This window comes from Psychrobacillus sp. FSL K6-4615, from assembly GCF_038008225.1.
Taxonomy (GTDB): domain Bacteria; phylum Bacillota; class Bacilli; order Bacillales_A; family Planococcaceae; genus Psychrobacillus; species Psychrobacillus psychrotolerans.
In genome coordinates this window covers 1-57,671 of record NZ_JBBOYQ010000001.1, presented here as the reverse complement: position 1 = coordinate 57,671, position 57,671 = coordinate 1, and the positions used below count along the sequence as shown (strand labels likewise).

The window sequence follows — 57,671 nt, the reverse complement described above, 5'->3', positions numbered from 1 at the left end:
TTACATCTAGAAATTTTTTCGTTACCCAATCTTCACATGCATTTGCACTATTCTTTACAGCATGTATCATTTCTATTTTTTCATCTTCACTAAAATTTGATAACACATAGTCCGGAACTTTCATACCATTTTTAGGGCGGTCTACACCAATTCGAATGCGGTTGAATTCTTGTGAGCCTAAGTGTTGGATAATTGACTTAATACCATTGTGTCCACCAGCACTACCTTTTTGTCGAAGTCGTAATTTCCCTACCTGTAAGTCTAAATCATCATAAATAACAACTATTTCATCATCATTTACTTCATAGTAATCCATCATTGGTACAATACATTCGCCAGATAGATTCATATACGTTAATGGTTTTAAAAGCATAATTTTTTCAGTACCAACATGCCCAATACCGTACATCCCATTAAATTTAGACTGTGTAAGTGGTATATCTAATCTCTTAGAAAGTTCATCGATTACATGGAAACCAATATTGTGACGCGTAGCCTCATATTGTTTCCCTGGATTTCCAAGACCAACGATAATTTTCATTCGTTCCATTCCCTTATTACAAGTTTTAATTAATTTTACCATATATAAAACAAAAGAGGTTGCCTAAAGACAACCTCTTTTGTTTTATTATTCTTCTGTTGTTGTTGGTGGTGTTTCTGGCTCTTCCTCAGTATCCTCTGTTTCCTCTTCTACTCGAGGTGCCGATACTGTAACCAATGTATAGTCATCTTCGTTTGTAATTGGATAATCCACTTTTTCTCTAATATCTGCTACGGTCAATGTATCTCCGATAGCCATTCCAGATACATCTATATCAATACTATCTGGAATATCTGAAGGTTTCACTGTAACTGTAAGTTCGCGATTTGGCTGTTGAAGCATACCACCTTCAGAAACACCAACGGAAGTTCCAGTAACATTAACTGCAACATTTACTTCTAACTCTTCTTTCATGTTGATCGCTAAAAAGTCGGCATGTATCATTTGTCCTTTTAGAATATTCGTCTGATAGTCACTCAATACAACGTTTACTGATTTACCATCAATGTCTAATTTCATGACACCATTACGACCAACTTCACGAAGTGTTTTTGTAAAGTCCTTTTCACTAACAGCGATAGACTGAGATTCCACTTCATAACCGTATACTATTGCAGGTATAAACCCACTATTTCGAAGTTTTGCATTTTCTTTTTTATCTCGTTTTTGTGTTTTCACTACTGTACTCATAATATTCTTCATCCTCCTGAATTGCGTTCTATAAATATAAATACCCATCTTCAGGAAAGTTCAAACATTTTAGAAACATTAATCAAACAATGTACTAACTGACTTTTGTTCGAAAACACGTACAATTGCATCGCCTAGTAATTTAGCAACTGACAATTCTTTAATCTTCGGTGACATTTTATCATCCGATAATTGGATTGAGTTTGTAATAACTAGTTCTTTAATAACTGAGTTATCTATACGTTCAATAGCAGGACCGGATAATACTGGATGCGTACAGCAAGCATAAACTTCTTTCGCTCCACTTTCCATCAATGCTGCTGCTGCAATAGAGATAGTTCCAGCTGTATCAATAATATCGTCTATTAGAATAGCCGTTTTCCCTTCAACATTACCTACGATATTCATAACCTCTGCCACATTCGGACGAGGACGACGTTTATCAATAATAGCAATTGGTGCTTTAAGGCGATCTGCCATCTTACGAGCACGAGTAACACCACCGTGATCAGGAGACACGATTACCAATTCTGCCGGGTCAAAGTTTTTACCTAGGAAGTAGTCAGATAAAATTGGTGCTGCAACTAGATGATCAATTGGAATATTAAAGAATCCTTGGATTTGTGGAGCATGTAAATCAAGTACAATTGCACGAGTCGCACCTGCAGTTGTTAATAGATCAGCTACAAGTTTAGCAGTGATTGGTTCACGAGCACGTGCTTTTCTGTCTTGACGTGCATATCCGTAATAAGGAATCACTACACTAATTGTACGAGCTGAAGCACGTTTTAGAGCATCAAGCATTATTAATAGTTCCATAATATGTTCGTTTACAGGACCTGAAGTTGACTGAACAATGAATACATCGCATCCACGAATACTTTCTTCGATATTGATTTGTACTTCACCATCACTAAATCTAGTAACTGTACTTTTACCTAGAGGTACTCCTACTTCTTTTGCGATTTCTTCCGCTAATTCCCTATTGGAATTTAGTGTGAAAATTTTCAACTTCGAATTTGCATATTGTTCTGGCATGATTGTCCTCCTGGATAATGGGTTATTTTATGTTTAGTTTGTTCACATAGCCATCTTTGTTCTCTTGTCGTGCTCTTCCAATTGCAAGTGCTTCACCAGGTACATCCTTTGTAATAGTGGAACCCGCTGCAACATAAGCTTTTTTTCCAATAGTCACTGGTGCTATTAAGTTTGAATTACATCCAACAAATGCATCATCTTCAATTGTTGTGGTAAATTTATTTTTTCCATCATAATTCACTGTAATTGTTCCACAACCCACATTAACATTAGTTCCAATTGAAGCGTCACCCATATAACTTAAATGAGAGATTTTACTTCCGTTGCCAACTGTTGACTTTTTCACTTCAACAAAGTTACCAATCTTCACGTCATTGCCGACATCTGATTGCGGTCGAATATGAGCAAACGGACCGATAGAGGTATGGTCCCCAACTTCGCTGGATAATACTACTGACGAATGTATTGTCGTTTCATCACCTATAGTACTTGATACTATATGGCTATTCGGACCAACTGTACAGTTCATACCAATGGTTGTTTTACCTTCAATGATAACTCCAGGTTGAATGACAGTGTCTGCTCCAATTATAGCTTCACTGCTGATATATGTACTTCTAGGATCGATGATTGTAACCCCTTCACGCATATGGTGTTGGGCAATACGTAAACGCATAGTCTCTTCTGCTTGAGATAATGCGATGCGATCATTCACCCCTAATATTTCTTCAAATTCATCTGCCGCGTACGCTGAGATGATTTCGTTTTCTTTTTGTAAGATTTCTATGACATCCGGCAAATAGTATTCGCCTTGAGAATTATTATTATTAACTAGCTTTAATGATTTAAATAGTGCTTCGTTGTCAAAACAATATGTTCCCGAGTTAATCTCACGTACAAGTTGTTCCTCTACTGTAGCATCTTTTTGCTCTACAATACTTTGAACATTCCCATCTACAGAACGAATAACTCTACCGTAACCTGTGGGATTTTCTGCAATAGCTGTTAAAATTGTTGCTTTTGCTCCTGTAGATTTATGATGCTCCAACAAATCACTCATTGTTTTTGCTGTAATTAGTGGCGTATCACCACAGATAACAATAGTTGTTCCAGATAAGTTCTTTAACACTTCTTCTGCCTGTAAGACTGCATGAGCAGTTCCTAACTGTTTTTCTTGTAAAGCATATTCACTTCTTTCGCCTAGTCGACGTTGTACTTCTTCTGCTCCGTGCCCTACGATTGTGACGATTTTTTTTACACCAAGTAGTTCCATGTTTGTTACTACATGTTCTACCATTGGCTTCCCACATACAGGATGTAATACTTTATATAAACTAGACTTCATACGTGTACCTTTACCAGCTGCTAATACAACCGCATAAGTATTTGTCATTTTTCAAGTTCCCTCCAGTGGGCTAATTTACTCTTTTGACTATAGCCGAAATGAAGCAATATTTCAAGGAAATATCTCTTGACAAATACATGACAAAACAAGTAATATATTTGAATTTCTTAAAGAATCGACTAATCTATACTAGTTTTACTAATGTTTGAGAAATCGACATAAAAAAACCATTTCTCAAAGAAATGGTTTTACTTGCCCTTATACAGTTGGCTCTCCAATTTTTTCTTCTACTTCATTACTTAAATGATAGGCATAAAGAATAGCATCTTGAATTTTTGTACGTGTTCCTACGTTAATAGGGTGAGCAATATCTCTAAACTCGCCTTCTGTTGTCCTTTTGCTTGGCATTGCTACAAACAAGCCATTATTTCCATCTATTACACGAATATCATGGACAACGAACTCATTGTCCAGTGTAATGGAAGCGATAGCCCTCATACGACCATCAGTAGTCACTTTTCGTAATCTTACGTCTGTTACTTCCATTCTCTCACCACCCTTTTTCAAAGTTGCAAATATCTCTTTCATTTGTTATTCCACAAAAACTTCTGAATTCCTTCTTTTTGCAAGAAATATTTTAAATATTTTAAATTATTAATTCTAAAACGATACAAATGGAGATTATAATCAAACAAGTAAGAAAAATCCAGAAGTGAAAAAAGCGTTAAGCAAAAACTCCACAGCAAATCGAGGAGACTTAGGCACCTCTCAAGGAAAGAATCCACCTGAACGGAAGACAGTCAACTGATTATTCATTCTTACAAGTCCCTTAAAACGAAAGACACCTGCTCCTTTAGAGCGAAACCAGTTTATCCCCTTTTCGAGGTACTTTAGACAACCATTTCGATATAGAACTTAGGGATGCTAGTTGGATGCGACTGTCGTCACAACCAACTAGCATCCCTTTTTCAGTAATATTATGGTGTTTTCCTATATCAAAAAAGGCGTTTCCGAGGAAACACCTTTCATCTACTTTTATACTACTGCAATTACTTCTATTTCTACCTTTACGTCTTTTGGTAGTCTCGCAACTTCTACCGCAGAACGTGCAGGCTTGTGACCGTTAAAATGCTTCTCATAAGCTTCGTTAAATTCCGCAAAATCATTCATGTCTTTTAAAAAGACAAGGGTCTTTACTACTTGAGACAAGGAAGAGCCTGCTTCTGTTAAAACTGCCTCTAAATTAGCAAATACTTGAGCTGTTTGCTCTGTAATAGAGCCCTCTACCACTTCTCCTGCAGATGTTAACGGAATTTGACCTGAACTGTAAAACATTCCATTCACAACCATCCCTTGTACATATGGACCGATCGCTGCAGGTGCATTAGTTGTTGATACTGCTTTCATTTAATTTGCCACCTTTCTCAAAGTAATTTCCTTGTGTTAAAGCAATTGTTCCATCTTTTTCATTTACCTCGTGAAGCTTTACTAGAGATAAATAATCATCAACTAATTGTTCCCCTTGATGCTCTGCCTCTACTAGTACAGCTATACCAGCTAACTCACAATTGAATTCTTCTAGCAAGCTCTTCATGCCATTAATAGTTCCTCCGACTTTCATGAAGTCATCCGTGATTAAGACACGTCGCCCTTTTTCCATACTTCTTTTAGAAAGAACCATTGTTTGAATACGTCGTGCTGAGCCAGACACATAATTAATACTTACCGTTGGACCCTCTGTTACTTTACTATCTCTTCGAACAATGACTACAGGTACATTTAAATGTCTTGCTATAGCATGTGCAATTGGAATACCTTTAGTAGCTACCGTCATGATGGCATCAATTTTCGAATTCGCAAATGCAGATGCGAATACTTTACCGATCTTATTCATAAGTGACGGGTTTCCTAACAGGTCCGTCATATATAAATAACCACCTGGTAACAACCGATCCACTTTAGAAAGTTGTGTCATCAAATCTTCCGCTATTTCTAGTACATCTTCTTCTGCTACTGTTGGGATAAACTTGACTCCACCTGCCGCTCCAGGAACAGTGACAAGCAAGCCTCTACCTCTCGCTTCAAATGTTTCTTTTACAATGGTTAAATCTTCACTTATAGAAGACTTAGCAGATTGATATAAATTAGCAAAGTATGTCAAAGGGATTAATTTATGTGGATGCTCCATAAGATATTGAGTCATATCTACAAGCCGTTCACTTCTTTTCCATTTCAAACTATCACCTCCAAAGACGAATGTTTTATAGAAAACTTAACACAAACATCCGGTTTTAAGCAAGTGGTTCCCGATCTCCCATTAATCGAACTGCATATACTTCATCGCAAAATCCGCGAAGCCCATTATATATTCTCTGGACTCTTGTCTCATGATCAACTATTCCAAATACAGTTGGACCACTTCCACTCATTAATACAGCGTCCGCTCCAAATCTTTTCATTTGCTCTTTTAAAACAGCAACCTCTGGATATAGCTTAAGTGTTACATCCTCCAATACGTTTCCGACGGAAGCGCACATTAGATCAAAGTCTTTTTGTTGAATAGATTCTATCATTTTAGTAGTATTCGGATGTTTTATTTCATTTACTTTTAAATTTCCGTAAATATCTGCAGTAGATACCCCTAGCGTCGGCTTAGCAAGAATGATCCAGCAATTAGCAGGCGAAGGAAGTTCTTGTATTCGCTCTCCTCTTCCGGTTGCTAAAGCGGTACCTCCATACACACAAAACGGCACATCTGAACCTATTTTGGTGCCAATTTGAGCAAGCTCGTCCAGGGAAAGACCTAATTCCCAAATAATATTGAGCCCTTTTAAAGTGGCAGCTGCATCACTACTACCACCCGCTAGACCAGCGGCTACAGGTATATTCTTTTCGATTGTTATAGAAACTCCCTTTTTCACTCGATAGGTTTCTTTTAGAATCTTTGCAGCTTGATATGCTAAATTCCGATGATCGTTTGGAACAAAGCGATCTACTGATAATATATGTATTGCTCCATCTTCTCTTACCTCTAGTCCTATACGGTCTGCTAAATCCACGGTAGTCATAATCATTTCAACTTCATGGTAACCATCTGGACGCTTATGTAATACATCTAATGTTAAGTTTATTTTAGCAGGTGCTTTTACGTAATACATTTCCATCTGCTCCTTCCCCCAAATATGTTGTCCCCTATTTTAACACAGTGTATAAGGAATACGGAAGTGAGATTAAGCTTCTCTTCTTTGATAGAACCTAGGGAAGGAGTAGAAAGGAAGTGAAGCTTATTTATAATCTATGAGATTACTTACTTCTTCTATCAATGTGAATTACACAATAGACATTTAAAAGGGTAAGCACATTAGATCTACCCCTCTTAAATGTGCTTATACATTAAAAGAAAAGACGGATTTCTCCGCCTTTTCTTTTTGCTAGTTGCTCTTTAGTTTCTTCTCGTGCGCATTTTTACGTTAATTTCGGTAAATGATTATTTACTTTGGTGATCTTGCTTGCTGTTCGGCCATTTCAATTGCTCGTTTTACCATATTACCTGCATCACGTGATTTAATTCCTCCCCAGCCCTCGGTTTTGACTACATCATAAAATCCAAGATCTTTGGCTATCTCTTCTTTTAATTCTTTAGACATTATCCCTTTTCTAGACATAGGTGAATCCTCCTTTGGAACAACTAGCTTTTTTAGTATGTCCACAAATCAAAAGAAAACCCCTTTTCTATTTAATAAAATAGAAAAGGGGTTTTTAAAATTATAAAAAAATAAAAGTTCTAAATATCATTTTACAACTATTAAATTATTTGCTTCGTCAAAAATAGTGATTTCTACTGCTTCAGTCAAAACATCTGCATAACTATAAGATACACGTTCAAAAGAGTTTTCATCTTGATCTAAATCGATAACAAATACTGCATGATATGTCTCTCTAAGTACACCTGCACGCTCAATTGTTTTCTTACGTCCTCCGTTTGCTTTTAATTGCAAACGTTTGCCTAAATGATGATCTAATGACTTCTTAATATCAGCTAAAGTTTTTGTCATTTCGCATACACCTCACTAATAACTATCTTACCACCTTTTTATATTTTTGTCAAACAAAATATTTTATCAATCATTATGCATACTTGTCAACGTTTTTATTTGTTTGAGGTGCTCATTTTTTTTATAAATATTACTTATTTTGTAACAAGTAGCATTAATGAAATTCTGCATATAGTTCATTGGATAATTTCCCGAACTCCTCAATGCTTAAAGTTTCTCCACGTCTCGTTGGATCCACCCCTACTTTTTCTAGCGCTTGGATGATTAAATCCTTCTTAGCTTTTCCATTAGGAAGGGATGATTGTAGATTGTTAATAATCGTTTTTCTTCGTTGAACAAAAGAACCACGAGAAACTTTAAATAAAAACTCTTCATCAATGACTTGAACCGGTGGCACCTCACGTCGAGTAAGTTTTATAACCGCTGAGTCAACATTTGGTTGTGGCATAAACACTGCTTTTGGAACAATCATTGCGATTTCTGTTTGCATATAGTACTGAATAGCAATAGATAGTGATCCGTATGCTTTCGTTCCCGGAGATGCCGTGATTCGATCAGCTACTTCCTTTTGCATCATGACCACCAACCCACGGATAGGTAGACGATCCATTAAAAGTTTCAATAATATTGGAGTTGTAACGTAGTAAGGTAAATTGGCAACCACCATAACGTCTTTGTAATCTTGAAGCTGTTCTTCAAAAATTTGTTTCACATCTACTTCTAAAATATCTGCATGAATAACATCTACGTTGTCATATGGAGATAAAGTATCTGCTAAAACTGGTAGCAGCCTTTGGTCGATTTCAAATGCAACCACTTTTCCTGCTGCTCTTGCTAGATGCTCTGTTAATGCTCCAATTCCAGGCCCAATTTCAATTGCTGCCGAATCCTTCGTAAGATCTGCATGACTGACAATATTACGTAATATATTTGGATCTATTAAAAAGTTTTGCCCTAAGCTTTTTTTGAATGAGAAACCATATTTTTTTAATATCTCTTGTGTCCGTATTGGTGTAGCTATATCTTTTTGCATATTTTATTTTTCCTCCATATTGAGTTGTGCTATCGCTTCTTCCACTTGCTGTTGGCTAATCTGAAAAATAGATAGTCGTTTCTGTAGCTGTTTTCCATTAGTGTAGCCTATTTTCAATAGTTCACCCAACCTTGTTCTTCTTTCCTTCGCATGGGGATGACCTATTAGTTGTCCGTCTATTAAAATAGACAACGGGATTTCTAAAAACGTTTCTGTGTCTGATTTTGGGGTATAAACATTAGAAAGAGCAGTACGAATATCTTCATCTTTCGCGTGTTCAATCCCTAAACCCTTGCCGTTTTTCGCAATCGTTTTTTCCTTGGATAAAAATGCATGTTTTACACCCGGAACCTGTTCTTCGATAATAGCACGAATACGTCTTCCTGGATAATCAGGATCAGTAAAGACAATGACGCCACGTTTATCTTGAGCATGACTTATTTTCATAAGCGTTTCTTTAGAAATGGCTGAACCATTCGTTTCAATAGTATCTGCCTCTACAGCACGTTTTATGGCAGTTGTATCATCTTTTCCTTCTACAACTATTATTTCTTTTATTTGCAACCGGTTTTCCTCTTCTCTTTCTTTTTGCTATAGCTATCATAACGCAAAAAAGCTCTCCCAATCAATGAAAGGGAAAGCTATAACATTAGTTTAAAACTTTTACACGTACTTTTTTACGACCGAAGTCATATGCCTGTGATTTAGAAGCCATGAAAAGGTCAATCTTATTCCCTTTGATAGCTCCCCCAGTATCCCCAGCTACCGCATGACCATAGCCCTCTACCCATACTTTTGAACCCAGTGGAATAACACTAGGGTCTACGGCAATAACCTTCAAATTAGGATTAGTCTTCAAATTCATCCCTGTCGCAGTTACGCCAGAACAGCCATTACAATAAGCAGTATATGCCGTCGCAGTTACATAAAACTCTTTCCCTCCAGATGGAGCTGCTGCTGAGTTTGTTCCACGCGAAACACTAGCAGTCATTACTTTCGTTCCAACTGCCACTACTTTTTTAGTGGGTTCTTTAATTATCTTCTCACTCATCATATTACGAGAAATCTCTTTACCATTTTCTTTCACTACTTCATAAGTCCGTGAAACCGTTCCATTTACACCTTGTTGTACTACTTTTTCTTTCCCTTTTAGTAGCGAGTCTTCTTTTTTCGTTTCTACAGCAAAGTTTGTTGCTTCCTCAACTACATCGGTGACCTTTTCTACTCGCACTACTTGTATTATAGAATTAGGAGCTATTGATTCATCCATTTTCTGTTCTACTCGGTCGAATTCACTCAATTGAATGTTTTGTTGTTTTAAAAAGTCAGCGACCGTAGTCGAAGTGGACCGTACCTTCTTCTCTTCACCACCATCTAAAAGCGTTATTTCAAATGCTTTTTCAATAGCAATATTGTTATCAGGTCCAACCTCTGCATCTGCAGCAGGTGTTATTGCATCATGTTCAGTAACTGCAACATTAGCCTTCGCGAGTATTTCTGAAACTAAATCTTCAGTAGTTGTAAGAGTTTGAATTTCTCCGTCTACTGATATTTTTATCTGTCTTGCCTGCTCCCACTCAATCGATAAATTATTTTCGATTGAAGTGTTCACTGAGGGATGTAAAAAGTCTTCATTGGCTACTACTATTTTGTGATCCTTTAATAATTCACCAACTGTATTTGCATGCGTTAATATTTCTTGTTGTTTGCCATCAACTGTTAAAGCAACAGTTTTCTTTGTTCCTTCGAATAAAACGAAAGAAATCACTGCAAGAAACAATAGTAAAGATACTATACTTACTAAGGTTTGCTTGCTCCTCAATGAATTAAAGAACAGATTTTTCATGGGATTATGTAACATGAAAAACGCCTCCTTGTTCACTGAAGTGATTATATAGAGTCCCAAAGAGCTTGTCAACCGATTAGGTTAACTCGCTAATTAAAAGGTATAAATTATACACCTCTTAATTAACGCTTTTTTACTTTGCTAAATTAAAGAACCTTTCTGCATTTTTGGTGGTTGCTTCAGCGACCTCTTCAATTGAAATTCCTTTTAACCGCGCTATTTCCTCGGCAACAAGTGGTACAAGTGCGGGTTCATTTCTTTTTCCTCGATGTGGATGCGGAGCTAGATATGGTGCATCTGTTTCGATCAACAAATACTCCAGTGGAATTTCTGCTGCAACCTCTTTAGGTTTCTTTGCATTTTTAAACGTTACAGGTCCTCCAAGTGATATCATAAAATTCATATCTATACATTGCTTTGCTGTTTCAACACTTCCCCCAAAACAATGCATGATACCTCCTGTAAGATACGCTTCTTCTTCTTGTAAAATACGAATCACATCTTCTGTTGCGTCGCGATTATGAATAATAATTGGTAATTTTACTTTTTGAGCCAACCTTATTTGTTTCCGAAATACCTCTTGTTGAATATCTTTAGGAGATTTATCCCAATGATAATCCAGTCCCATTTCCCCTATGCCTACAACCTTTTCATGTGCCGCAAGTTCTTCAATCCATCTTAAATCTTCTTCTGTACAATCAATCGCATCGACAGGATGCCATCCAACTACAGCATAGATAAAAGAATATTCTTCCACTAACTTCATAGCTCTTTCAATTGTGATACGATCGAACCCAATAACGACCATTTTTTTTACATTAGCTTCCAAAGCACGATCAATCACTTCCTGTAAATCTTCTTCATACTGATCTGCATTTAAATGTACATGTGTATCGATAAACATATGAACTACTCCCTGCCTTTTATAGGTTAAATTACACTCTTTTTAATACTATTTTAGTAATACTTTCTTCAAATTGTCCTTTTCTCTAATAAGGGTTACAGTAATATGCAATGTATTAAATAGTATTCCAAAATATTATATGAATAAAAATAGACCTGTCTAAAAATGACAGGTCTATTTAGAAATTTATTTCACTTGAGCGCCATTTTCAAGATTTTCATCTACTGTAGCTAAAGTCAGATAACCATTTTTTTCACCAGCAAGAATCATTCCTTGAGATAACTCTCCTCTTAACTTCACTGGTTTGAGATTTGCTACTACAATTACTTTTTTACCAATAACCTCATCCGGTTTAAAATGCTGTGCAATACCTGAAATTACTTGACGCTTTTCATACCCCATATCTAATTGCAACTTTAATAATTTATCCGCTTTAGGCACTGCTTCACAAGATAATACTGTTGCAACGCGTAAGTCTACTTTAAAAAAGTCATCAATTGTTATTTCTTCTACCTTAGGTTCCTCTTCTTTTTCTTCTTCCTGAGGAGTTTGAACTGAACCTAGCATTTGTTCACGAATATAAGCTACTTCAACTTCAACATCTAGTCTCGGGAAAATAGGAACCCCTGTTTTTATAACTGTTATACCGTCATTAATAACATTAAATGATCCTAAATTGTCCCATTTTAAATAATCCTCAGTAAAACCAAGTTGCTCTGCAATTTGTTTTGGACTATTGGTCATAAAGGGTTGAGCTAGTGTTGCAATTTGACGAAGACTTTCTGCCAAATGAGTCATAACAGACGCTAATTGTCCTCGAGTAGTTTCATCTTTCGCAAGTACCCAAGGTTGAGTTTCATCAATATACTTATTAGTGCGTGAAACTAAAGCCCATAAATCTCCAAGTACTAAGCTAAACTGCATATTCTCCATATTTTCCTGATATTTATCGATTGTGCTTTTGGCAAAGTTCTGGAGAGTTGCATCAAACTCGGTTGTTTCACTTAGATTTACTGGAATTTTACCATCAAAGTATTTATTGATCATCGAAACAGTTCTATTCAACAAATTTCCTAAGTCATTTGCAAGGTCAAAGTTTGTTCTCTCTACGAAAGACTCTGGAGAAAATACCCCATCTTGACCAAAAGGAAGTTCGCGCAATAGGAAATAGCGTGTTGCATCTAATCCATAACGTTCCACTAACACTTCTGGATAAACGACATTTCCTTTGGATTTAGACATTTTACCGTCTTTCATCATGATAAATCCATGAGCAAAAATCTTTTTAGGTAGCGGTAAATCTAAAGCCATTAGGAATATTGGCCAATAGATTGTGTGGAAACGGACAATGTCTTTACCTACTACATGAACATCCGCAGGCCAGAACTTTTGGAATAAGGAATCATCATCTGATAGATAACCTAATGAAGTAATATAATTTGTTAAAGCATCTACCCACACATAGATTACATGTCTTGGATCGCTAGGCACTTTTATACCCCAATCGAAGGATGTTCTTGATACCGATAAATCTTCTAAACCTGGTTTAATGAAGTTATTGATCATTTCATTTTTTCTAGATTCTGGCTCTATAAAATCTACATTTTCCTCATAATACTTCAACAAACGGTCAGCATACTTTTTCATATTAAAGAAGTATGATTCTTCCTTTACTTTTTGAACTGGACGACCGCAATCTGGACAGTTTCCTTCTAATAACTGAGTCTCGGTGAAAAAGGATTCACAAGGTGTACAATACCATCCTTCATATTCTCCCTTGTAAATATCTCCATTATCCAAGAACTTCTGGAATATTTTTTCCACTACTTTTGTATGACGTTCTTCCGTTGTTTGGATAAAATCATCATAGGAAATATCCATTAAAGCCCAAACATTTTTTGCAGCCTCTGCAATTTCATTTACATAAATTTGAGGTTCTTTTCCCGCTTCTTGAGCTTTTTCTTGGATTTTTTGACCGTGCTCATCCATTCCGGTTAAGAAACGAACTTCATACCCTCTAAGTCTTTTATATCTTGCCATCGCATCGGAAGCAACGGTTGTATATGCGGTACCAATATGAAATTTTCCACTCGGATAATAAATCGGCGTTGTTATATAGAATGTTTTCTGTTGATCTTTCAATGTAAAGATGCCTCCAATGTTGATTCTCTTTATTCTTTATTCTATCTAAATGAAGAGTTTGTTTCAATCAATTCATTTATACAGTCTTGTCGAACGATAATTATAAAATAATTAATTTCAAAAAAATAGATAATATATCAAAATAATTCCTATTTACATAATAAATAAGCATTTTTTTAACAAAAAATAGACTTATTATCAAATTTATATCGTTGCTCTCTCTTTCGCTAAAGCATTAATTATTGACGGAAATGGGAGTACTTGGTATGATATATTACATAAAAGAGGTTTATGTCGAATCTTGGCGAAAAATATGCACTCTTGAGAGGAGAATAATTTTCATATGAAATCTACAGGTATTGTACGTAAGGTTGATGAATTAGGTCGTGTAGTTATTCCAATTGAATTACGTCGCACGCTTGGTATTGCTGAAAAAGACGCATTAGAGATTTACGTAGATGATGATAAAATCATTCTAAAAAAATATATGCCAAATATGACTTGTGCTGTAACTGGTGAAGTATCAGATGACAACCTACGTCTAGTTGGTGGAAAACTGATTTTAAGCCCAGAAGGTGCAGAATTACTAATTAAAGAGATTCAAAATAACATTAAGTAATTTTGAAATTCCAATAGTTACATATAATTTTTGTAAAAACCGCAAACTTAACTAAGTTTGCGGTTTTTTTATAATTAAATAGAATAAAGAGTAGATCCTATGATCTTATTCCTCCACAAAACTCTTCTCAGAAGAACGTCGGGGGGCTCACCTAGGCGTACAATTTTCTATTCTACATGGTAGTTTTGATATACTTCTCGTTTAGACAGTCCTCTTTGAATCGCAACTTCTTTAATAGCTTCTTTTGAAGTATATTGTTTCTCTGCTATTAAGCGATCCACATGCTCTTCTAAGGTGAGTTCTGACCACCATTGTGCTTCATCACTTGTTTCTGAAACCTCTTCGTTCCCTTCTAAAACAATACAGAATTCTCCCCGTATCTCTGCCTGCTCCACCCACTCAACAGCCTCGTCAATTGTACCTCTTAAAAACTCTTCAAACTTCTTTGTTAGCTCGCGTGCTAATACGATTTTGCGAGTTCCTTCCATTATAGATTGCATATCCCGTAATGATTCTTTTAAACGGTGTGGTGACTCATATAAAATCACGGATTCCTGTCTTTTTTGCAACTTTTCAATTTCTGCTTTTCTTTCTTTTTTATTTCGACTTAAAAAGCCATAAAAGAAAAAGGGCTGTGTCGAAAGTCCGGATGCTATAAGTGCACTTAATGCAGCGTTTGCACCCGGGATTGGTACAACCGCAAAACCTTCTTGAACTGCTTTAGCAACAATATCTGCTCCAGGATCAGAAATACAAGGAAGACCCGCATCACTAACCAATGCTATGCTTTTACCTTCTCTTAATAATTCTAATAATTTTTCTCCACCAACTTGTAAGTTATGATCATGATAACTTAACAGTGGTGTAGAAATTTCAAAGTAGTTACACAGTTTCTTGGTATTTCTTGTATCCTCTGCTGCAATAATATCTACCTCTTTTAATATGCGAATAGCCCTCATCGTCATATCTTCTAAGTTACCAATGGGTGTTGCAACTAAATACAAGCAGCTACCCTGTTCGTGTTCGGTCGATTTCTGAGATTTAATCATTTACTTGCCCCCATATATGTTATTTTTTGTTTTCTCGTCAGCTGCTTAAATGCATATTCAGCTTGCATAGCCTCTTGCTTAGTTTCATACAATTCACTGTATATACAAGTGACTGGCCGTTTGGCTCGAGTATATTTTGCTCCCTTGCCTTCATTATGTACCTTCACTCTTTTCGCTAGGTCATTTGTATAACCGGCATAATAAGATCCATCTTTGCATTCCAAGACGTAAAAAGTATGCTGTTTTTCACTCTTTTCCATACAGCATCTCTTTAACTTCTTGCGTGTATTTACCATCGTCTCCATACACGTATAGAGGTGCTAGTATTTTCAAATCAGATTTTCCATCCTTTATACCTTCTATTAACAACGTATTAGCTTCTTTTCCTTCTTTTGGATAGACGAAGCGGATTCGCTTTGGTTCTAAACGATTCGCTCTCATTGCAGTGACGATATCTAAAAGTCTCCCGGGACGATGAACAAAAGCAGCTTTTCCACCTTGTTTTAATAATTCACTAGCTGATTGAACCGCTTCATCTAGAGTAAGGTGAATTTCATGTCGGGCAATTGCTAAATGCTCTTTTAAGTTTTTCTCACTTGCCTCATGAGCTGGAAAATAAGGTGGATTACAAGTAACAACATCAAACTTTTCTGAACCAAGCTCTCTCGCAATCCCTTTAACGTCAGCTTCCACAATAGTAATCTGGTTGGTCAGATTATTAAATTGAACACTTCTCGTAGCCATATCTGCTAATCTTTCTTGTAATTCCACTCCAATAATTTCTACATTTGTTCGCGCGCTTAAAAATAATGGAATTGCTCCATTTCCTGAACAAATATCGATGATTTTACCTCTTTTCATCGGTACATATGCAAACCTTGCTAGCAACACTGCATCTAAAGAAAAAGAGAAGACAGAAGGACTTTGAATAATACGTAAATCTTCTGCCAACAAATAATCTAGTCGTTCGTCATCCTTTAACCATTGTTCCATATTTATTACCCCCAAGCAAAACAAAAGACTGACACCCACTTATGGAGTGGCATCAGTCAATTGTTTAGATGTTTTGTTTGTTTAAAAATGAAAGACAAAATAGACAATCTTCTTCTTTACGAGAACTTCCAAAATGAACGTGACACACATGGTAGCCTTCTTGGTATAGCCGAGCTAGATTATCATGGCCCTCTCCTACATCAAGTTTATGCAATTTCTCATCTCGTAATTTCTCAATCATTGCTTCTTTTTCATGTATTTCATCGAGTCGTTGTCTTAAATGATTATTCTCTTGTTGTAGCGCTTCACGTTCTTCAACCATTATCGCCACAAATTCTTTTAAAGCGCGAAATTGCAGCTGCGTGGACTCTAATTGTTTTTCAAAATCTATAATTGTATCAAAAAAATTGCGGTCCATCACACATTCACCTCATTGCCCCGACCATTGCACTTGATTTGTCGCATGGTTTGTAATTTCTTCTAACGTATAATCTAGAACACGTTGTGGATCAGGTAACTCTATACGTAAAACTCGCTCTAAAATATTCATACTTACTACTCGACCTAAGCCATCAGGAGTTTCAACTTTATCTCCAATATCCGGCATCTGTTCTCTAGCAGTTTCATATTCATCGTTCTCATACTTTAAGCAGCACATCAGACGTCCACATAATCCAGAAATCTTAGATGGATTAAGTGATAGGTTTTGATCTTTTGCCATTTTTATAGAAACCGGCTCGAAATCACCTAAAAATGTTGAACAGCAAAGCATTCGGCCACAAGGACCTATGCCACCTAACATTTTCGCTTCATCACGAACTCCAATTTGTCTAAGCTCAATACGAGTTCTAAATACGGATGCTAAATCTTTAACCAAATCTCGGAAGTCTACGCGACCTTCTGCGGTAAAATAAAAAATAATCTTATTTCGGTCGAATGTATACTCAACATCTACCAGCTTCATTTCTAGGTTTCTTTCGATAATCTTTTCCGTCCCTAGTGCAAGAGCTTGGGCTGACTCTAATCTATTTTCCTCTACTTGGATGCGATCTTTATCAGTAGAAGGCCTAACTACTTGTTTTAGAGGAAGCACAACGTCATGTTCCTCAACTTGCTTAATCGGAACTACAACTTTACCATACTCTACGCCTCTAGCTGTTTCGACGATTACATAATCATCTTTCACTAAAGCAAATTCTACTGGATCAAAATAATATATTTTACCCGCTTTTTTAAAACGGACTCCTACAACATTATACAAAAGTAAATCCCTCCTGCAGGTTAAGCATTAACTGCTCCATCATCAGTGTCCGGTTCATATTTTTATGCAAGTTTTGTTTTGCATGTAAAATCATTTCTAATTGCTTTGATAATTGCTCATACGTTGTTTGCAGAGCAATTTGTTTCCAATAAGAAATCATATCTGGAAAAGTACAATCTGCGATGGGACTTGCTTTTATAGCTACTATATCACGATATGCAAATAGTAGTAAATCTAACGCTTGTTCAGCCTGCTCTTTCTCTTTGAGCAAAGGTCCAAAATCTTCGTGAATACACATCAATGCATCCTGAACACTTCTTCCATTCGCTTCAACCAATTTTAACACTGATTTCCTTACAAGTCCAAACTGCTCATCTTTCGCCAAGTTAATTGCTTCTTCTACTTGATTCGTCATTTTAGAAACTGTAGATGCCATGGAGTCAGTGATTCCCTCTTGTATTAACTTCTGTTTTAAGATAGCAGTTGGCATTGGAGATAAACTTAAATGCTGACATCTTGATCGAATAGTCGGAAGTAATGCATGCATTTTATCTGTTAAAAGAATCGCCGTTATCTCGCTTTGAGGTTCCTCTAAAAACTTTAATAATGTGTTTGCAGCACTTGCATTTAGTTGATCTGCATGATGTATTACATATATTTTTCTTTGCTTTTCAATAGTTGTTTTACTTAGAGCATGAACCAGTTCATCTACTTGTCCCTTTTTTATAAACTGACCATCCGGTTCTAGTTGCATATAGTTAAGGTGATTGAAGGATTTTAATCTTTTACATGATCGACATGTTTCACATGGAACATTATTTACGGGACTTTCACAAAAAAGAAGCTGAACGAAAAATTGCATTACTTTCACTTTCCCAGTTCCTTTAGCCCCTTCTAGAATATAGGCATGTCCGATTCGGTTTTTAGAGACAATTGTTTGAATTTGTTTAACTACGGTAGGTTGTAATCTTTCTACATCCTCTATCGACCAGTTTTCCATAACCTTCACCTCTTTCTATAGAAAAGAAAAATTACTTATGTAAGAAACAACTTGTTTTTCTGCAGCAATCTTCGTGTAAGTATATACTTTCTTGTGAAAAATCCCGCGTTTCGCAGTAAGCGAAAACACGGGAAACTTACGTGTATAAATTGATCAGTAATCCTTTTATCTCCCCAATTTTATCCAATAAGTCTATTGAACTTTTTTCTTGGTTTAAGATTTCTTCTGCCAATTCAACTAATTTTTCGTCGATTGTTTCAACAAGTTTCAATTTTCTACCTTCACCGAAACGATTCCATGTATGGGACTGCTTTAACCCCATTCCAAAATCTACGGCTTCGTGTAAAAATTTTCGGATAAGCATTTTAAATTTTGCCATATCACGTAAGTTGCGGGAACGTGCGAGACGATCTCCAGCTGTGGAAATGTCTCCTAGTAGTCTTGTCATCGTATCTGTCTGCATGCGTTGTTCTTGTTTTATAATCATTTGGCCAAATTTTACTGACTGATTTCCATTCTGCATAGCGTCTTTTCGTATATTATCTATGCCGACTCGCATATCTTGGTTAATCTTCACTGTTTACTTCTCCTTCCTTCATTATTAAAAATGATGGAATTGTTCAATTGGGAGTACGAATACTGTAGCCCCTCCAACCTCAACCTCAACAGGATAAGGAATATACGAATCTGCATTTCCCCCCATTGGAGACACAGGCGCTACCATCTGCTCTCTCGCTCTACAATTATCTCTTATAAGCTCTAAAGCTGAAGCAACTAGAGAATCATCGGTACCGATTAGAAATGTAGTATTCCCAGATCTTAAGAAACCACCTGTACTCGCCAGTTTTGTTGCTCTAAACTTTGCCTTTGTTAATGCATTAGACAACCGATTACTATCCTGATCCTGAACTACCGCTACTATCAATTTCATCGATACTCACCCCTATTAATATTTTTTCTTTATTATACCACGAATTATCTAATTATTTCTAACTCACGTTTGATGATTACATATGTTTCGTCTAAAACGTTCTCAATTGTTTGTGAGGCATCGATTACTTGTATACGTTCCGGGTATTTTTCAACTAATGACAAATAACCTGCCCGTACTTTTTGATGGAATGCTAAATTTTCTACATCTAATCGATTTTTTTCTCGTTCCGTATGAGCATTTATTCTAGCTAGTCCTACTGCTGGATCAATATCAAATAGCAATGTTTTTTCTGGCATTGTGTCTCCGATAGCAAACTTATTAATAGCCCATATCTCTTCTACGCCAATACCACGAGCAAACCCTTGATATGCCAAGGAACTATCAATAAATCGATCACAAATCACAATTTTCCCAGCTGCTAACGCTGGAAGAACCTTCTCTACTAAATGTTGTCTCCTAGCCGCAGCATATAATAGTGCTTCTGTACGGCTTTCCATCATTGTATGCTCATTATTCAAGATTATGTCCCGAATCTTTTCAGAAATCATAATACCACCAGGCTCCCGAGTCATTACTACCTCGTAGCCTTCATCTATTAGTCGTTCACCCAATAAATTCATAACAGTTGTTTTTCCTGCACCTTCTGGACCTTCACTTGTTATAAAATACCCTTTTTTTTGCACAGTTACTCCTCCACAACATATATTAACTTTTCTTCTAATTGATGCTCCCCTTGAAATGAAGCACCTTTTTCAATCCATACCTCTAATTCGGTTAGAATGGGAACAGTAATTTTTTCCCCTGGTAGAAGTAGTGGAATCCCAGGGGGGTAGGGAACAATCATCCCCTTGGCTATCCTACCGATTGACCTTGCATAAGGAATCCATTCTCCTTGTTTCTCATTGACTAGTTCTAAATGCATCTGTAAGGTAGAAATAGTTTTTTGTTCCATGTAAAGTGTGCTACTCGTATACTCTGGAGTCTCTTTTTTTAAGTCCTCTACAGCATATTTCATTCGTTTTCTAATCTCTGCAAACGGAAATTCATGTTCTACTTTTAGTAAAGGAAGAATAAGCAAGACTTGATATATATCAGCAAGCTCAACATATATATTTTGTTTTTCAAAAGCTTGCTGCACTTGAAACCCAGAATATTTTCCGACTCGTATTAACAGTTTTAAGGGGTCGTCTACTTGGACTACCTCTATTAATGGTATAGTTTCTAATGCATCTATAAACACTTCTCTTCTATCCAACAACTGTTTATAATCCATCGGGCTATATCTTTCCACATAACTTCTTGCATCATCAAGAGAGGCTAAGATTAAATAGGAAGGACTACTGGATTGTAACATTCTTAAGTATTTATTAACTCTCTTACTTTCAATCAAGTGAGAGCGAATATGTATATATGAACCCATTGTTAGCGAAGGTAGTGTTTTATGAGCTGATTGGACAACCACATCAGCTCCATATAACAAAGCTGACTTTGGAAACTCTTTATTTGACTGGAAATGTGCGCCATGTGCCTCATCTACTAGCACAGGCATTTCCAGACTATGACATAGGTTAATGATCTCCTCTAAGTCCCGAGAACAAACTCCATAATAGTTTGGATAGGTTAGGACAACTGCTTTAGCAAAAGGATACTGTTGAATTGCTTCTTCAATTACCTCTAATGGTACATATGATGCCGTCTTACTATGTTCATCCCATATAGGTGATACATAAATTGGCTCTGCGCCCACCAGTTCAATTGCATGAAAAATAGATTTGTGCGCATTCCGTTGCACAATAATTTGTTCACCGTACTGGCAAGTTGCATATATCATAGCTAAATTTCCAATAGTCGTTCCATTTACTAAAAAGAAACTGTCATTGGTGTTATATAGTCTAGTAAGTAACTCTTCTGCTTCTTTAATTGCTTCTTTTGGATGGTGATAATCATCTAATCCATCTAACTCAGTTAAATCATATTGCATCGAATTGCTAATAAGTTGTGGTAGATTGGATAAAAGTCCATGTTTATGTCCAGGCACATGAAAAGAAATCGACTTTTTCTTATGAAATTGCTCCAATGCCTCAACTAATGGTCTTTTTTCTTGCATTATATTTACCTCACAATACGTTCTAATTTCTTTCTCTATTATACATGAATTGTCCTTAAGTTTAAAAAGTGTCCTGCAAACACTGGATTCATAAGAGAGGAAAAAATGAAAAATACTCCTTGTTTCCGTTTCAACACACTTTCAATCTTAGGTAGTGTAGAGCATATACAAGTAGGTGGACGCTTCCACGGGCACTCCAATCAATACAGGGTATAGTACTTCATTAGTAAAGGTTGGACCATGGTCGTCTATTTTTTTGATTCAGTATAGAAAAAAGAAGTCGTTACCGATATAACTCGGTAACGACTTCTTTTTGGTGCCCAGCGACGTCCTACTCTCACAGGGGGAGACCCCCAACTACCATCGGCGCTGAAGAGCTTAACTTCCGTGTTCGGTATGGGAACGGGTGTGACCTCTTCGCCATCATCACTAGACTCTTTCGGCTTCCAATACACATCGTACTTCTTCGTCAACTTCATTCGTTCGGTCAGTCACATACGGTAGTATGTTCCTTTCCTCTCTCAATTGTTTCCTCGAATTACTCGTGTCTTGAAACCCTCATGTAAAATAGAGTGCTTGTTCACTCAAAACTGGATAAACGACATTGTTACGTTAAACAAAATTTGGTTAAGTCCTCGATCGATTAGTATTCGTCAGCTGCACGTGTCGCCACGCTTCCACCCCGAACCTATCTACCTCATCGTCTTTGAGGGATCTTACTTACTTGCGTAATGGGAAATCTCATCTTGAGGGGGGCTTCGTGCTTAGATGCTTTCAGCACTTATCCCGTCCACACATAGCTACCCAGCGATGCTCTTGGCAGAACAACTGGTACACCAGCGGTGTGTCCATCCCGGTCCTCTCGTACTAAGGACAGCTCCTCTCAAATTTCCTACGCCCACGACGGATAGGGACCGAACTGTCTCACGACGTTCTGAACCCAGCTCGCGTACCGCTTTAATGGGCGAACAGCCCAACCCTTGGGACCGACTACAGCCCCAGGATGCGATGAGCCGACATCGAGGTGCCAAACCTCCCCGTCGATGTGGACTCTTGGGGGAGATAAGCCTGTTATCCCCGGGGTAGCTTTTATCCGTTGAGCGATGGCCCTTCCATGCGGAACCACCGGATCACTAAGCCCGTCTTTCGACCCTGCTCGACTTGTAGGTCTCGCAGTCAAGCTCCCTTCTGCCTTTACACTCTTCGAATGATTTCCAACCATTCTGAGGGAACCTTTGGGCGCCTCCGTTACACTTTAGGAGGCGACCGCCCCAGTCAAACTACCCGCCTGACACTGTCTCCTACCCGGGTTACGGGTATGGGTTAGAATTTCAATACAACCAGGGCAGTATCCCACCGACGCCTCCTCCGAAGCTGGCGCTCCGGGCTCTAAGGCTCCTGCCTATCCTGTACAAGTTGCACCAAAATTCAATATCAAGCTATAGTAAAGCTCCACGGGGTCTTTCCGTCCTGTCGCGGGTAACCTGCATCTTCACAGGTACTATAATTTCACCGAGTCTCTCGTTGAGACAGTGCCCAGATCGTTACGCCTTTCGTGCGGGTCGGAACTTACCCGACAAGGAATTTCGCTACCTTAGGACCGTTATAGTTACGGCCGCCGTTTACTGGGGCTTCAATTCGCACCTTCGCTTGCGCTAAGCACTCCTCTTAACCTTCCAGCACCGGGCAGGCGTCAGCCCATATACTTCACCTTACGGTTTTGCATAGACCTGTGTTTTTGCTAAACAGTCGCCTGGGCCTATTCACTGCGGCTCTTCTAGGCTATGAACCCAAAAGAGCACCCCTTCTCCCGAAGTTACGGGGTCATTTTGCCGAGTTCCTTAACGAGAGTTCTCTCGCTCACCTTAGGATTCTCTCCTCGACTACCTGTGTCGGTTTGCGGTACGGGCACCTTTCACCTCGCTAGAGGCTTTTCTTGGCAGTGTGAAATCAGGAACTCTAGACATACGTCCTCGCCATCACAGCTCAATGTTAAAGAATGCGGATTTGCCTACATTCACACCTTACTGCTTGGACATGCATAACCAACAGCATGCTTACCCTATCCTTCTGCGTCCCCCCATTACTCAAACGGTGGTTTGGTGGTACAGGAATATCAACCTGTTATCCATCGCCTACGCCTATCGGCCTCGGCTTAGGTCCCGACTAACCCTGAGCGGACGAGCCTTCCTCAGGAAACCTTAGTCATACGGTGGACGGGATTCTCACCCGTCTTTCGCTACTCATACCGGCATTCTCACTTCTAAGCGCTCCACCAGTCCTTCCGGTCTGACTTCAACGCCCTTAGAACGCTCTCCTACCACTGATACCAAAGGTATCAATCCACAGCTTCGGTGATTTGTTTAGCCCCGATACATTTTCGGCGCAGCGTCACTCGACCAGTGAGCTATTACGCACTCTTTAAATGATGGCTGCTTCTAAGCCAACATCCTGGTTGTCTAAGCAACGCCACATCCTTTTCCACTTAACAAATACTTTGGGACCTTAGCTGGTGGTCTGGGCTGTTTCCCTCTTGACTACGGATCTTATCACTCGCAGTCTGACTCCCAAACATAAATCATTGGCATTCGGAGTTTGTCTGAATTCGGTAACCCGGGATGGGCCCCTAGTCCAAACAGTGCTCTACCTCCAAGATTCTAACGTTTGAGGCTAGCCCTAAAGCTATTTCGGAGAGAACCAGCTATCTCCAGGTTCGATTGGAATTTCTCCGCTACCCACACCTCATCCCCGCACTTTTCAACGTGCGTGGGTTCGGACCTCCAGTAAGTGTTACCTTACCTTCATCCTGGACATGGGTAGATCACCTGGTTTCGGGTCTACGACCACATACTCATTCGCCCTATTCAGACTCGCTTTCGCTGCGGCTCCGTCTTCTCGACTTAACCTTGCATGGGATCGTAACTCGCCGGTTCATTCTACAAAAGGCACGCTATCACCCATTAACGGGCTCTAACTACTTGTAGGCACACGGTTTCAGGATCTATTTCACTCCCCTTCCGGGGTGCTTTTCACCTTTCCCTCACGGTACTGGTTCACTATCGGTCACTAGGTAGTATTTAGCCTTGGGAGATGGTCCTCCCAGATTCCGACGGAATTTCACGTGTTCCGCCGTACTCAGGATACACTCAAGAGAGAATGAATTTTAGACTACGGGGCTTTTACCCTATCCTGCGGACCTTTCCAGATCGCTTCGTCTAACTCATTCCTTTGTAACTCTATGTAGAGTGTCCTACAACCCCAAAAGGCAAGCCTTTTGGTTTGGGCTATTCCCGTTTCGCTCGCCGCTACTCAGGGAATCGAATTTTCTTTCTCTTCCTCCAGGTACTTAGATGTTTCAGTTCCCTGGGTGTGTCTCAGATGCGCTATGTATTCACGCAAATGTACTGCTCCATTACGAACAGTGGGTTTCCCCATTCGGAAATCTCCGGATCAAAGCTCACTTACAGCTCCCCGAAGCATATCGGTGTTAGTGCCGTCCTTCGTCGACTCCTAGTGCCAAGGCATTCACCGTGCGCCCTTATTAACTTAACCTAAAAGTTAAAAAGTCTTACACGTCATGATTACGTAAATAATCACAACAGAATTTCTTGTTGTTTATTGTTTCAATGTCGTTTTATCCAGTTTTCAAAGAACAAGAGTTGAATCTTCATATAAAATGAACATTCAAAACTGAACTGCAAAACGTTAAGATACGAATAAAGATTCGTATTCCGATATTATCCTTAGAAAGGAGGTGATCCAGCCGCACCTTCCGATACGGCTACCTTGTTACGACTTCACCCCAATCATCTGTCCCACCTTCGGCGGCTGGCTCCCGTAAGGGTTACCCCACCGACTTCGGGTGTTACAAACTCTCGTGGTGTGACGGGCGGTGTGTACAAGGCCCGGGAACGTATTCACCGTGGCATGCTGATCCACGATTACTAGCGATTCCGGCTTCATGTAGGCGAGTTGCAGCCTACAATCCGAACTGAGAACGGTTTTATGGGATTTGCTCACCCTCGCGGGGTTGCGACCCTCTGTACCGTCCATTGTAGCACGTGTGTAGCCCAGGTCATAAGGGGCATGATGATTTGACGTCATCCCCACCTTCCTCCGGTTTATCACCGGCAGTCACCTTAGAGTGCCCAACTAAATGCTGGCAACTAAGATCAAGGGTTGCGCTCGTTGCGGGACTTAACCCAACATCTCACGACACGAGCTGACGACAACCATGCACCACCTGTCACCGCTGTCCCCGAAGGGAAAAGCCTATCTCTAGGCCGGTCAGCGGGATGTCAAGACCTGGTAAGGTTCTTCGCGTTGCTTCGAATTAAACCACATGCTCCACCGCTTGTGCGGGCCCCCGTCAATTCCTTTGAGTTTCAGTCTTGCGACCGTACTCCCCAGGCGGAGTGCTTAATGCGTTAGCTGCAGCACTAAGGGGCGGAAACCCCCTAACACTTAGCACTCATCGTTTACGGCGTGGACTACCAGGGTATCTAATCCTGTTTGCTCCCCACGCTTTCGCGCCTCAGCGTCAGTTACAGACCAGAAAGCCGCCTTCGCCACTGGTGTTCCTCCAAATCTCTACGCATTTCACCGCTACACTTGGAATTCCGCTTTCCTCTTCTGTACTCAAGTCCCCCAGTTTCCAATGACCTTCCACGGTTGAGCCGTGGGATTTCACATCAGACTTAAAGGACCGCCTGCGCGCGCTTTACGCCCAATAATTCCGGACAACGCTTGCCACCTACGTATTACCGCGGCTGCTGGCACGTAGTTAGCCGTGGCTTTCTAATGAGGTACCGTCAAGGTACGAGCAGTTACTCTCGTACTTGTTCTTCCCTCACAACAGAGTTTTACGATCCGAAAACCTTCTTCACTCACGCGGCATTGCTCCATCAGACTTTCGTCCATTGTGGAAGATTCCCTACTGCTGCCTCCCGTAGGAGTCTGGGCCGTGTCTCAGTCCCAGTGTGGCCGATCACCCTCTCAGGTCGGCTACGCATCGTCGCCTTGGTGAGCCGTTACCTCACCAACTAGCTAATGCGCCGCGGGCCCATCCTGTAGTGACAGCGAGATGCCGTCTTTTAACATCTCCCCATGTGAGGAAATGGATTATTCGGTATTAGCCCCGGTTTCCCGGAGTTATCCCAATCTACAGGGCAGGTTGCCCACGTGTTACTCACCCGTCCGCCGCTAAATCAGAAGAAGCAAGCTTCTTCGTCATTCGCTCGACTTGCATGTATTAGGCATGCCGCCAGCGTTCGTCCTGAGCCAGGATCAAACTCTCCATAATAGTTCACTTCCAGTATGCAGAGCACATTGAAAGCGAACAAATTAGAACTAGTTTAAAAGCTCATTTTGTTTTGCTGGCATCATCATTAAATGATGTCCAAAATTGTTTTGCTCTCATCCTAACAAGTTAGTTGAAAGCTATGTTTCTTAACGTTTTGCATGTTCAGTTTTCAATGTTCATGTTGTCTGCCATAATGTATTACCTCTTGGCGACTTCTACAATATTACTCGCTTCTCATGATAAAGTCAACACTTTTTGCAAACTTTTTTAAATTAATATAGAAATCGCTACAACAGAGATGATTCCGGGTATACCTAACACTGCTGCTACAGTACCTGTAAACAAATTCACCGGTATTGCATAACCCATTGACCCCACCAATAAATGTACACCATATAATAAGAGTATGGAAAAACCTAAACGAAACAACAAGATAGATAGTCCTTCAAAAAACTTTGGAAATGAATTACGAAATAACAATAAAGATAAAAGCAATAGTGAACATATAATGATAACAAACTTCATGAGTTACACCCTCCATAAAATCATATCTATCATTATATGTAACTATTGCTCTTGTTATTCTATTTGAGGATGACATTTCGGATCCTTGCTTCTTTATATAGATAGAAGTGGATACTTTCTGCCATTTTCCTTTTAGCAACTGCATCTAAATCGTAGTCATTTAAGTATTCCTCTATTAACTGGGCTTGATGCCAATCTGACTTTGTTTCTTTCATGAGTGTAATGAATTGCTCATCGAATTCCTTTTTCATTTTCCCTTTTTTAGAAAACATCACACCAACACATCCTCCTACAACTCTCGGCGACCTTCCAGAGCTTTAGAGAGAGTTACTTCATCTGCATACTCTAAATCTCCACCTACAGGTAATCCATGAGCAATTCTAGTTGTTTTAATACCAGACGGTTTAACAAGACGTGAAATATACATCGCCGTTGCTTCTCCTTCTATAGTAGGATTGGTAGCTAGTATTAGTTCTTCGATTTCTGTATTTTGCAATCTTTTCAAAAGCGAAGGTACATTGATATCTTCTGGGCCAATTCCATCCATTGGTGAAATTGCTCCATGAAGTACATGGTATCGCCCGTTATAATCTCTCATCTTTTCCAAGGCAATTACATCTTTTGTATCTTGAACCACACAGATTAAAGATGCATCTCTTTGTTGATCCTGACAAATATGACAAGGATCAATGTCGGTTATATGCCCACATACAGAACAAAAGCTTAAATTTCGTTTCGCATCAACTAAAGCTTTTGCAAAATCTAAAACAGTATCTTCTTTCATGGTTAAGACAAAAAAAGCCAGACGGGCCGCTGTTTTCGGCCCTATTCCCGGCAATTTCATAAAACTATCAATTAGTTTTGATATCGGTTCAGGATAGTGCATCTATTATTCCTCCTAGAACATGCCAGGAAGGTTCAACCCTTTCGTGAATTGACCCATTGTGGAGTTCGCTGTTTCTTCTGCTTTTTTAATAGCATCATTTGTAGCAATAACGATTAGATCTTGAAGCATTTCAATATCATCTGGATCTACTACTGCTGGATCTAGCTCTACTTCTAGCACTTCCTTTTGTCCTGAAACTATAACTTTCACCATACCACCACCAGCTACTGCTTCAAAACGTTGAGTAGCTAATTCTTCTTGTGCCTCTTCCATTTTCTTTTGCATTTTTTGCATTTGTTTCATCATACCTTGCATATTTCCCATTCCACGCATAATAATTTTCCTCCTTAGTTATCTTGTACTTCTACAAATTCTTTTCCGAATAATTTCTCCGCCTCTACTATCAACGGATCCTCTGATACTTGTTCCATCGCCTGTAATAGTTCCATTGAGTCAGTTGGCTCAGAGGAATTTCCATCAGTTTCCGGAGTGCTTTGTTTTAAACCATTTTGCTTAATAAAGTCTTCTCGAATCTTTAACCAATTTTCTTCAGGCACATATAACACTTCATACATAGTCCCTGTTAAGTTAGCGATTAACTGGGGAAACGAAGTGGAAAACGTTTTGTTCTCCATAGCCATTTGACAATGAATATCATACTTGAATTTTAACACAAATGCATTAGAAGATGCTGCTACAGGCTCTGCATCATTTAATAAAGCAGCATGAGATTTTTGCAATTGCTGTAAAATACTTGCCCACTGAGATTTAATCACCTGGATATCTGTTTTTGTGGCGGTCTTCAAAATTTCTGATATCCGGCCACTCGATACTTTGACGCCTCCAGAGGACTTTTGTCTTTGACGCTTTGGTTGATCTTGCGTTCCAGTATTAGCTTGCAATGTCATCCCTTGGCTTAATTGCTGCTGCAGCTGTTGTAATTGTGTTTCAAGTACTCGTACCTTTGTTTCTAACTCCGAGTTACTCTCACTTGATATGGTTCCTTCTTTTGGTACGTGTGCCAATCGAATTATAGCTGTTTCTAGATATACTTTCGCATGATTAGAAAAACGCATTTCTTGTTGTGTATTTGTCAAGATAGAAATGCCTTTGTATAAGGTATCTACTTGAAACTTGGAAGCAAGCTCTAAAAACATAGAGTCTCCTGTCGCTATTTCTAGTAATTCAGTTTGCTCAGGAGCAACAAGTAGGACAAGTAAGTCTCTATAGAAAGTTATAAAATCCTCTGTTAATCGCACTGGATCTTTGCCATCTTCGATTAACTTTTCTATACAAGCTAAGGCCTTAGCTATATCTTTTTCTATCAATGCATCTGCTAATTGAAAAAAGACTTCCTGCCCGATTGAACCAGTTACCAGTAATGCATCTTCAATGGTCATTTTATCAGCACTAAAGGATACAACTTGATCGAGCATACTAAGTGCATCACGCATACCGCCGGCGGCTGATTGCGCAATGATTTTCAGTACATCTTCATCGTATTCAATTTTTGCATCCGTTAATACCTCTTCCATGCGAGAGACAATATCACTGGATGTAATTCGTTTAAAATCAAAACGCTGACACCTAGAGATAATAGTTAATGGTATTTTATGTGGTTCTGTTGTTGCTAAGATGAACACAGCATGGGCTGGTGGTTCTTCTAGTGTCTTCAGTAATGCATTGAATGCACTCGTGGAAAGCATATGCACTTCATCGATAATATACACTTTATATTTAGCATTAGAAGGTGCAAATCGTACTTTTTCGATAATATCACGCATTTCTTCTACTCGAGAGTTAGAAGCTGCGTCAAATTCAATCACATCTGTATTTGAGCCTTCTGTTATACTTTTACAAGTTTCACATGTATTACAAGGCTCTTTTGCTGGACCATTTTCACAATTCAAAGCCTTTGCAAATATTTTCGCTGCACTAGTTTTACCTGTACCTCGAGGACCAGAAAATAAATAAGCATGTGTTGTTTTGTTGTAAAGGAGGGCATTTTGAAGAGTTTGCTTAATATGAGTTTGACCGGACATTTCCGCAAACGATTGTGGCCTATAAGCACGGTAAAAAGCTTGATACGACAATCATTTCCCTCCTTCTCATTTCTAATTGTTAATGGTTTCTATTATACCATAAAGCTAACTAGACTTCGCTTATTTATGTATAGTAAATCTTTTTTCCAAATAAAAAACTCATCTGTCTATTAGACAAATGAGTTGAAGTTTAATATTAAATGCCGTGCACCTTCCTTCGATTGAAACACATAAGCGGCACCTTTGTCGTTAACTCAGTTTAGGCTACCCCGCGGCACATGAGAAAACACCACTTAATGCTGCTTCCTTCCGGACCTGACATGGTTCATGGGTACCCATTGCGCAGGACCCAAACGTCAACGTCACGTGCAAATACCAGACCCTACATGTATTCAACCTCAGAGAAGGAGTTCAGTCTCGCTAGAGCGGATTGCGAGTTACAAGACACCGCTACCTTCCCACCTAGCACGGCATTTACAAGTATACTTTTTTTATAGACAAAAATCAATGATAAAGCATAAGTAAATTTATATACATTTACTATTTTATAGTAATAACATAAAGATTTTTTTAAAAAAAGAGATAATATCTCTTTTTTCTTTTCACAATGGTCATATATAGTTTCTCACACTCATTTGACTAAAAATATGTTGACATTCATTTTCTTCTATGATAAATTAGTTGATGTACTTCGGAGGAATACCCAAGTCTGGCTGAAGGGATCGGTCTTGAAAACCGACAGGCGGGTCATACCGCGCGGGGGTTCGAATCCCTCTTCCTCCTCCATTTTATATACACACGCATAAATTTGAGATTGAATTCGTTACATAGGTAACGAATTTTTCTTAAAACATTGTGTTCAGAATATTAAGAAGGTAGCGATATCCGTTAGCTTCTTTTTTTATGCCAAAATAACTTCCTTATATAAAAATCCTCCTGTAAATAATCACAGGAGGATTTTATTTATTTACGAATAATAGCAGTTTGTTCCATGAATTGACCAACGCGTTCTAAAATTGTTTCTACGTCATTCGGGTTTGTCATAATATCATAATCATTAATATTCAAACGAAGTACTGGACAACCATTGAATGCATCAATCCATCGCTCATAGCGTCCATGCATTTCTTCCCAGTAAGAGATAGGGGTTTGCTGCTCCATTGGGCGACCTCTATCGTGAATTCGATCGATAATGTCATCCATTGATCCTTCTAAATATATTAGTAAGTTTGGATGTGGGAAATATGGAGTCATTACCATAGCTTCAAACAAGCTCGTATAGGTTTCATGATCTACAGGATCCATCGTACCTTTTTCTTTATGCATTTGTGCAAATATACCAGTATCTTCATAAATAGAACGGTCTTGTATAAAGCCACCGCCATACTCAAACATTCTTTTTTGCTCTTTAAAACGTTCAGCTAGGAAGTAGATTTGTAAATGAAAGCTCCACTTAGAAAAGTCTTCGTAAAAACGATCTAAATACGGGTTTGTATCTACTTTTTCAAAAGACGTTTTAAAATGTAATGCTTCTGCTAATGCTTTAGTCATTGTTGATTTACCCACTCCAACAGTTCCTGCAATTGTAATGACTGCATTTGAAGGGATGCCATATTTCTCTCTTAAACTCATTATTAATAACTCCTTTTATGCAATGTTGCATCTACTTTTTCTAGTATTATTTGTAGGTCCTTACCATTTTGAACAAAATCTATCTCGTTTCCACTTATTCGAAGAACTGGTACTTCAGGATGCTTTTGTTCGAAGTCATCGATAAACATTCGATAATCTGCTGAGAGCTGCTCCAAGTAGTCAGGGCTAATTTTTTTCTCGAAATCCCTTCCTCGCATATCAATTCGACTAAGAAGTACATCTATACTTGCATCTATATATATGACCATATTAGGAACAGGCATATCCTTTGTTAGGATTTGATATATTGATTCATACTTTTCATATTCTACTTCACTCAATGTACGTTTCGCGAAAATTAGATTTTTGAAAATATGATAATCAGCCACAACTGGATTTTCTTTTGATAAATATTTTTTCTCTATATCACTTAATTGTTTATAACGATTACACAGAAAAAACATCTCTGTTTGGAAACTCCACTCTGCTATATCCTCGTAAAACTTGTTTAAAAAAGGATTCTCATCTACAATTTCTTTCAGTAATGCAAATTGATATTTGGCCGAAATAGCTTTCGCCAAGGAAGTCTTCCCAACCCCTATTGGACCTTCTACTGTTATAAATGGAATGGACATAAGTTTTAACCTCACTCTAAGATTTCAAGTCGTATCATCTATTTTAGCACACGCTGAAAACGAAAAATAGAGCAAATCCACCTTTCCAAGGAAAGGCTAATTTGCTCTATTTTTTCTTCACTTGGAACATTTCATGAAGTAAGTACCAATTTTGTGGAAAGTCAAATCCACTATGCCAATATGCTATTCCTAGCAGCTGCAGTTCTATTAAAAGTTTGAATTTAGCTTGAATAGAACGTGCATCTTCAAACCAAACCTCGTGTTCGATACCATTCTGCCAATAGTGAAAGAAAGGAGCCTGTGCATTTTGATCGTACTCGATTGCGGCATTTCGATCCTTTGCTAGTTGAATAGCCTGTTGTGGACTTAATGCTCTAGCATTTGGGTTTCCTACCTTATAAGGTAATGTCCAATCATATCCATACAAATTCTGCCCCATCATAATTTTACTTGGCAGTATTTCTGTCTTTGCATATTCCAATACTCTACGAACTGGTCCAATTGGAGAGACAGCCATCGGTGGCCCACCACTATATCCCCATTCATAAGTCATAATAACAACAAAATCTGCTACTTCTCCTATTGCCTTATAGTCAAAAGCTTCATACCATCTTCCTGGTTGATCGGCACTAGTCTTAGGCGGAAGTGTTACGGATATAACATATCCTTTAGCAAATTCTTTAAATTCCTTTATAAAGTTCACGTAGTTTTCTCTATCCGTCGCTTCCATATATTCAAAATCTATATGAATATGCTTCGTTCCTCTTTTTTCAGCCTCTGCCACCGCTTGTTTAAACAAATTGGTCTTCACTGCTTCATCGGTGAAAATGGTATGAGCTAGAGTAGCATTAAACCCATAATCTTCAATATTCGCTATGACAATCACTGTTTCTACCTGTTGCTCTTTAGCAATTTCACTTAACGTCCCCCAATTCATCTCCGTCAATGAGCCGTCTCGTAGTACTTCATACGAAAAAGGCATCATATACGTTAAATTGGAGGCTACTTTCTCTACTTGCTCTAACACACGTTCCGCAGGTACTTCTGTATACCATTCAACATACAAATTTGTTTCAATGGTAGGTCTGTTTGGACTTGGAGTTGATGGTAGTACCAGCGCCTGGCCTATTACTAATACATCAGGGTCAGGAATTTCATTTATAGAGACAATACTTTCCACTGTTGTTCCGAACCGTTTGGCGATTGCATATAAACTATCTCCTTGTTTAACTATATGGATCAATGCATCACTCCTTCATCTTAGAGTATGCAAGTTCTCAAAAAAACATGCTAAACTAAGAAGAAGGAGTCGATGAAAAATGGATGAATATTATATGAATTTAGCCATAGAAGAAGCAAAGAAGGCAGCAGCCATTGGAGAAGTTCCTATAGGTGCTGTAATAGTACATAATGATCAAGTTATTGCATCGGCTTACAACTTAAGAGAAACAAGCCTAAATGCCACAACCCATGCAGAACTGCTCGCTATTCAAGAGGCCTGTGCAGCACTTAATAATTGGAGATTAGAAGAAACAACTTTATATGTTACCTTGGAGCCTTGCCCTATGTGTGCAGGAGCAATTTTACAGTCACGAATTCCTCGAGTAGTTTACGGAGCAAGAGATACCAAAGCCGGCTGTGTAGATTCTCTGTACAGACTATTAAATGACGATAGATTTAACCATTGCTGTGACGTCACAGAAGGCATTTTAGCAGAAGAATGCGGCAGTATACTCACTCAATTTTTCCGTAACCTTCGTGAACAAAAAAAGAACCAGAAACGCGGTTTATAGCGAATCTGGTTCTTTTTTTATTTAATAACAGTTTTTCCACCCATATATGGAACAAGAACTTCTGGAACTATAACTGTTCCATCCGCTTGTTGGTAATTTTCTAATATAGCCGCTACTGTTCGTCCCAGTGCTAATCCACTGCCATTTAAAGTATGCACATACTCAGGTTTTCCTCCAGCTTCACGACGAAAACGAATTCCTGCACGTCTAGCTTGGAAATCTTCAAAGTTACTACATGAAGAAATTTCTTTGTATTCACCATAGCTTGGTAACCAAACCTCTAAATCGTATTTCTTTGCAGCTGTAAAGCCTAAATCTGCTGTACACATATGAAGTTTACGATATGGCAGACCTAACAATTGTAATACTTTTTCTGCATGTCCAGTTAAAAGTTCTAACTGCTCATAAGAATCCTCTGGCTTTACAAAACGAACTAACTCGACTTTGTTAAATTGATGTTGACGTATTAACCCACGAGTATCGCGACCTGCTGATCCAGCTTCAGAACGGAAACAAGCACTATAAGCAGTAAACGCTTGTGGAAGTTCCGCCCCATCTAATATTTCGTCTCTATAAAAATTTGTTACAGGTACTTCTGCAGTTGGTATTAAGAAATAATCCTCTTCTCCAATTAGGAAAGCATCCTCTTCAAACTTTGGAAGTTGCCCAGTGCCTGTAAGACTTGCACGATTTGCTAAATAAGGAGGAAGCATTTCTTCATAGCCATGCTCTTCAGCATGTAAGTCCATCATGAAGTTTAATAATCCACGTTCAAGTCTTGCTCCTAGACCACGATAAAATGCAAAACGACTTCCTGTTACTTTTGCCGCTCGTTCAAAATCTACTAATTTTAAATCTGTCGCAATATCCCAATGTGCCTTCGTTTCAAAATCAAATGAAGGAACTTCTCCCCATTTAAGTATTTCTACGTTATCATCTTCAGAATCACCAATCGGTACACTATCATGCGGAATATTCGGGATTCGCATCATCATATGTTCAAATTTTTCTTCTACATCCCGTAGCTCATCGTCTAATGATTTTATTGCGTCGCCTACTTCACGCATACGTGCGATAAGTTCATCTGCATTTTCTTTGTTTCGTTTCATCAGAGATATTTTTTGAGAAAACTCGTTTCTTTCAGCCTTTAACACTTCTGTTTTCGCAATCAATTCACGACGCTTTTGATCTAAAGGTTGGAATTGATCAAATTCTGAAATATCTTCCCCACGCTTAGCAAGTTTTGCTTTAACTGTTTCATAATTATCACGTACAAATTTTACATCCAACATATAATATTCCTCCTTAAAATTTTGAAAACACAAAAAAGCCCCCATCCCATGAAAAAGGGACGAGAGCATACCCGCGTTGCCACCCTGATTGATCCTGTCATAGACAGAATCCACTTACTTGTACTGTAACGGCTTTTCAACCGGCACGACCTACTAATCATTCAGCCGCACAACTCAAAGGACGGATTCACAAGTGTTAATATCAGCTTTCACCAACCGCTGACTCTCTAAAAAAAAACGAGCTTGTTACTGCTTCCTATCATCGTTTTTGATTCATGAAATTACTCATACTTTACTATACGTGAACTTCTTTTGCAAGACTTTCCTATATCTTCTCTACAATATAACATTGCCTTCCTACATGACGAGAGTTTGTGAAAGGATTTCTAATTGTTTATGCAAGTGCTCCATTATTTTTATTAAATTTAGTATAATAAAATATGACCATACTATAAGTATCTAAATAAATCAAAAGAAGTGGTCAGATGGGAGAAATAATGGATTTCCTAATGTTTCAGTTAATACATAATTCAAAAATCCCACTATATGAACAATTATACCAATCCATAAAGAAAGCCATAATAAACGGAACAATTGAAGAAGGTAGTAAGCTTCCCTCTAAAAGAAAGCTTGCCGAATATTTAGCAGTCAGTCAGACAACGATTGAGTTTGCCTATAGCCAGTTAGTTGCTGAAGGGTTTATAGTATCTGAACCTCGACGTGGATACTTTGTTCAAAATTTAGAAGAATTAGCGATCATTGAACAAGGTATTGCTTCTATCGTGCCGGAATCGACTGATACATCTTCCTTTTCGGTCGATCTTTCTACAGGTAAAATTGATACAGACTCTTTTCCTTTTAAGACTTGGAGAAGATATGCGAAGGACATTGTAAATGAAGAAAATGGGGAGTTACTACAGTTAGGTCATCCCCAAGGAGATTATTTATTAAGACAGCAAATTTCTTCTTACTTATTCCAATCTAGGGGAGTAAAGAGTACACCTGAACAAATTATTCTAGGCTCAGGTACTGAACAAATTATGCCGCTTATTATTCATTTGCTTGGTGAAAAGGCAGTGTATGGATTTGAAAACCCTGGATATCCACTTACACATCACTTATTTTTTAATGATAGTAGGATGTCTGTACCTATAGCAGTAGATAATGATGGGGTCATAGTTTCTAAACTTGAGCAATCTTTTGCAAATGTGATGTATGTGACTCCCTCTCACCAGTTTCCGACAGGAGCAGTATTATCTGCAACCCGACGCAACCAGTTACTAGCGTGGGCATATCAGCAGGATAATAGATACATTATTGAAGATGATTACGATAGCGAGTTTAGATACACGGGTAAGCCTATTCCCTCCCTACAAGGTATAGATCAAAATGAACGGGTCATCTATTTGAGTACATTTTCTAAGTCACTAATGCCTTCTTTGCGAATAGCCTATGCAGTTCTACCAAAGTCTCTAATCTTACAATATAAACAAAAATTTTCTTATTATGCAGCTACAGTTCCTCGAATGGATCAGCATATACTAGCAAACTTTATGGAAGATGGTTACTTTGCAAAACATTTAAATAGAATGAGAAAGATTTATAAACGTAAGTTAGAAATTATTACAAAAACTATTTTACAATACCATCCCACGGTTAGTATTTCGGGAGAACAAGCGGGTATGCATATTTTACTTACCATTCGTACAACTAAAACAGAGACAGAACTAGTAAAACTTGCTGAGCAAGCGGACATTCGGATTTATGGTCTTCAGGATTACATTTCATCGAAATTAGATGAGCAAACTTTTCCAAAGCTTGTACTAGGTTTTGGTGGTCTAAAAATGGAACAAGTTGCTTCTTCTATTCATCAACTGATGAAAGCACTAGAAATTAAAAAGCACCGTAACTCTTGATGAGCTACGGTGCTTCTGCTATTTAAAATAATCCACCTATAAAGTCTGTTGTGCTGTTCCATAAATTACCAAAAAATTTACCGATTCCTTGGAACATTAAGCTTATCCAACTAGAACGTTCTACAGCTTCAGTAGTTACTACATCTGTTTCTGCCGCTTGATCAGTTATATAGCCATAGTCAGTTCCTTCAGATTTCTCTAAGTGAACTTTACCTACAACTGTGTCTTTTTTAATAGCTGCTTCAAGCGTCTCTTTAGTTGGTGTAAATACAGGCTTGTACAATTCTTTTTCATTTGTCTTAATAATCATAGAAATGGGTTCCTTCACAGCAATTGCAACTGTGTCCTCTTTCCCTTTTTCTACTTTTAATGTGGCTTGTTTTGGAATTTTAAATCCTGCTGGAACAATCTCTTCTTTAGAAAACTGGGAGAACCCATAATCTAATAGAGCTCTTGTTGCATCAAAACGTGCTTTGTACGAACCTTTTCCATCTGCACCCACTGCTTTCATTACGACAGAAATAACACGCATTCCGTTCTTTTGAGCAGTTGCAGTAAAGGAATGACCTGCAAATTCTGTTGTTCCGGTTTTCAATCCATCTACGCCTTCGTATTCATATACTAAACCTGGTAACATCCAGTTCCAGTTACTCATCTCTATTGCATCAGAAGTTCCTTCACGGAATATTTTCTTAGGAATCTTTGTAGTTTCTAAAACTTCAGGGAAATCTTTCATCAAATAATATGCAAGAATTGCCACTGATTTGGCAGGCATTACGTTTTCATCAGAAGCATTAGTACTCGCTGGGTGCATACCTTGTAAATCTTCATTATTTAGACCTGAAGAATTGACGAATTTATATCCTTCTAGTCCCATCTCTGCTGCTTTTTCATTCATTAGCTTTATAAAATTATCTTCAGTACCTGCAATTGTTTCAGCAATTGCTATAGTAGCAGCATTTGCAGAATATATGGCCATTGCTTCATAAAGCTCTTGAATAGAATAGCTGCCATCTTCACGTAATGGTACATTACTTAAACGACGATCCTGAGAGATTTTGTATGTATATTCAGTAACATTATATTGTTGATCCCATGTTACTTTACCTTCTGCTATTGCTTCAAATAACAAATACTCCGTCATCATTTTCGTCATACTTGCTATTCCAAGCGCTGTCTCAGAATTCTTTTCATATAAAATTTTTCCTGTCTCTGCATCGATTAAAATTGCTGCATCTACATTTAAATTCAAGCTTTCCTCTGCTTTTGTAGCAGCAGGCATACTACATACTACTGACACAAGAAACATCGGAAGTACAAGCCACTTTATCATTGATGTCATCCATACCTTCTTCACTATCGTACCTCCACCTTTTGGTTTTATCATTGCTCATTTTATCATACTTTAGCAAGGTAGGACACTTGTATACAAAAAAGCACCCATTCGTCCTAGTTTAAGACGAGAAATGGGTGCAAAAGTTTCTATCCAGTGCAATTACTTACGATATAGAGTAGTTTGGAGCTTCTTTCGTAATTTGAACATCATGAGGGTGACTTTCACGTAATCCAGCACCAGTCATGCGGATGAATTGTGCATTCTCTCTTAGCGCTTCAAGTGTACCTGTTCCACAATACCCCATTCCTGCACGAACACCACCTAGTAATTGGTGCACAGTATCAGAAAGTGGTCCTTTATAAGGAAGACGGCCTTCAATGCCTTCTGGAACTAATTTTTTTGCATCTTCTTGGAAGTAACGGTCTTTTGAGCCTTTTTCCATAGCTGCAATTGATCCCATTCCGCGATAAGTTTTAAAACGTCTACCTTGGAAAATTTCTGTTTCTCCAGGACTCTCTGTCGTACCAGCAAGTAAACTTCCTAACATAACAACATGTCCACCAGCAGCTAAGGCTTTTACAATATCACCTGAATACTTAATACCACCATCAGCAATTATTGTTTTACCTGCTTTGCGAGCCTCTGTAGCACAATCGTATATAGCAGTAATTTGAGGAACCCCAACACCTGCTACAACACGAGTAGTACAAATAGAACCAGGGCCGATACCAACTTTGACAACATCAGCTCCTGCTTCAAATAAAGCCTTAGTTGCTTCACCAGTAGCAACGTTACCAGCTACGATATCTAAATCTGGATAAGTGTTCCGAATTTGTTTTACCGTATCCATAACCCCTTGAGAATGACCATGTGCTGTATCAATAACAATCACATCTACTTGTGCTTCTACAAGTTTTTGCACTCTAAGCATCGTATCTTTTGTAACACCTACTGCAGCGCCAACTAACAAGCGTCCATGATGATCCTTTGCAGCATTAGGAAATTCAATCACTTTTTCAATATCTTTAATAGTGATTAATCCTTTTAGTTTTCCATTTTCATCAACGATAGGTAACTTTTCAATTTTATATTGTTGAAGAATTTTCTCTGCATCCTCAAGAGTGGTTCCAACAGAAGCTGTAACTAGTTGTTCCTTTGTCATTACATCATCAATTTTTAAAGAGTAATCTTGAATAAAACGTAAATCACGGTTTGTGATAATGCCGACTAATTGTAAATCTTCTTCATTATTTACAATAGGGACACCGGAAATTCTATATTTCCCCATCAAATGCTCTGCATCATATACTTGATGAGTTGGAGTTAAAAAGAAAGGATCTGTAATAACTCCATTTTCTGAACGTTTAACTGTTAGTACTTGTTCAGATTGTTCTTCAATACTCATATTTTTATGAATAATTCCAAGTCCGCCCTGACGTGCCATTGCTATTGCCATTTTAGCTTCTGTTACTGTATCCATTCCTGCACTAATCATTGGTATATTTAATTTAATTTTATCCGTTAATTGCACAGATAAATTTATATCTTTTGGTAAAACTTCTGATTGAGCTGGAACTAATAAAACATCATCAAATGTTAATCCTTCTTTTTGAAATTTAGACTCCCACATTTTTCAAAATTCCTCCTCGTTAAATGAATATTATTACAAGGTTATCAGCGCTTCTTGTAAGTGTCAAGAATCCACAAATAATATGTTTATTCGGATTTTTCTTTCTACATTATTTAAATCAACTACTAATGCTTAAGTTTCTTAATATGTATATATAAAATAGAAATATAATTAATGTTTGAGCAATTTTATAAGATTACTTATTTTAACCAGATCAAATGGGGTGCTTTATAGATGTTAGATTTAGTGGAGTTTTCATTTTATCGATAGGTATATACTTTAAGAGATTATTCTATCTGCTGAGGATCAAGATTTTTTGGTTCAACGTCAAATGTTGGGGTGGTGACATTTCCACTCCTCTCTTTAACCGAGATGAACTCCGATTTCTTTATACTTTATATTTAATAAAATCTTTGCGCGAAAGTGATCGAAGCGACGAAAACCATATGCGTTACGCTTCATCACTTTCGTTTTATTATTAATGCCCTCCAGAAAGCCATTCGAATAACCAAAACTAAAGCTATTTAAGATCTCAGTTTGCCAGTTTTTAAAGGTTCGAATAGCTTTTATAAAGGCTGGAATTTTACTGTCCTCTACCTTACGGTAAAAAGCTTCTAATTGTTTTTTTACTTCTACTAAATCCTTCGTTTCTTTTGCCCAATCAAACCATTTGCAGTATGCCTCTTTGAGTTCATGTGCCTGTTTCAATGTTTCAGACATGTTCGTATAACGAGCTAAATACCAAGCGTTGGTTTTTGTTAATTTCTCTTGTCTCTTGTACAAGACATGGCGCATTCTCTTACATTTCTTGCGGTCGTATTCATGCCACTCTTTTTGAACTTGACGACGAACTTCATCTAACGCCCAATAAATATATCGACAGTAGTGGAAGCGATCGGCCACAATCACTGGCTGGCCTAGGGCCTTTCTCACGGCTGCTTTAAAGCTCGGATTCATATCCATCACTACGATTTCTACATTGGCACCATGCTTCGAAAGATAGTCTTTTACCGTTTCTTTGCGGCGGTTAGGCAATATATCAATCGGTTCATGTGTTTCGGCATTGGCAATAATCAGCTGATATGTGCCTGCATCTGTATCTCCTTTATACTCATCAATCGCAATAGCTTTAGGTAAGCTAACTCCACTGATAAGCTCTGTTTTCGCAGCCTCTTTAAAACGACGCATCACCGTTGAACTCGAAGAACCAAGTACTTCGCCGGCTTCTTTGAAAGTTTTAGCCTTAATGGAACGTATACGTACGACTTGATTCCATTCTTTTGAGAAACGCTGATATTTATCCACGAAAGGGGATTTCTCCGAGAAGCGCTTCCCACATTTACATGCATAACGACGACGTTTATAAAAAAGTATTGTTAATCGCTCAAACCATTTTAAATGCTTAATCTTTTGAACCCGATAATCATGGACTTTGGACGTAAATTGATGACAGTTTGGACAGCTATGCGCTTTCTTTGGCAGTGAAACGTGAAGAGCAATTCTCTCACCTGTTTCCTCCACCTTTTGGATAGTTACATCTTTTAATCCTGGCATATTCATGGTAAAATTCATTTGCACGTAGCTCCTTTTCATACTTGTTTCTCGACAATTCAAGTATAAAAGAATCGGAAGTTACGTGCATTTTTTTATGCACAATTGTAGAAAAACCCCAACAAATATTATAGAACCGATTTTTTAGTATTGAATAGAATAAAAAGAAGTCGTTACCGATATAACTCGGTAACGACTTCTTTTTGGTGCCCAGCGACGTCCTACTCTCACAGGGGGAGACCCCCAACTACCATCGGCGCTGAAGAGCTTAACTTCCGTGTTCGGTATGGGAACGGGTGTGACCTCTTCGCCATCATCACTAGACTCTTTCGGCTTCCAATACACATCGTACTTCTTCGTCAACTTCATTCGTTCGGTCAGTCACATACGGTAGTATGTTCCTTTCCTCTCTCAATTGTTTCCTCGAATTACTCGTGTCTTGAAACCCTCATGTAAAATAGAGTGCTTGTTCACTCAAAACTGGATAAACGACATTGTTACGTTAAACAAAATTTGGTTAAGTCCTCGATCGATTAGTATTCGTCAGCTGCACGTGTCGCCACGCTTCCACCCCGAACCTATCTACCTCATCGTCTTTGAGGGATCTTACTTACTTGCGTAATGGGAAATCTCATCTTGAGGGGGGCTTCGTGCTTAGATGCTTTCAGCACTTATCCCGTCCACACATAGCTACCCAGCGATGCTCTTGGCAGAACAACTGGTACACCAGCGGTGTGTCCATCCCGGTCCTCTCGTACTAAGGACAGCTCCTCTCAAATTTCCTACGCCCACGACGGATAGGGACCGAACTGTCTCACGACGTTCTGAACCCAGCTCGCGTACCGCTTTAATGGGCGAACAGCCCAACCCTTGGGACCGACTACAGCCCCAGGATGCGATGAGCCGACATCGAGGTGCCAAACCTCCCCGTCGATGTGGACTCTTGGGGGAGATAAGCCTGTTATCCCCGGGGTAGCTTTTATCCGTTGAGCGATGGCCCTTCCATGCGGAACCACCGGATCACTAAGCCCGTCTTTCGACCCTGCTCGACTTGTAGGTCTCGCAGTCAAGCTCCCTTCTGCCTTTACACTCTTCGAATGATTTCCAACCATTCTGAGGGAACCTTTGGGCGCCTCCGTTACACTTTAGGAGGCGACCGCCCCAGTCAAACTACCCGCCTGACACTGTCTCCTACCCGGGTTACGGGTATGGGTTAGAATTTCAATACAACCAGGGCAGTATCCCACCGACGCCTCCTCCGAAGCTGGCGCTCCGGGCTCTAAGGCTCCTGCCTATCCTGTACAAGTTGCACCAAAATTCAATATCAAGCTATAGTAAAGCTCCACGGGGTCTTTCCGTCCTGTCGCGGGTAACCTGCATCTTCACAGGTACTATAATTTCACCGAGTCTCTCGTTGAGACAGTGCCCAGATCGTTACGCCTTTCGTGCGGGTCGGAACTTACCCGACAAGGAATTTCGCTACCTTAGGACCGTTATAGTTACGGCCGCCGTTTACTGGGGCTTCAATTCGCACCTTCGCTTGCGCTAAGCACTCCTCTTAACCTTCCAGCACCGGGCAGGCGTCAGCCCATATACTTCACCTTACGGTTTTGCATAGACCTGTGTTTTTGCTAAACAGTCGCCTGGGCCTATTCACTGCGGCTCTTCTAGGCTATGAACCCAAAAGAGCACCCCTTCTCCCGAAGTTACGGGGTCATTTTGCCGAGTTCCTTAACGAGAGTTCTCTCGCTCACCTTAGGATTCTCTCCTCGACTACCTGTGTCGGTTTGCGGTACGGGCACCTTTCACCTCGCTAGAGGCTTTTCTTGGCAGTGTGAAATCAGGAACTCTAGACATACGTCCTCGCCATCACAGCTCAATGTTAAAGAATGCGGATTTGCCTACATTCACACCTTACTGCTTGGACATGCATAACCAACAGCATGCTTACCCTATCCTTCTGCGTCCCCCCATTACTCAAACGGTGGTTTGGTGGTACAGGAATATCAACCTGTTATCCATCGCCTACGCCTATCGGCCTCGGCTTAGGTCCCGACTAACCCTGAGCGGACGAGCCTTCCTCAGGAAACCTTAGTCATACGGTGGACGGGATTCTCACCCGTCTTTCGCTACTCATACCGGCATTCTCACTTCTAAGCGCTCCACCAGTCCTTCCGGTCTGACTTCAACGCCCTTAGAACGCTCTCCTACCACTGATACCAAAGGTATCAATCCACAGCTTCGGTGATTTGTTTAGCCCCGATACATTTTCGGCGCAGCGTCACTCGACCAGTGAGCTATTACGCACTCTTTAAATGATGGCTGCTTCTAAGCCAACATCCTGGTTGTCTAAGCAACGCCACATCCTTTTCCACTTAACAAATACTTTGGGACCTTAGCTGGTGGTCTGGGCTGTTTCCCTCTTGACTACGGATCTTATCACTCGCAGTCTGACTCCCAAACATAAATCATTGGCATTCGGAGTTTGTCTGAATTCGGTAACCCGGGATGGGCCCCTAGTCCAAACAGTGCTCTACCTCCAAGATTCTAACGTTTGAGGCTAGCCCTAAAGCTATTTCGGAGAGAACCAGCTATCTCCAGGTTCGATTGGAATTTCTCCGCTACCCACACCTCATCCCCGCACTTTTCAACGTGCGTGGGTTCGGACCTCCAGTAAGTGTTACCTTACCTTCATCCTGGACATGGGTAGATCACCTGGTTTCGGGTCTACGACCACATACTCATTCGCCCTATTCAGACTCGCTTTCGCTGCGGCTCCGTCTTCTCGACTTAACCTTGCATGGGATCGTAACTCGCCGGTTCATTCTACAAAAGGCACGCTATCACCCATTAACGGGCTCTAACTACTTGTAGGCACACGGTTTCAGGATCTATTTCACTCCCCTTCCGGGGTGCTTTTCACCTTTCCCTCACGGTACTGGTTCACTATCGGTCACTAGGTAGTATTTAGCCTTGGGAGATGGTCCTCCCAGATTCCGACGGAATTTCACGTGTTCCGCCGTACTCAGGATACACTCAAGAGAGAATGAATTTTAGACTACGGGGCTTTTACCCTATCCTGCGGACCTTTCCAGATCGCTTCGTCTAACTCATTCCTTTGTAACTCTATGTAGAGTGTCCTACAACCCCAAAAGGCAAGCCTTTTGGTTTGGGCTATTCCCGTTTCGCTCGCCGCTACTCAGGGAATCGAATTTTCTTTCTCTTCCTCCAGGTACTTAGATGTTTCAGTTCCCTGGGTGTGTCTCAGATGCGCTATGTATTCACGCAAATGTACTGCTCCATTACGAACAGTGGGTTTCCCCATTCGGAAATCTCCGGATCAAAGCTCACTTACAGCTCCCCGAAGCATATCGGTGTTAGTGCCGTCCTTCGTCGACTCCTAGTGCCAAGGCATTCACCGTGCGCCCTTATTAACTTAACCTAAAAGTTAAAAAGTCTTACACGTCGTGATTACGTAAATAATCACAACAGAATTTCTTGTTGTTTATTGTTTCAATGTCGTTTTATCCAGTTTTCAAAGAACAAGAGTTGAATCTTCATATAAAATGAACATTCAAAACTGAACTGCAAAACGTTAAGATACGAATAAAGATTCGTATTCCGATATTATCCTTAGAAAGGAGGTGATCCAGCCGCACCTTCCGATACGGCTACCTTGTTACGACTTCACCCCAATCATCTGTCCCACCTTCGGCGGCTGGCTCCCGTAAGGGTTACCCCACCGACTTCGGGTGTTACAAACTCTCGTGGTGTGACGGGCGGTGTGTACAAGGCCCGGGAACGTATTCACCGTGGCATGCTGATCCACGATTACTAGCGATTCCGGCTTCATGTAGGCGAGTTGCAGCCTACAATCCGAACTGAGAACGGTTTTATGGGATTTGCTCACCCTCGCGGGGTTGCGACCCTCTGTACCGTCCATTGTAGCACGTGTGTAGCCCAGGTCATAAGGGGCATGATGATTTGACGTCATCCCCACCTTCCTCCGGTTTATCACCGGCAGTCACCTTAGAGTGCCCAACTAAATGCTGGCAACTAAGATCAAGGGTTGCGCTCGTTGCGGGACTTAACCCAACATCTCACGACACGAGCTGACGACAACCATGCACCACCTGTCACCGCTGTCCCCGAAGGGAAAAGCCTATCTCTAGGCCGGTCAGCGGGATGTCAAGACCTGGTAAGGTTCTTCGCGTTGCTTCGAATTAAACCACATGCTCCACCGCTTGTGCGGGCCCCCGTCAATTCCTTTGAGTTTCAGTCTTGCGACCGTACTCCCCAGGCGGAGTGCTTAATGCGTTAGCTGCAGCACTAAGGGGCGGAAACCCCCTAACACTTAGCACTCATCGTTTACGGCGTGGACTACCAGGGTATCTAATCCTGTTTGCTCCCCACGCTTTCGCGCCTCAGCGTCAGTTACAGACCAGAAAGCCGCCTTCGCCACTGGTGTTCCTCCAAATCTCTACGCATTTCACCGCTACACTTGGAATTCCGCTTTCCTCTTCTGTACTCAAGTCCCCCAGTTTCCAATGACCTTCCACGGTTGAGCCGTGGGATTTCACATCAGACTTAAAGGACCGCCTGCGCGCGCTTTACGCCCAATAATTCCGGACAACGCTTGCCACCTACGTATTACCGCGGCTGCTGGCACGTAGTTAGCCGTGGCTTTCTAATGAGGTACCGTCAAGGTACGAGCAGTTACTCTCGTACTTGTTCTTCCCTCACAACAGAGTTTTACGATCCGAAAACCTTCTTCACTCACGCGGCATTGCTCCATCAGACTTTCGTCCATTGTGGAAGATTCCCTACTGCTGCCTCCCGTAGGAGTCTGGGCCGTGTCTCAGTCCCAGTGTGGCCGATCACCCTCTCAGGTCGGCTACGCATCGTCGCCTTGGTGAGCCGTTACCTCACCAACTAGCTAATGCGCCGCGGGCCCATCCTGTAGTGACAGCGAGATGCCGTCTTTTAACATCTCCCCATGTGAGGAAATGGATTATTCGGTATTAGCCCCGGTTTCCCGGAGTTATCCCAATCTACAGGGCAGGTTGCCCACGTGTTACTCACCCGTCCGCCGCTAAATCAGAAGAAGCAAGCTTCTTCGTCATTCGCTCGACTTGCATGTATTAGGCATGCCGCCAGCGTTCGTCCTGAGCCAGGATCAAACTCTCCATAATAGTTCACTTCCAGTATGCAGAGCACATTGAAAGCGAACAAATTAGAACTAGTTTAAAAGCTCATTTTGTTTTGCTGGCATCATCATTAAATGATGTCCAAAATTGTTTTGCTCTCATCCTAACAAGTTAGTTGAAAGCTATGTTTCTTAACGTTTTGCATGTTCAGTTTTCAATGTTCATGTTGTTGTAATGTCGTTTTGGCGACTTCTATATAATATCAAGCTTTCGGAAGTATGTCAACACTTTATTGTAAAATAATATTAAACTCTTTCCTCTCCTAATAAAAGAAGAAAGAGTTAGGTTAATTTAACTAATAACACTTTCTATATGAAGAGTTCTTTTAGCAGCTAAATCTATTATTTGCCCACTATCAGATAATCGAATCATTGGGCGCATAGGAGAATCTCTATGTAAGAAAATTACTTCTCCTTTTTCTCCATTTGATAGAAGAACCCGCGTTGAAATTGGTAAAGACCCTACTAATTCTATTAATTTGTTTACGACTTCTATATTATACTTTCCAAACCCTTCTTCTCGAATCATCTCTAATACTTTAAAAGAAGAACTCTTAGCACGGTAAACTCGTTCTGAAGTCATTGCATGATAGACATCTGCTACTGCTATTATTTGTGAGTAAACAGAAACGTCATCCAATTTATCACTTTTCGGATATCCACTTCCGTCTAAACGTTCATGATGTTGGAAAATTGCTAACTTCATTTCAGGTTTTAATAAAGGACTATCTTTTATCATTTGAAAACTATAAATTGTATGTTTTTTTATCTCCGAAAAGTCGAATTCAGTTAGGGCAGACTTTTTATCTCTTATTTTGGAATCTACTTTTGCCATACCTATATCAGCCATTAGACCGGCCGTAGCCATTTGCGTTATTTGACCAGAAGAGAAATTCAACTTTTTCGCTATTGCTCCTGAAATAATTCCAACTGCTATAGAATGATGTGCAATATATTTATCCATTTTAGAATACATATTTAAGAGAGAAAATACTTGTTTTTCTACCATTGCTTTTTCAACTAAAGGCATAATAATGTTCCTTAGTTTTGCTACATCTACTTTCATACCTGATTCCCAGCCCATGAATTCTTTATAGAAGCTATCTACAGCGTCTTTATATAATTGAACAAAACTCGTAGTCACTATTGGTTTTTCATCTATTGGAAGAAATTCTACTCTATCCTCATTTAACTTTTTAATCTCTTCATCTGATCTATTAAAAACATTTTCTAGAACAACGGGTACTTTAGTTATATTAAAAGCTCGCAACACTTGAATAAGTTCTCTAGTTACCTTTGCCTCTTTATGAATAATAGGTGAATTAGTGTTTACTAATATATCTTCTGCAATTATCGTACCTAATTTTAATTCCTCTAAGTTAATGAGGCTTTGGTTCATAAAGTATTCCTTCTTTCCTGATATTTCATTTATTATACTAAATATTCATCATGAAAGTATATGGAATTTAAACTAGTTACAAAAACACACCCTTAAATAAAATTTTAAGGGTGTGTTTTTTCTTTTTATTCAGATTGTTCTTCCGTTGATGATGTTTCAATTTCTTCCAATGTAGAACCTTCTTCTAAATTTTCTAAAATCTCTTCGTCATCATCTTCTTTTTCAACTTTAGCTACAGTAGAAATTAGTTCATCTCCTGATAACCTCATTAAACGAACGCCCTGTGTACTACGGCCTGTTTTAGAAATGTCTTTTACATCCATACGGATAAGCATTCCATTAATCGTAATTAGCATTAAGTCTTCTGTTCCATTAACCGCCTTAACAGCTGATAAAGGACCATTTTTGTCGGTGATTTGGCAAGTTTTAACACCCATCCCACCGCGACTTTGCAAGCGATATTCCGACTCTGGAGTTCGTTTGCCGTATCCATTTTCTGTAACAACTAAAATCTCTTGCTCAGGTTCGATAATTTCCATACCAACTACATAGTCATCGTCTTTCAGACGAATCCCTCTTACTCCTCCGGCAGTTCTACCCATCGAGCGTATATCGGTTTCTTCGAATCGAACTAATTTACCTTGTCTTGTCCCAATAATGATTTGTTTCTCACCATTAGTTAAGCGTACAGCAATAAGTTCATCTTCCTCACGCAATGAAATAGCAATCAACCCATTTGCACGAATATGTGCAAATCCAGTAACAGGAGAACGTTTTGTTATCCCATACTTTGTTGTGAAGATAAAGTAATTTTCCTCTTCAAATGATGCCATTGGAATCATAGCAGTAACCTGTTCGTCTTTTTCTACACCTAATAGGTTTATAATTGGCAAGCCTTTAGCTGTACGACCATATTCTGGAATTTCAAATCCTCGAGCTCGATAAACTTTCCCTTTGTTTGTAAAGAAGAGAATTGTGTCATGTGTTGATGTGTACAATAAATGTTCTACAAAGTCATCTTCATTTGTACCCATTCCTTGTACACCACGTCCACCTCTTTTTTGGCTCTTATACGTATTAGCAGGTAGTCGTTTAATATATCCTTTGTTTGTTAAAGTAAGCACAGAATTTTCCACAGGGATTAAATCTTCATCCTCTAAAACTTCTGCTCCTCCAGCAACAATTTCAGTTCGGCGTTTGTCTGCGTAGCGATCTCTAATCTCAGAGATTTCTTCTTTAATTATTTCCACTACACGATACTCATTTGCCAAAATGAACTTTAGTTCTTCAATTAGTGTCATTAAGTTTTTATATTCTTCTTCAATTTTATCACGTTCTAAACCAGTTAAACGTTGTAAACGCATATCTAATATAGCTTGTGCTTGTCTTTCTGATAAATTGAAAGTCTCTATCAATCCATTTTTGGCTTCTTCACCTGTTTGTGAAGCACGGATTAACTTAATAATTTCGTCGATATGGTCTAAAGCAATTCGAAGTCCCTCTAAAATATGTGCTCGGTCTTGAGCCTTGTTCAGTTCAAACTGTGTGCGACGACGTATTACTACTTTTTGATGTTCTAAGTAATGATAAAGCATTTCTTTTATATTCAAAACTTTTGGTTGGTTATCTACTAATGCAAGCATATTAACCCCAAAGCTTGACTGTAATGCAGTTTGTTTATATAAGTTATTTAACAATACGTGAGAATTTGCATCCTTCCGTACTTCAATGACAATTCGCATTCCATTACGATCAGATTCATCTGCTAAATGCGTAATTCCATCGATTTTTTTATCTCGTACTAATTCTGCGATTTTTTCTATTAAACGAGCTTTGTTTACTTGATATGGTAATTCTTTAACAAGAATAACTTCTTTACCACTTGATTTTACTTCAATTTCCACTTTTGCACGGATTAATATAGAGCCTCTACCTGTTTCATAAGCTCGACGAATTCCACTTCGACCTAAAATAATACCACCCGTTGGAAAATCTGGTCCAGGTATAATCGACATTAACTCTTCAATCGTAATAGCAGGATTTTCAGCTAGAGCTAACACTCCATCAATTACTTCTCCTAGATTATGTGATGGAATGTTCGTAGCCATCCCAACAGCAATTCCAGAAGCACCGTTTACAAGTAAGTTAGGATATCTACTAGGTAATACAACTGGTTCTTTTTCTTGTCCGTCATAGTTATCTTTGTAATCGATGGTGTTTTTATTGATATCTCGCAATAATTCTAAAGCAATTTTAGACATACGTGATTCTGTATAACGCATGGCCGCTGCTCCGTCACCATCTACAGAACCAAAGTTTCCATGACCATCTACTAGCATATAACGATAACTAAAATCTTGCGCCATACGGACCATTGCATCATAAATAGATGAGTCACCATGTGGATGATATTTCCCCATTACGTCTCCTACAATACGAGCCGATTTCTTATGAGGTTTATCAGGCGTATTCCCCAACTCTTGCATACCATATAAAATTCGACGATGTACAGGTTTTAGCCCGTCACGAACGTCTGGTAAGGCACGGGATACAATAACACTCATTGCATAGTCTAGAAATGAGGTTCTCATTTCTGTACTAATATTAATCCCTTTAACGCCTTTATTCGGTATTTCTGACATCCTAAAGACCTCCAGTCACACACTTTCTTATATATCTAAGTTTTTCACGTATACAGCATTCTCTTCAATAAATAGACGTCTTGGTTCTACTTCTTCGCCCATTAATTGTTCAAAGACTTTATCTGCTTCCATTGCATTATCTAAATTTACTTGTAGTAATGTACGTTCTTCAGGATCCATAGTAGTATCCCAAAGTTGATCTGCATCCATTTCTCCTAAACCTTTATAACGTTGAATATTTGGTTTTGAGGTTTTAGGTAAACGATCTAATATTTCTTTTAATTGTTCATCGTTGTAACAATACTCTACATGCTTTCCTTGTTTCACTTGATACAATGGTGGTTGTGCTGCATATACATAGCCAGCTTCTATTAATGGTCTCATGAAACGGAAGAAGAAAGTAAGTAACAATGTCCGAATATGCGCCCCATCTACGTCAGCATCTGTCATAATGATAATTTTATGGTAACGAGCTTTTTCTAATGTAAACTCTTCTCCAATACCAGTTCCAAGTGCAGTAATCATTGCGCGAATCTCAGCATTTCCTAAAATTCTATCTAATCGTGCTTTTTCCACATTCAGGATTTTCCCACGTAAAGGTAATATTGCTTGGAAATGACGATCTCGACCAGATTTAGCAGAACCACCGGCAGAGTCACCCTCTACGATATATAGCTCACTTTCTGCGGGAACACGAGAAGAACAGTCTGCTAACTTACCTGGTAAGCTAGAAACCTCTAATGCAGATTTTCGACGTGTAAATTCACGAGCTTTCTTAGCAGCAACCCGAGCTCTAGCAGCCATCAAGCCTTTTTCCACTACTTTTCTAGAAATTTGAGGATTTTCTAATAAAAATCGATCAAATCCCTCGGAAAAAAGACTATTAGTAATAGTACTCACTTCGGAGTTACCTAACTTTGTTTTTGTTTGTCCTTCAAATTGAGGGTTTGGATGTTTGATGGAAACAATTGCAGTTAAGCCTTCTCGCACATCATCCCCTGATAAGTTGGTGTCTGCCTCTTTTAACAAGCCATTTTTTCTTGCATAGTCATTTATGACACGAGTTAATGCTGTTTTGAAGCCTGATTCATGCGTACCACCTTCGTAGGTACTTATGTTATTAGCAAAAGATAAAATGTTAGAAGAGTATCCTGAATTGTATTGCATTGCAATTTCTACAGAGATTCCATCCTTTTCCCCTTCAACGAAAATAGCCTCTTCTGTTATAGGTTCTTTGGACTCGTTTAAATCTTCTACGTATGATTTAATACCACCCTCGTAGTAATACTTAATCGTTTTTTCTTTTCCTTCTCTTTCATCAGCAAGTGTTATAGACAACCCACGGTTTAAATACGCAAGTTCACGAACACGATGTTCAAGTATCTCGTATTCATATACTGTAGTTTCTGTGAATATCTCGCTATCAGCTTTGAATCTTGTAGTTGTTCCAGTAACATCTGTTTCTCCAATAACTTCTAAAGGAGCGGAAACTGCTCCACGTTCAAATTTGATAAGATGAATTTTTTCATCACGTTTAACATATACTTCTGTATATTCGGATAGGGCATTTACTACTGAGGCACCTACACCATGCAGTCCTCCGGATACTTTATATCCGCCACCGCCAAATTTACCACCTGCATGTAGAATTGTCATAATTACTTCTACTGCTGGTTTACCCATTTTTTCTTGATTATCGACTGGTATACCACGACCATTGTCTTCTACTCGTATCCAATCATCTTTTTCGATAGTGACAATAATATGATCACAGTGTCCTGCTAATGCTTCATCAATACTATTATCAACAATTTCCCAAACAAGATGATGAAGCCCTCTAGAACTTGTTGTACCAATATACATTCCTGGACGCTTTCGAACAGCTTCTAATCCTTCTAATACTTGTATCTGATCAGCATCATAAGATTGTTCTAGCTCTTTTTCTTCCATAGCCAACTTGCTCACCCACTCTTTCATTCCTTCAATAATGGTGAATCATTTAATAATTATTTTGTTTACCATTTATATTCGTCACTAATTTTTACGGGTCTACTATTGTCCCTTGTTCCACATGAAACAACTCGGCCTGCTGAATCGTTTCATGTGCAATTCCTTCTACACTTGTAGTCGTTACAAATGTTTGTACATCTCCTTGAATTGTATTCAACAAGTGAGATTGTCGGTAATCATCTAGTTCGGATAGAACATCATCCAGTAATAAAACAGGAGATTCACCAACCTCCTGTTTTATTAATTCAATTTCAGCAAGTTTCAAAGATAATGCTGTTGTTCGCTGCTGTCCTTGAGACCCATAAGTTTGAACGTCATAGTCATTTACAAAAAATTGTAAATCATCACGATGTGGTCCGATTAAGGATACACCACGGTAGAGTTCTCTACTCTGACTTTCTGCTATTTTTTTTTCGAGATGATTTTTCATTTCATTTGTTGACCATTCTGGTTGAATCCCAGTTGAAGAGTTATAGGTAATTCGCAATTTTTCTAAACCTCTAGAAATCCCAAAGTGAATGGGTTCTGCCCATTGTTGTAGCAATTGCATAAAGTGAAATCTCTTTTGAATCACTTTTACAGCGGATTCTATATATTGTTCTGTATAAACATCGAACATCACATCATTTAACATAGACTTCCCTTGATGTTGTTTTAAAATATGATTTCGCTGTTTCATTATTTTTTGGAATTGAAGTAAATCATGTAAATAAATAGGGGAAATTTGACCGATTTCCATATCAAGAAATCGTCTTCTCACTTGTGGACTACCTTTTACTAAATATAAATCTTCTGGAGCAAACATTACAACATTAAGTTGACCTATATAATCGCTTAACCGTGTTTGTTCTAAATGGTTTACCTTGGCCTTTTTCCCTTTTTTTGAAAGAATTAATTCCAAAGGTAAGTGTCCATATTTTTTTTGAATATCCCCTTTTATTTTACCATAGTCTGCGTCCCAACGTATCAATTCTTTATCGTTTGAGGTCCTATGAGACTTGGCCATGGATAATACATAGAGAGACTCCATCAAATTTGTTTTACCTTGCGCATTTTCACCTATTAATACATTGATCTTAGAGGAAAAATTCATTTCAATTGAATCATAATTACGGAAATCTTTTAACTCTAAACGTTCAATATACATGTCAAGCCCCGTTCTCAGGTCCAACCAATTTATATCTTCCTACTTCCGGAATATTTACGACGTCATTATGACGTAATTTACGACCTCTTCGTTGATCCACTTCTCCGTTAACAAATACTTCATGCTCACTTAAAAACCATTTGGCCATTCCGCCAGAGCTAATTGTATCTGTCATTTTTAATAATTGCCCAAGTGTTATATATTCTGAGTCAAATCGAATTTCTTCCATCAATAACTCAACCTCTTCTCATTTTCATTATCCCTTCATTTTACCTCAAATACCGAAATAAGCAAAGAAAAGCGTGAGCCCCTATATATGCTCGGACAATGGTCTTCCTCGCTGAGCTTAACAGAGTATCAATTGCTGGAAGAATTCTAGGAAAAGGTTGCCTTAGCTTTTATCGATATCTTGAAGTAACTCAAGCATCTACGCAACCAACGCGGACAATATCTAAGGAAAAAATCCCTAAAAAAAAGATAGCCACAAATGTGACTACCTCATGAATATTAGTAATATTAGTAAGTTCTAACTGGCAAAATTAGTTGTAGTATGGAATCATCATGCACAGATTTCAATATAAATGGTCTCATAGCCCCTGTGAATAAGATCTTAACATCTTGACCATCAATAGCTTTTAAAGCATCCATCATATATTTGGCGCTAAATGAAATCTTTAACTCTTCGCCATCTATTTCTTCTGCTTGAATTTGTTCTTCGACATTACCTATTTCTGGTGAATTAGAAGAAACCTCTATAAATCCATTTCCTAAAGTGGAAAAACGAACAACATTGTTTCTTTCTTCACGGGCAAGTAAAGAAGCTCTATCAATTGCTTGCAATAAAGATTTACTGTTAACCAAGATAGTTGTTTTACTTTCATTTGGGATTAATCTTGAAGTATCCGGATAATTACCTTCTAATAATCGAGAGTAAAATAGCACGTTTCCTGTTTTAAATAAAACTTGTTGTTGAGTCATCACAATCGCAACTTCTGATGATGTTTCCTCTAAAATTTTATTTAATTCATTTAAGCTTTTCCCAGGAATAACGATACTATATTCTTCCTCTGGTAAATCTTTAATAGCTGTTTTTCTCTTAGCTAATCTATGACTATCAGTAGCTATACAGTGAAGTTCCCCATCCTTAACTTGCCAATTGACACCAGTAAGGACTGGACGACTTTCTGAAGTCGATACTGCAAATACTGTTTCTTTAATAATTGACTTAAGTAAATCAGATGGAATGAAGAATTGTCTCTCTTCCTCTATTTCAGGAAGCATTGGATATTCCGATGCATCTAATCCAATAAGATTAAATTCTGATTTTCCTGATCTAATATGTGTTTGAAATTGATTGGTAACTTCAATTTCTACATTATTGGTAGGCAACTTCCGTACAATTTCATTGAATACTCTTGCTTGTAGGACGATAGAGCCAGGTTCTGTAATACTAATAACTTGTTCACCATTTTTTTCAACAGGTATAAAAGTTTGAATAGTAATATCTGAATCACTACCAGTAATATAAAGTCCTTTATTAGTAATTTCTAATTTCAATCCAGTCAGAATTGGAATTGTTGTTTTGGAACTTACTGCTTTTATAACATCGCTTAATCCCTCTAATAAACTATCTCTCATTACTTCGAATTTCATTTTTATACCTCACTTATATAATTATATTTATTTAAAAGAATAATAGATATAGTACTAGGGCTTGTGGATATGTTGATAAGTATCCTTTTCTTAACGTACACCTACTTGTCCACATGTGCATAAGTTGTGTCTAAGTAATCTAGTAAACTATGCATTTATCCACAAAATCTTTTTTACCTACCTAAAATAGATTTGATTTGTTTTACATCGTCTTGAAGATTTGCATCATCTTTTAGCATTCTGGATATTTTTTCGTGTGCATGAATAACGGTCGTATGATCACGTCCACCAAATTCTTCTCCAATTTTTGGCAACGAAAAATCAGTCAGCTCTCGTGAAAGATACATAGCTACTTGGCGTGGGAATGCTATGGACTTTGTACGTTTTTTTGCAACAAAATCTTCTAATCTAATATGAAAATGTTCCCCAACAACCTTTTGAATATCTAAAATCGTTATAATTCTTGGACGAGCATTGGGCAATATATCCTTAAGAGCTTCTGCTGCCAAGTCGATATTAATATCCTTATTTATAAGAGAAGAATAGGCTACTACTCGGATGAGAGCACCTTCTAACTCACGAATATTAGAGTCTATTTGGTTTGCTATATATGCCATCACGTCATCTGAAATATCTAATCCATCAGCACGAGCTTTTTTGCGTAAAATAGCAATACGAGTTTCTAAATCTGGTGGTGCAATATCCGTGATTAATCCCCATTCAAAGCGAGAACGCAAACGATCCTCTAAAGTAGGAATTTCTTTTGGCGGACGGTCACTTGAAATGACAATTTGCTTAGATTCTTCATGCAGAGCATTAAATGTATGAAAAAATTCTTCTTGAGTTGATTCTTTTCCTGCAAGGAACTGAATATCATCTATTAATAACACATCTACATTTCTATACTTATTGCGGAAATTGACTGCTTTATTATCTCTTATAGAGTTTATAAACTCATTTGTAAACTTTTCAGAAGATAAATAAACCACTTTAGCATTTGGATTGTGTTCTTGTACATAATGACCAATCGCATGCATTAAGTGGGTTTTTCCTAGTCCAACTCCTCCATATATGAAAAGTGGATTGTAAGCTTTAGCAGGGGCCTCGGCAACAGCTAAAGAGGCTGCATGGGCGAAGCGATTCCCAGATCCAATGACAAACGTGTCAAATGTATTCTTGGAATTTAACATTCCTGGTGAAAAATCTGGTTGATCTCCATTATTTGCAGAGATTTTTGGTTTCGGCATGTCGAAATCATCCATGTCTAGATTTTTCGGCACAACGAAAGATATTAATAGTTCGTTTCCAGTTAACTCGGTTAATATGCCAGCTATTAGGTGAACATAATGATTTTCTAACCAATCTCTAGCAAATGAGTTAGGTGCAGCTATCGTAACAGTTTCTCCTTTATATGAAAGTAGTTTGGTCGACTTCAGCCAAGTTTCAAAACTTGGTTTAGATGTTTTCTTTTCTACTTCAGAGAGAACTTTAGCCCAAAGTTCTTCTAAGTGTTCCAA

47 protein-coding genes, 1 tRNA gene, 6 rRNA genes, 1 other RNA gene and 1 other annotated feature (1 of these 56 running past the window's edge) are annotated in these 57,671 nt (G+C 38.8%); of the genes, 4 read left to right on the top strand and 51 right to left on the bottom strand.

Annotation, left to right across the window (positions count from 1 at the left end; translation table 11 throughout):
• The 15 genes from pth to metG form a co-directional block, all read right to left on the bottom strand.
• Window positions 1–541 carry the 5' portion of an aminoacyl-tRNA hydrolase gene (gene pth / locus MKX53_RS00275; RefSeq protein ID WP_340764317.1) on the bottom strand. 23 nt of this gene lie to the left of the window's left edge, so 541 of the gene's 564 nt are visible here — the first part of the coding sequence; its start codon is at window positions 539–541; its stop codon lies beyond the left edge, outside the window.
• 87 nt (window positions 542–628) lie between these two features.
• Window positions 629–1,231 (bottom strand): 50S ribosomal protein L25/general stress protein Ctc, encoded by a 603-nt coding sequence (locus tag MKX53_RS00270; protein WP_340908254.1) that lies wholly within the window; start codon window positions 1,229–1,231, stop codon window positions 629–631.
• A 78-nt stretch (window positions 1,232–1,309) separates the two neighbouring features.
• The gene (locus tag MKX53_RS00265) at window positions 1,310–2,269 is read right to left on the bottom strand and encodes a ribose-phosphate diphosphokinase (RefSeq protein ID WP_093538639.1); all 960 of its coding nucleotides are present in this window, start codon (window positions 2,267–2,269) and stop codon (window positions 1,310–1,312) included.
• Between the two features lie 22 nt (window positions 2,270–2,291).
• Entirely contained in the window at window positions 2,292–3,662 is a 1,371-nt protein-coding gene (gene glmU, locus MKX53_RS00260; protein ID WP_340908252.1) for a bifunctional UDP-N-acetylglucosamine diphosphorylase/glucosamine-1-phosphate N-acetyltransferase GlmU, read from the bottom strand.
• A gap of 210 nt (window positions 3,663–3,872) precedes the next feature.
• A complete protein-coding gene (spoVG, locus tag MKX53_RS00255) occupies window positions 3,873–4,160 on the bottom strand; it encodes a septation regulator SpoVG (RefSeq protein WP_340913189.1) in 288 nt (95 codons plus the stop codon).
• A 489-nt stretch (window positions 4,161–4,649) separates the two neighbouring features.
• Window positions 4,650–5,021: a RidA family protein gene (locus tag MKX53_RS00250; RefSeq protein ID WP_093538637.1), complete on the bottom strand. Its 372-nt coding sequence runs from the start codon at window positions 5,019–5,021 to the stop codon at window positions 4,650–4,652.
• Entirely contained in the window at window positions 4,999–5,850 is an 852-nt protein-coding gene (gene purR / locus MKX53_RS00245; protein WP_340908249.1) for a pur operon repressor, read from the bottom strand. The genes MKX53_RS00250 and purR overlap by 23 nt, the downstream gene beginning before the upstream one ends.
• A 55-nt stretch (window positions 5,851–5,905) precedes the next feature.
• A complete protein-coding gene (gene ispE / locus MKX53_RS00240) occupies window positions 5,906–6,772 on the bottom strand; it encodes a 4-(cytidine 5'-diphospho)-2-C-methyl-D-erythritol kinase (RefSeq protein ID WP_340913187.1) in 867 nt (288 codons plus the stop codon).
• Between the two features lie 333 nt (window positions 6,773–7,105).
• Window positions 7,106–7,279, bottom strand: coding sequence for a small, acid-soluble spore protein, alpha/beta type (locus tag MKX53_RS00235; RefSeq protein ID WP_093538635.1), 174 nt, complete (start codon window positions 7,277–7,279; stop codon window positions 7,106–7,108).
• A gap of 126 nt (window positions 7,280–7,405) precedes the next feature.
• On the bottom strand, window positions 7,406–7,669 hold the full coding sequence (veg, locus tag MKX53_RS00230; RefSeq protein WP_093538634.1) for a biofilm formation stimulator Veg: 264 nt from the start codon (window positions 7,667–7,669) through the stop codon (window positions 7,406–7,408).
• A 154-nt stretch (window positions 7,670–7,823) separates the two neighbouring features.
• The gene (rsmA, locus tag MKX53_RS00225) at window positions 7,824–8,702 is read right to left on the bottom strand and encodes a 16S rRNA (adenine(1518)-N(6)/adenine(1519)-N(6))-dimethyltransferase RsmA (protein ID WP_340908247.1); all 879 of its coding nucleotides are present in this window, start codon (window positions 8,700–8,702) and stop codon (window positions 7,824–7,826) included.
• A gap of 3 nt (window positions 8,703–8,705) precedes the next feature.
• Window positions 8,706–9,266: a ribonuclease M5 gene (gene rnmV, locus MKX53_RS00220; protein ID WP_340908245.1), complete on the bottom strand. Its 561-nt coding sequence runs from the start codon at window positions 9,264–9,266 to the stop codon at window positions 8,706–8,708.
• An 85-nt stretch (window positions 9,267–9,351) separates the two neighbouring features.
• Entirely contained in the window at window positions 9,352–10,563 is a 1,212-nt protein-coding gene (locus MKX53_RS00215; RefSeq protein WP_340908243.1) for a ubiquitin-like domain-containing protein, read from the bottom strand.
• 118 nt (window positions 10,564–10,681) lie between these two features.
• Complete coding sequence (locus MKX53_RS00210; RefSeq protein ID WP_093538630.1) at window positions 10,682–11,452, bottom strand: TatD family hydrolase; 771 nt, start codon at window positions 11,450–11,452, stop codon at window positions 10,682–10,684.
• Between the two features lie 186 nt (window positions 11,453–11,638).
• A complete protein-coding gene (gene metG / locus MKX53_RS00205) occupies window positions 11,639–13,594 on the bottom strand; it encodes a methionine--tRNA ligase (protein ID WP_340908241.1) in 1,956 nt (651 codons plus the stop codon).
• Window positions 13,595–13,937: 343 nt separating this feature from the next.
• Between metG and MKX53_RS00200 the strand changes: the two genes are divergently transcribed.
• A complete protein-coding gene (locus MKX53_RS00200) occupies window positions 13,938–14,213 on the top strand; it encodes an AbrB/MazE/SpoVT family DNA-binding domain-containing protein (protein ID WP_093538628.1) in 276 nt (91 codons plus the stop codon).
• Between the two features lie 167 nt (window positions 14,214–14,380).
• Here the strand turns inward: MKX53_RS00200 and rsmI are convergent, their stop codons facing one another.
• The 19 genes from rsmI to ffs all read right to left on the bottom strand — a co-directional run bounded on the left by rsmI (window position 14,381) and on the right by ffs (window position 30,783).
• Window positions 14,381–15,259: a 16S rRNA (cytidine(1402)-2'-O)-methyltransferase gene (gene rsmI / locus MKX53_RS00195; RefSeq protein ID WP_340913184.1), complete on the bottom strand. Its 879-nt coding sequence runs from the start codon at window positions 15,257–15,259 to the stop codon at window positions 14,381–14,383.
• Entirely contained in the window at window positions 15,259–15,522 is a 264-nt protein-coding gene (locus MKX53_RS00190; protein ID WP_093538627.1) for a GIY-YIG nuclease family protein, read from the bottom strand. Before MKX53_RS00190 ends, rsmI begins: the two co-directional genes overlap by 1 nt.
• Window positions 15,509–16,255: a tRNA1(Val) (adenine(37)-N6)-methyltransferase gene (locus MKX53_RS00185; RefSeq protein ID WP_340908238.1), complete on the bottom strand. Its 747-nt coding sequence runs from the start codon at window positions 16,253–16,255 to the stop codon at window positions 15,509–15,511. The genes MKX53_RS00190 and MKX53_RS00185 overlap by 14 nt, the downstream gene beginning before the upstream one ends.
• Before the next feature lie 64 nt (window positions 16,256–16,319).
• A complete protein-coding gene (gene yabA / locus MKX53_RS00180; protein ID WP_175496343.1) occupies window positions 16,320–16,673 on the bottom strand; it encodes a DNA replication initiation control protein YabA in 354 nt (117 codons plus the stop codon).
• Between the two features lie 12 nt (window positions 16,674–16,685).
• A complete protein-coding gene (locus MKX53_RS00175; protein ID WP_093538624.1) occupies window positions 16,686–17,516 on the bottom strand; it encodes a PSP1 domain-containing protein in 831 nt (276 codons plus the stop codon).
• Window positions 17,509–18,516 carry a DNA polymerase III subunit delta' gene (gene holB, locus MKX53_RS00170; protein ID WP_340908236.1) on the bottom strand — a complete coding sequence of 336 codons (1,008 nt, stop codon included), beginning with the start codon at window positions 18,514–18,516 and terminating at the stop codon, window positions 17,509–17,511. The genes MKX53_RS00175 and holB overlap by 8 nt, the downstream gene beginning before the upstream one ends.
• Before the next feature lie 136 nt (window positions 18,517–18,652).
• Entirely contained in the window at window positions 18,653–19,093 is a 441-nt protein-coding gene (locus MKX53_RS00165; protein WP_340908234.1) for a YaaR family protein, read from the bottom strand.
• A 24-nt stretch (window positions 19,094–19,117) separates the two neighbouring features.
• The gene (locus MKX53_RS00160) at window positions 19,118–19,447 is read right to left on the bottom strand and encodes a cyclic-di-AMP receptor (RefSeq protein ID WP_093276576.1); all 330 of its coding nucleotides are present in this window, start codon (window positions 19,445–19,447) and stop codon (window positions 19,118–19,120) included.
• A gap of 44 nt (window positions 19,448–19,491) precedes the next feature.
• Window positions 19,492–20,133: a dTMP kinase gene (tmk, locus tag MKX53_RS00155; RefSeq protein ID WP_340908232.1), complete on the bottom strand. Its 642-nt coding sequence runs from the start codon at window positions 20,131–20,133 to the stop codon at window positions 19,492–19,494.
• Window positions 20,134–20,135: 2 nt separating this feature from the next.
• Entirely contained in the window at window positions 20,136–21,557 is a 1,422-nt protein-coding gene (locus tag MKX53_RS00150; protein WP_340908231.1) for an aminotransferase class I/II-fold pyridoxal phosphate-dependent enzyme, read from the bottom strand.
• A gap of 318 nt (window positions 21,558–21,875) precedes the next feature.
• Window positions 21,876–21,991 (bottom strand): 5S ribosomal RNA (gene rrf, locus MKX53_RS00145).
• A 189-nt stretch (window positions 21,992–22,180) separates the two neighbouring features.
• Window positions 22,181–25,109, bottom strand: a 23S ribosomal RNA gene (locus MKX53_RS00140).
• Window positions 25,110–25,304: 195 nt separating this feature from the next.
• Window positions 25,305–26,859, bottom strand: a 16S ribosomal RNA gene (locus tag MKX53_RS00135).
• Together the 16S, 23S and 5S rRNA genes form the textbook arrangement of a ribosomal RNA operon.
• A 267-nt stretch (window positions 26,860–27,126) precedes the next feature.
• The gene (locus tag MKX53_RS00130) at window positions 27,127–27,384 is read right to left on the bottom strand and encodes a pro-sigmaK processing inhibitor BofA family protein (RefSeq protein WP_340908230.1); all 258 of its coding nucleotides are present in this window, start codon (window positions 27,382–27,384) and stop codon (window positions 27,127–27,129) included.
• Between the two features lie 59 nt (window positions 27,385–27,443).
• Entirely contained in the window at window positions 27,444–27,659 is a 216-nt protein-coding gene (locus tag MKX53_RS00125) for a YaaL family protein (RefSeq protein WP_340908228.1), read from the bottom strand.
• Window positions 27,660–27,673: 14 nt separating this feature from the next.
• Window positions 27,674–28,270, bottom strand: coding sequence for a recombination mediator RecR (gene recR / locus MKX53_RS00120; RefSeq protein WP_093538739.1), 597 nt, complete (start codon window positions 28,268–28,270; stop codon window positions 27,674–27,676).
• Window positions 28,271–28,282: 12 nt separating this feature from the next.
• Window positions 28,283–28,603: a YbaB/EbfC family nucleoid-associated protein gene (locus MKX53_RS00115; protein ID WP_093538738.1), complete on the bottom strand. Its 321-nt coding sequence runs from the start codon at window positions 28,601–28,603 to the stop codon at window positions 28,283–28,285.
• A gap of 14 nt (window positions 28,604–28,617) precedes the next feature.
• Window positions 28,618–30,363, bottom strand: coding sequence for a DNA polymerase III subunit gamma/tau (gene dnaX, locus MKX53_RS00110; RefSeq protein WP_340908227.1), 1,746 nt, complete (start codon window positions 30,361–30,363; stop codon window positions 28,618–28,620).
• A gap of 152 nt (window positions 30,364–30,515) precedes the next feature.
• Window positions 30,516–30,783, bottom strand: an RNA gene (ffs, locus tag MKX53_RS00105) — signal recognition particle sRNA large type.
• 222 nt (window positions 30,784–31,005) lie between these two features.
• Here ffs and MKX53_RS00100 point away from each other — a divergent pair.
• Window positions 31,006–31,098: transfer RNA gene (locus MKX53_RS00100), tRNA-Ser, on the top strand.
• Window positions 31,099–31,275: 177 nt separating this feature from the next.
• Here the strand turns inward: MKX53_RS00100 and MKX53_RS00095 are convergent.
• The 3 genes from MKX53_RS00095 to MKX53_RS00085 all read right to left on the bottom strand — a co-directional run bounded on the left by MKX53_RS00095 (window position 31,276) and on the right by MKX53_RS00085 (window position 33,822).
• Window positions 31,276–31,944, bottom strand: coding sequence for a deoxynucleoside kinase (locus MKX53_RS00095; protein ID WP_093538736.1), 669 nt, complete (start codon window positions 31,942–31,944; stop codon window positions 31,276–31,278).
• 2 nt (window positions 31,945–31,946) lie between these two features.
• Window positions 31,947–32,579, bottom strand: a complete 633-nt coding sequence (locus MKX53_RS00090) for a deoxynucleoside kinase (protein WP_093538735.1) — start codon at window positions 32,577–32,579, stop codon at window positions 31,947–31,949.
• Window positions 32,580–32,685: 106 nt separating this feature from the next.
• On the bottom strand, window positions 32,686–33,822 hold the full coding sequence (locus tag MKX53_RS00085; protein WP_340908226.1) for a glycosyl hydrolase family 18 protein: 1,137 nt from the start codon (window positions 33,820–33,822) through the stop codon (window positions 32,686–32,688).
• Between the two features lie 76 nt (window positions 33,823–33,898).
• Here MKX53_RS00085 and tadA point away from each other — a divergent pair, with 76 nt between their 5' ends.
• Complete coding sequence (tadA, locus tag MKX53_RS00080; protein ID WP_093538733.1) at window positions 33,899–34,372, top strand: tRNA adenosine(34) deaminase TadA; 474 nt, start codon at window positions 33,899–33,901, stop codon at window positions 34,370–34,372.
• Window positions 34,373–34,389: 17 nt separating this feature from the next.
• On the opposite strand, the gene serS is transcribed toward tadA, so the two are convergent.
• A complete protein-coding gene (gene serS / locus MKX53_RS00075; RefSeq protein WP_340761063.1) occupies window positions 34,390–35,664 on the bottom strand; it encodes a serine--tRNA ligase in 1,275 nt (424 codons plus the stop codon).
• Window positions 35,665–35,716: 52 nt separating this feature from the next.
• Window positions 35,717–35,936 (bottom strand) — a binding site (T-box leader).
• Window positions 35,937–36,161: 225 nt separating this feature from the next.
• Between serS and pdxR the strand changes: the two genes are divergently transcribed.
• Complete coding sequence (gene pdxR / locus MKX53_RS00070; RefSeq protein ID WP_422194114.1) at window positions 36,162–37,580, top strand: MocR-like pyridoxine biosynthesis transcription factor PdxR; 1,419 nt, start codon at window positions 36,162–36,164, stop codon at window positions 37,578–37,580.
• A gap of 22 nt (window positions 37,581–37,602) precedes the next feature.
• Here pdxR and MKX53_RS00065 read toward each other — a convergent pair whose 3' ends face one another.
• From MKX53_RS00065 to dnaA, 13 genes are all read right to left on the bottom strand, one after another.
• Complete coding sequence (locus MKX53_RS00065; RefSeq protein WP_419957682.1) at window positions 37,603–38,937, bottom strand: serine hydrolase; 1,335 nt, start codon at window positions 38,935–38,937, stop codon at window positions 37,603–37,605.
• Window positions 38,938–39,079: 142 nt separating this feature from the next.
• The gene (guaB, locus tag MKX53_RS00060) at window positions 39,080–40,546 is read right to left on the bottom strand and encodes an IMP dehydrogenase (protein WP_340908224.1); all 1,467 of its coding nucleotides are present in this window, start codon (window positions 40,544–40,546) and stop codon (window positions 39,080–39,082) included.
• 363 nt (window positions 40,547–40,909) lie between these two features.
• A complete protein-coding gene (locus tag MKX53_RS00055) occupies window positions 40,910–42,118 on the bottom strand; it encodes an ISL3 family transposase (protein ID WP_340908222.1) in 1,209 nt (402 codons plus the stop codon).
• A gap of 187 nt (window positions 42,119–42,305) precedes the next feature.
• Window positions 42,306–42,421 (bottom strand): 5S ribosomal RNA (gene rrf / locus MKX53_RS00050).
• A gap of 189 nt (window positions 42,422–42,610) precedes the next feature.
• Window positions 42,611–45,539 (bottom strand): 23S ribosomal RNA (locus MKX53_RS00045).
• A gap of 195 nt (window positions 45,540–45,734) precedes the next feature.
• Window positions 45,735–47,289 (bottom strand): 16S ribosomal RNA (locus MKX53_RS00040).
• Window positions 47,290–47,595: 306 nt separating this feature from the next.
• Window positions 47,596–48,702 (bottom strand): HD-GYP domain-containing protein, encoded by a 1,107-nt coding sequence (locus tag MKX53_RS00035; RefSeq protein WP_340908221.1) that lies wholly within the window; start codon window positions 48,700–48,702, stop codon window positions 47,596–47,598.
• Between the two features lie 125 nt (window positions 48,703–48,827).
• Window positions 48,828–51,344 (bottom strand): DNA gyrase subunit A, encoded by a 2,517-nt coding sequence (gene gyrA / locus MKX53_RS00030; RefSeq protein ID WP_340908220.1) that lies wholly within the window; start codon window positions 51,342–51,344, stop codon window positions 48,828–48,830.
• A 27-nt stretch (window positions 51,345–51,371) separates the two neighbouring features.
• Entirely contained in the window at window positions 51,372–53,294 is a 1,923-nt protein-coding gene (gene gyrB / locus MKX53_RS00025; RefSeq protein WP_340913182.1) for a DNA topoisomerase (ATP-hydrolyzing) subunit B, read from the bottom strand.
• A gap of 91 nt (window positions 53,295–53,385) precedes the next feature.
• A complete protein-coding gene (recF, locus tag MKX53_RS00020) occupies window positions 53,386–54,501 on the bottom strand; it encodes a DNA replication/repair protein RecF (protein WP_340761058.1) in 1,116 nt (371 codons plus the stop codon).
• A 1-nt stretch (window position 54,502) separates the two neighbouring features.
• On the bottom strand, window positions 54,503–54,730 hold the full coding sequence (gene yaaA, locus MKX53_RS00015; protein WP_093538030.1) for a S4 domain-containing protein YaaA: 228 nt from the start codon (window positions 54,728–54,730) through the stop codon (window positions 54,503–54,505).
• 287 nt (window positions 54,731–55,017) lie between these two features.
• Entirely contained in the window at window positions 55,018–56,154 is a 1,137-nt protein-coding gene (dnaN, locus tag MKX53_RS00010; RefSeq protein WP_093538018.1) for a DNA polymerase III subunit beta, read from the bottom strand.
• Between the two features lie 173 nt (window positions 56,155–56,327).
• Entirely contained in the window at window positions 56,328–57,671 is a 1,344-nt protein-coding gene (dnaA, locus tag MKX53_RS00005; RefSeq protein WP_093538017.1) for a chromosomal replication initiator protein DnaA, read from the bottom strand.

Coding starts and splice junctions, on each gene's coding strand:
- serS (WP_340761063.1), bottom strand. CDS start 35,664: ATGTTGGATGTAAAATTTGTACGTGATAATTATGAAACAGTTAAAGCA.
- veg (WP_093538634.1), bottom strand. CDS start 7,669: ATGACAAAAACTTTAGCTGATATTAAGAAGTCATTAGATCATCATTTA.
- yaaA (WP_093538030.1), bottom strand. CDS start 54,730: ATGGAAGAAATTCGATTTGACTCAGAATATATAACACTTGGGCAATTA.
- ispE (WP_340913187.1), bottom strand. CDS start 6,772: ATGTATTACGTAAAAGCACCTGCTAAAATAAACTTAACATTAGATGTA.
- MKX53_RS00265 (WP_093538639.1), bottom strand. CDS start 2,269: ATGCCAGAACAATATGCAAATTCGAAGTTGAAAATTTTCACACTAAAT.
- MKX53_RS00200 (WP_093538628.1), top strand. CDS start 13,938: ATGAAATCTACAGGTATTGTACGTAAGGTTGATGAATTAGGTCGTGTA.
- spoVG (WP_340913189.1), bottom strand. CDS start 4,160: ATGGAAGTAACAGACGTAAGATTACGAAAAGTGACTACTGATGGTCGT.
- MKX53_RS00190 (WP_093538627.1), bottom strand. CDS start 15,522: ATGGAAAAGAGTGAAAAACAGCATACTTTTTACGTCTTGGAATGCAAA.
- guaB (WP_340908224.1), bottom strand. CDS start 40,546: ATGTGGGAGTCTAAATTTCAAAAAGAAGGATTAACATTTGATGATGTT.
- gyrB (WP_340913182.1), bottom strand. CDS start 53,294: ATGGAAGAAAAAGAGCTAGAACAATCTTATGATGCTGATCAGATACAA.
- tadA (WP_093538733.1), top strand. CDS start 33,899: ATGGATGAATATTATATGAATTTAGCCATAGAAGAAGCAAAGAAGGCA.
- pdxR (WP_422194114.1), top strand. CDS start 36,162: ATGGATTTCCTAATGTTTCAGTTAATACATAATTCAAAAATCCCACTA.
- yabA (WP_175496343.1), bottom strand. CDS start 16,673: ATGGACCGCAATTTTTTTGATACAATTATAGATTTTGAAAAACAATTA.
- dnaN (WP_093538018.1), bottom strand. CDS start 56,154: ATGAAATTCGAAGTAATGAGAGATAGTTTATTAGAGGGATTAAGCGAT.
- MKX53_RS00215 (WP_340908243.1), bottom strand. CDS start 10,563: ATGTTACATAATCCCATGAAAAATCTGTTCTTTAATTCATTGAGGAGC.
- rsmA (WP_340908247.1), bottom strand. CDS start 8,702: ATGCAAAAAGATATAGCTACACCAATACGGACACAAGAGATATTAAAA.
- MKX53_RS00160 (WP_093276576.1), bottom strand. CDS start 19,447: ATGAAATTGATAGTAGCGGTAGTTCAGGATCAGGATAGTAATCGGTTG.
- MKX53_RS00115 (WP_093538738.1), bottom strand. CDS start 28,603: ATGCGTGGAATGGGAAATATGCAAGGTATGATGAAACAAATGCAAAAA.
- MKX53_RS00095 (WP_093538736.1), bottom strand. CDS start 31,944: ATGAGTTTAAGAGAGAAATATGGCATCCCTTCAAATGCAGTCATTACA.
- MKX53_RS00035 (WP_340908221.1), bottom strand. CDS start 48,702: ATGAACCAAAGCCTCATTAACTTAGAGGAATTAAAATTAGGTACGATA.
- MKX53_RS00055 (WP_340908222.1), bottom strand. CDS start 42,118: ATGAATTTTACCATGAATATGCCAGGATTAAAAGATGTAACTATCCAA.
- glmU (WP_340908252.1), bottom strand. CDS start 3,662: ATGACAAATACTTATGCGGTTGTATTAGCAGCTGGTAAAGGTACACGT.
- MKX53_RS00270 (WP_340908254.1), bottom strand. CDS start 1,231: ATGAGTACAGTAGTGAAAACACAAAAACGAGATAAAAAAGAAAATGCA.
- MKX53_RS00090 (WP_093538735.1), bottom strand. CDS start 32,579: ATGTCCATTCCATTTATAACAGTAGAAGGTCCAATAGGGGTTGGGAAG.
- recF (WP_340761058.1), bottom strand. CDS start 54,501: ATGTATATTGAACGTTTAGAGTTAAAAGATTTCCGTAATTATGATTCA.
- MKX53_RS00185 (WP_340908238.1), bottom strand. CDS start 16,255: ATGGAACAATGGTTAAAGGATGACGAACGACTAGATTATTTGTTGGCA.
- gyrA (WP_340908220.1), bottom strand. CDS start 51,344: ATGTCAGAAATACCGAATAAAGGCGTTAAAGGGATTAATATTAGTACA.
- MKX53_RS00250 (WP_093538637.1), bottom strand. CDS start 5,021: ATGAAAGCAGTATCAACAACTAATGCACCTGCAGCGATCGGTCCATAT.
- MKX53_RS00235 (WP_093538635.1), bottom strand. CDS start 7,279: ATGTCTAGAAAAGGGATAATGTCTAAAGAATTAAAAGAAGAGATAGCC.
- holB (WP_340908236.1), bottom strand. CDS start 18,516: ATGGAAAACTGGTCGATAGAGGATGTAGAAAGATTACAACCTACCGTA.
- recR (WP_093538739.1), bottom strand. CDS start 28,270: ATGCACTATCCTGAACCGATATCAAAACTAATTGATAGTTTTATGAAA.
- MKX53_RS00210 (WP_093538630.1), bottom strand. CDS start 11,452: ATGTTTATCGATACACATGTACATTTAAATGCAGATCAGTATGAAGAA.
- MKX53_RS00130 (WP_340908230.1), bottom strand. CDS start 27,384: ATGAAGTTTGTTATCATTATATGTTCACTATTGCTTTTATCTTTATTG.
- MKX53_RS00150 (WP_340908231.1), bottom strand. CDS start 21,557: ATGCAAGAAAAAAGACCATTAGTTGAGGCATTGGAGCAATTTCATAAG.